The organism is Acinetobacter lwoffii, from assembly GCF_024129355.1.
In the GTDB taxonomy this organism is placed as follows: domain Bacteria; phylum Pseudomonadota; class Gammaproteobacteria; order Pseudomonadales; family Moraxellaceae; genus Acinetobacter; species Acinetobacter lwoffii_I.
In genome coordinates this window covers 1-57,671 of the sequence record NZ_JAMXXP010000010.1, presented here as the reverse complement: position 1 = coordinate 57,671, position 57,671 = coordinate 1, and the positions used below count along the sequence as shown (strand labels likewise).

At 43.6% G+C, this 57,671-nt stretch carries 49 protein-coding genes (1 of these 49 running past the window's edge); 17 read left to right on the top strand and 32 right to left on the bottom strand.

Annotated elements, in window-relative coordinates; genetic code table 11:
- From der to NI468_RS07325, 20 genes are all read right to left on the bottom strand, one after another.
- Window positions 1–1,321 carry the 5' portion of a ribosome biogenesis GTPase Der gene (der, locus tag NI468_RS07420; RefSeq protein ID WP_004278348.1) on the bottom strand. It extends 89 nt beyond the left edge of the window, so only the first 1,321 of its 1,410 coding nucleotides appear in the window; it begins with the start codon at window positions 1,319–1,321; its stop codon lies off the left edge, out of view.
- A 168-nt stretch (window positions 1,322–1,489) separates the two neighbouring features.
- Window positions 1,490–2,638 carry an outer membrane protein assembly factor BamB gene (gene bamB, locus NI468_RS07415; protein ID WP_253100985.1) on the bottom strand — a complete coding sequence of 383 codons (1,149 nt, stop codon included), beginning with the start codon at window positions 2,636–2,638 and terminating at the stop codon, window positions 1,490–1,492.
- Window positions 2,635–3,333 (bottom strand): YfgM family protein, encoded by a 699-nt coding sequence (locus tag NI468_RS07410; RefSeq protein ID WP_044109972.1) that lies wholly within the window; start codon window positions 3,331–3,333, stop codon window positions 2,635–2,637. The genes bamB and NI468_RS07410 overlap by 4 nt, the downstream gene beginning before the upstream one ends.
- 30 nt (window positions 3,334–3,363) lie before the next feature.
- A complete protein-coding gene (hisS, locus tag NI468_RS07405; RefSeq protein ID WP_253100981.1) occupies window positions 3,364–4,659 on the bottom strand; it encodes a histidine--tRNA ligase in 1,296 nt (431 codons plus the stop codon).
- 3 nt (window positions 4,660–4,662) lie between these two features.
- Window positions 4,663–5,784, bottom strand: a complete 1,122-nt coding sequence (gene ispG, locus NI468_RS07400; RefSeq protein WP_086044096.1) for a flavodoxin-dependent (E)-4-hydroxy-3-methylbut-2-enyl-diphosphate synthase — start codon at window positions 5,782–5,784, stop codon at window positions 4,663–4,665.
- A gap of 23 nt (window positions 5,785–5,807) precedes the next feature.
- Window positions 5,808–6,599 (bottom strand): helix-turn-helix domain-containing protein, encoded by a 792-nt coding sequence (locus NI468_RS07395; protein WP_004647463.1) that lies wholly within the window; start codon window positions 6,597–6,599, stop codon window positions 5,808–5,810.
- Window positions 6,590–7,390 (bottom strand): type IV pilus biogenesis/stability protein PilW, encoded by an 801-nt coding sequence (gene pilW, locus NI468_RS07390; RefSeq protein ID WP_005103248.1) that lies wholly within the window; start codon window positions 7,388–7,390, stop codon window positions 6,590–6,592. Before pilW ends, NI468_RS07395 begins: the two co-directional genes overlap by 10 nt.
- Before the next feature lie 14 nt (window positions 7,391–7,404).
- A complete protein-coding gene (gene rlmN, locus NI468_RS07385; protein WP_253100976.1) occupies window positions 7,405–8,640 on the bottom strand; it encodes a dual-specificity RNA methyltransferase RlmN in 1,236 nt (411 codons plus the stop codon).
- A gap of 122 nt (window positions 8,641–8,762) precedes the next feature.
- Window positions 8,763–9,194, bottom strand: a complete 432-nt coding sequence (gene ndk, locus NI468_RS07380) for a nucleoside-diphosphate kinase (protein ID WP_004647460.1) — start codon at window positions 9,192–9,194, stop codon at window positions 8,763–8,765.
- Window positions 9,195–9,304: 110 nt separating this feature from the next.
- On the bottom strand, window positions 9,305–9,505 hold the full coding sequence (gene iscX / locus NI468_RS07375) for a Fe-S cluster assembly protein IscX (RefSeq protein ID WP_004278360.1): 201 nt from the start codon (window positions 9,503–9,505) through the stop codon (window positions 9,305–9,307).
- 87 nt (window positions 9,506–9,592) lie between these two features.
- Window positions 9,593–10,144, bottom strand: coding sequence for a phosphatase PAP2 family protein (locus NI468_RS07370; RefSeq protein WP_004278361.1), 552 nt, complete (start codon window positions 10,142–10,144; stop codon window positions 9,593–9,595).
- A 20-nt stretch (window positions 10,145–10,164) separates the two neighbouring features.
- A complete protein-coding gene (locus NI468_RS07365) occupies window positions 10,165–11,445 on the bottom strand; it encodes a glycosyltransferase family 4 protein (protein ID WP_253100973.1) in 1,281 nt (426 codons plus the stop codon).
- A gap of 271 nt (window positions 11,446–11,716) precedes the next feature.
- Window positions 11,717–12,127, bottom strand: a complete 411-nt coding sequence (locus NI468_RS07360) for a hypothetical protein (RefSeq protein WP_005107879.1) — start codon at window positions 12,125–12,127, stop codon at window positions 11,717–11,719.
- Between the two features lie 10 nt (window positions 12,128–12,137).
- On the bottom strand, window positions 12,138–14,468 hold the full coding sequence (locus NI468_RS07355) for a fimbria/pilus outer membrane usher protein (RefSeq protein WP_219308424.1): 2,331 nt from the start codon (window positions 14,466–14,468) through the stop codon (window positions 12,138–12,140).
- A gap of 41 nt (window positions 14,469–14,509) precedes the next feature.
- Window positions 14,510–15,211, bottom strand: a complete 702-nt coding sequence (locus NI468_RS07350) for a fimbrial biogenesis chaperone (RefSeq protein ID WP_086044100.1) — start codon at window positions 15,209–15,211, stop codon at window positions 14,510–14,512.
- 110 nt (window positions 15,212–15,321) lie between these two features.
- On the bottom strand, window positions 15,322–15,843 hold the full coding sequence (locus NI468_RS07345; protein ID WP_086044101.1) for a hypothetical protein: 522 nt from the start codon (window positions 15,841–15,843) through the stop codon (window positions 15,322–15,324).
- Between the two features lie 900 nt (window positions 15,844–16,743).
- Entirely contained in the window at window positions 16,744–17,349 is a 606-nt protein-coding gene (locus NI468_RS07340; RefSeq protein WP_253101046.1) for a DUF2971 domain-containing protein, read from the bottom strand.
- A 454-nt stretch (window positions 17,350–17,803) separates the two neighbouring features.
- Window positions 17,804–18,820 (bottom strand): ketol-acid reductoisomerase, encoded by a 1,017-nt coding sequence (gene ilvC, locus NI468_RS07335; protein ID WP_086044102.1) that lies wholly within the window; start codon window positions 18,818–18,820, stop codon window positions 17,804–17,806.
- A gap of 106 nt (window positions 18,821–18,926) precedes the next feature.
- Window positions 18,927–19,418: an acetolactate synthase small subunit gene (gene ilvN, locus NI468_RS07330; RefSeq protein ID WP_004278369.1), complete on the bottom strand. Its 492-nt coding sequence runs from the start codon at window positions 19,416–19,418 to the stop codon at window positions 18,927–18,929.
- Window positions 19,415–21,142 (bottom strand): acetolactate synthase 3 large subunit, encoded by a 1,728-nt coding sequence (locus NI468_RS07325; RefSeq protein ID WP_253100970.1) that lies wholly within the window; start codon window positions 21,140–21,142, stop codon window positions 19,415–19,417. Before NI468_RS07325 ends, ilvN begins: the two co-directional genes overlap by 4 nt.
- Before the next feature lie 687 nt (window positions 21,143–21,829).
- Between NI468_RS07325 and NI468_RS07320 the strand changes: the two genes are divergently transcribed.
- The 7 genes from NI468_RS07320 to NI468_RS07290 all read left to right on the top strand — a co-directional run bounded on the left by NI468_RS07320 (window position 21,830) and on the right by NI468_RS07290 (window position 31,557).
- Window positions 21,830–22,180, top strand: a complete 351-nt coding sequence (locus NI468_RS07320; RefSeq protein WP_086044104.1) for a DUF4124 domain-containing protein — start codon at window positions 21,830–21,832, stop codon at window positions 22,178–22,180.
- Between the two features lie 124 nt (window positions 22,181–22,304).
- Window positions 22,305–24,926, top strand: coding sequence for a leucine--tRNA ligase (gene leuS / locus NI468_RS07315; RefSeq protein ID WP_086044105.1), 2,622 nt, complete (start codon window positions 22,305–22,307; stop codon window positions 24,924–24,926).
- Window positions 24,927–25,133: 207 nt separating this feature from the next.
- Window positions 25,134–25,667, top strand: coding sequence for an LPS-assembly lipoprotein LptE (locus tag NI468_RS07310; RefSeq protein WP_005103222.1), 534 nt, complete (start codon window positions 25,134–25,136; stop codon window positions 25,665–25,667).
- A gap of 9 nt (window positions 25,668–25,676) precedes the next feature.
- Window positions 25,677–26,663 (top strand): DNA polymerase III subunit delta, encoded by a 987-nt coding sequence (gene holA, locus NI468_RS07305; protein ID WP_253100967.1) that lies wholly within the window; start codon window positions 25,677–25,679, stop codon window positions 26,661–26,663.
- Between the two features lie 124 nt (window positions 26,664–26,787).
- Complete coding sequence (locus tag NI468_RS07300; RefSeq protein ID WP_086044107.1) at window positions 26,788–28,149, top strand: MacA family efflux pump subunit; 1,362 nt, start codon at window positions 26,788–26,790, stop codon at window positions 28,147–28,149.
- Between the two features lie 2 nt (window positions 28,150–28,151).
- The gene (locus NI468_RS07295; protein ID WP_086044108.1) at window positions 28,152–30,128 is read left to right on the top strand and encodes a MacB family efflux pump subunit; all 1,977 of its coding nucleotides are present in this window, start codon (window positions 28,152–28,154) and stop codon (window positions 30,126–30,128) included.
- A gap of 10 nt (window positions 30,129–30,138) precedes the next feature.
- Window positions 30,139–31,557 (top strand): efflux transporter outer membrane subunit, encoded by a 1,419-nt coding sequence (locus NI468_RS07290; RefSeq protein ID WP_086044109.1) that lies wholly within the window; start codon window positions 30,139–30,141, stop codon window positions 31,555–31,557.
- A gap of 67 nt (window positions 31,558–31,624) precedes the next feature.
- Here the strand turns inward: NI468_RS07290 and NI468_RS07285 are convergent, their stop codons facing one another.
- Both NI468_RS07285 and NI468_RS07280 read right to left on the bottom strand, forming a co-directional pair.
- A complete protein-coding gene (locus NI468_RS07285; RefSeq protein WP_086044110.1) occupies window positions 31,625–33,460 on the bottom strand; it encodes a tetratricopeptide repeat protein in 1,836 nt (611 codons plus the stop codon).
- Between the two features lie 99 nt (window positions 33,461–33,559).
- On the bottom strand, window positions 33,560–34,330 hold the full coding sequence (locus NI468_RS07280; RefSeq protein WP_086044111.1) for a tRNA threonylcarbamoyladenosine dehydratase: 771 nt from the start codon (window positions 34,328–34,330) through the stop codon (window positions 33,560–33,562).
- Between the two features lie 182 nt (window positions 34,331–34,512).
- On the opposite strand from NI468_RS07280, the gene NI468_RS07275 reads away from it, so the two are divergent.
- Complete coding sequence (locus tag NI468_RS07275) at window positions 34,513–34,758, top strand: hypothetical protein (protein WP_005107898.1); 246 nt, start codon at window positions 34,513–34,515, stop codon at window positions 34,756–34,758.
- Between the two features lie 41 nt (window positions 34,759–34,799).
- On the opposite strand, the gene orn is transcribed toward NI468_RS07275, so the two are convergent.
- Window positions 34,800–35,357: an oligoribonuclease gene (gene orn, locus NI468_RS07270; protein ID WP_005107901.1), complete on the bottom strand. Its 558-nt coding sequence runs from the start codon at window positions 35,355–35,357 to the stop codon at window positions 34,800–34,802.
- Between the two features lie 125 nt (window positions 35,358–35,482).
- Here orn and rsgA point away from each other — a divergent pair, with 125 nt between their 5' ends.
- From rsgA to secB, 4 genes are all read left to right on the top strand, one after another.
- Window positions 35,483–36,541: a ribosome small subunit-dependent GTPase A gene (rsgA, locus tag NI468_RS07265; RefSeq protein ID WP_005103207.1), complete on the top strand. Its 1,059-nt coding sequence runs from the start codon at window positions 35,483–35,485 to the stop codon at window positions 36,539–36,541.
- Window positions 36,542–36,634: 93 nt separating this feature from the next.
- The gene (locus NI468_RS07260; protein WP_004278386.1) at window positions 36,635–37,042 is read left to right on the top strand and encodes a rhodanese-like domain-containing protein; all 408 of its coding nucleotides are present in this window, start codon (window positions 36,635–36,637) and stop codon (window positions 37,040–37,042) included.
- A gap of 21 nt (window positions 37,043–37,063) precedes the next feature.
- The gene (gene grxC / locus NI468_RS07255; protein ID WP_004278388.1) at window positions 37,064–37,318 is read left to right on the top strand and encodes a glutaredoxin 3; all 255 of its coding nucleotides are present in this window, start codon (window positions 37,064–37,066) and stop codon (window positions 37,316–37,318) included.
- 38 nt (window positions 37,319–37,356) lie between these two features.
- Window positions 37,357–37,815 (top strand): protein-export chaperone SecB, encoded by a 459-nt coding sequence (gene secB, locus NI468_RS07250; protein ID WP_004647439.1) that lies wholly within the window; start codon window positions 37,357–37,359, stop codon window positions 37,813–37,815.
- A gap of 165 nt (window positions 37,816–37,980) precedes the next feature.
- Here secB and NI468_RS07245 read toward each other — a convergent pair whose 3' ends face one another.
- The 7 genes from NI468_RS07245 to NI468_RS07215 all read right to left on the bottom strand — a co-directional run bounded on the left by NI468_RS07245 (window position 37,981) and on the right by NI468_RS07215 (window position 47,887).
- On the bottom strand, window positions 37,981–38,787 hold the full coding sequence (locus NI468_RS07245; RefSeq protein ID WP_004647438.1) for an enoyl-ACP reductase FabI: 807 nt from the start codon (window positions 38,785–38,787) through the stop codon (window positions 37,981–37,983).
- 127 nt (window positions 38,788–38,914) lie between these two features.
- Window positions 38,915–39,736 carry a TatD family hydrolase gene (locus NI468_RS07240; RefSeq protein ID WP_086044112.1) on the bottom strand — a complete coding sequence of 274 codons (822 nt, stop codon included), beginning with the start codon at window positions 39,734–39,736 and terminating at the stop codon, window positions 38,915–38,917.
- A complete protein-coding gene (locus NI468_RS07235) occupies window positions 39,733–40,695 on the bottom strand; it encodes an RsiV family protein (protein ID WP_086044113.1) in 963 nt (320 codons plus the stop codon). Before NI468_RS07235 ends, NI468_RS07240 begins: the two co-directional genes overlap by 4 nt.
- Before the next feature lie 44 nt (window positions 40,696–40,739).
- Window positions 40,740–41,564 (bottom strand): hypothetical protein, encoded by an 825-nt coding sequence (locus tag NI468_RS07230; protein WP_086044114.1) that lies wholly within the window; start codon window positions 41,562–41,564, stop codon window positions 40,740–40,742.
- A gap of 111 nt (window positions 41,565–41,675) precedes the next feature.
- Entirely contained in the window at window positions 41,676–43,268 is a 1,593-nt protein-coding gene (locus NI468_RS07225) for a peptide chain release factor 3 (protein ID WP_004647433.1), read from the bottom strand.
- A 143-nt stretch (window positions 43,269–43,411) separates the two neighbouring features.
- Window positions 43,412–45,265: a putative bifunctional diguanylate cyclase/phosphodiesterase gene (locus NI468_RS07220; protein ID WP_086044115.1), complete on the bottom strand. Its 1,854-nt coding sequence runs from the start codon at window positions 45,263–45,265 to the stop codon at window positions 43,412–43,414.
- A gap of 435 nt (window positions 45,266–45,700) precedes the next feature.
- Window positions 45,701–47,887 carry a carboxy terminal-processing peptidase gene (locus NI468_RS07215; protein ID WP_086044116.1) on the bottom strand — a complete coding sequence of 729 codons (2,187 nt, stop codon included), beginning with the start codon at window positions 47,885–47,887 and terminating at the stop codon, window positions 45,701–45,703.
- 199 nt (window positions 47,888–48,086) lie between these two features.
- Between NI468_RS07215 and nagZ the strand changes: the two genes are divergently transcribed.
- Window positions 48,087–49,109: a beta-N-acetylhexosaminidase gene (nagZ, locus tag NI468_RS07210; protein WP_086044117.1), complete on the top strand. Its 1,023-nt coding sequence runs from the start codon at window positions 48,087–48,089 to the stop codon at window positions 49,107–49,109.
- A 123-nt stretch (window positions 49,110–49,232) separates the two neighbouring features.
- Entirely contained in the window at window positions 49,233–50,096 is an 864-nt protein-coding gene (locus NI468_RS07205; RefSeq protein ID WP_253100964.1) for a class I SAM-dependent methyltransferase, read from the top strand.
- A 27-nt stretch (window positions 50,097–50,123) separates the two neighbouring features.
- Here NI468_RS07205 and NI468_RS07200 read toward each other — a convergent pair whose 3' ends face one another.
- Window positions 50,124–51,461 carry an alpha/beta fold hydrolase gene (locus tag NI468_RS07200; RefSeq protein WP_086044119.1) on the bottom strand — a complete coding sequence of 446 codons (1,338 nt, stop codon included), beginning with the start codon at window positions 51,459–51,461 and terminating at the stop codon, window positions 50,124–50,126.
- Between the two features lie 322 nt (window positions 51,462–51,783).
- On the opposite strand from NI468_RS07200, the gene NI468_RS07195 reads away from it, so the two are divergent.
- From NI468_RS07195 to pta, 3 genes are all read left to right on the top strand, one after another.
- Window positions 51,784–53,049 carry a glutamate-5-semialdehyde dehydrogenase gene (locus tag NI468_RS07195; protein ID WP_004278400.1) on the top strand — a complete coding sequence of 422 codons (1,266 nt, stop codon included), beginning with the start codon at window positions 51,784–51,786 and terminating at the stop codon, window positions 53,047–53,049.
- A gap of 450 nt (window positions 53,050–53,499) precedes the next feature.
- The gene (locus NI468_RS07190) at window positions 53,500–54,720 is read left to right on the top strand and encodes an acetate/propionate family kinase (RefSeq protein WP_086044120.1); all 1,221 of its coding nucleotides are present in this window, start codon (window positions 53,500–53,502) and stop codon (window positions 54,718–54,720) included.
- A 54-nt stretch (window positions 54,721–54,774) separates the two neighbouring features.
- Window positions 54,775–56,913 carry a phosphate acetyltransferase gene (gene pta / locus NI468_RS07185; RefSeq protein WP_086044121.1) on the top strand — a complete coding sequence of 713 codons (2,139 nt, stop codon included), beginning with the start codon at window positions 54,775–54,777 and terminating at the stop codon, window positions 56,911–56,913.
- A 231-nt stretch (window positions 56,914–57,144) separates the two neighbouring features.
- Here pta and NI468_RS07180 read toward each other — a convergent pair whose 3' ends face one another.
- Window positions 57,145–57,384, bottom strand: a complete 240-nt coding sequence (locus tag NI468_RS07180) for a DUF2171 domain-containing protein (RefSeq protein ID WP_004729548.1) — start codon at window positions 57,382–57,384, stop codon at window positions 57,145–57,147.
- Window positions 57,385–57,671 lie beyond the last annotated feature (287 nt).

The following is a 57,671-nucleotide window of genomic DNA, read 5'->3' as shown; positions in this document are numbered from 1 at the left end:
GGCCTTCAAACGGGTTTTCAGAAGTTTTAAACTCGATTTTAATAGGTGTACCTTCAAGCTTGTACACTTTACGGAACACATTTTCCAGGTAACGGCGATAATCCGCAGGGGTTTTATCCACCTTGTTTCCGTGAATCACGATCGTTGGCGGATTTTGTCCACCCATATGTGCGTAACGCATTTTAATACGACGACCCTGAACCATAGGTGGTTGGTGGGCATCTGTCGCATCATTTAAAATCTGGGTGATTTTTGCCGGTGATACTTTCAAACGAGATGAATCATAAGCACGGTGAATCGATGGATAAAGATCGCCCACGCCAGTTCCATGCAATGCAGAAATCAAATGCACTTTGGCCCATGGAATAAAATCGAAGCGACGCTCTACATCGAGCTTACATTGCTTACGATCATATTCAGTCATGTTATCCCATTTATTGACTGCAATAACCATGGCACGACCTGCTTCAAGTGCATAGCCAATCAAATGCAAGTCCTGCTCAACAATACCATCACGCGCATCAACCACAACAACAATTACGTTGGCATCTTTCATTGCCTGTAAAGTTTTAACAATCGAGAATTTCTCAATCATTTCATCAACTTTACCTTTACGGCGCACCCCGGCAGTATCAATCAGGGTATATTGACGGCCATCACGCTCGAATGGAATATAAATCGAGTCACGTGTTGTACCCGGCTGGTCAAATGCCACCACACGCTCTTCACCGAGCAAGCGGTTCACCAGCGTTGATTTACCTACGTTTGGACGACCAATAATCGCTAAACGCAGACCCGTGTTTTTGTCATGCTCTTCCGGATTTTCATCTTCCGGTACGTCAGCAAGTACATCTTCCAGCATTTGCTGAACACCACGACCATGGCTGGCTGCCACTTGTAGCGGTTCGCCCATACCCAGTTTGTAGAATTCAACCAGGGCAGCTTCAGCATGTACGCCGTCGACCTTGTTGGCCACCAGAAAGACTTTTTTACCTAAAGTACGCAATTCACGTGCAATCTGTTCATCGGAAGCCAGCAGTCCGGCACGCGCATCAACCACAAAAATGATGATGTCGGCTTCATGAATGGCAGTCTTGGATTGCTCTGCCATATATGAATCAATACCACCTTCATTTTCGCCAATACCGCCAGTATCGACCACAATGAAAGATTTATTTTGATAGGTAGCATCGCCATATTTACGGTCGCGTGTCAGACCTGCAAAGTCTGCCACCAATGCGTCACGGCTCTTGGTAATCTGGTTGAACAGCGTTGATTTTCCGACGTTCGGACGACCAATGAGCGCAATTACGGGTTTCATAGAGTAACCTTTATTCAATATCAGGCGTCAAAGTGGCCTGAACATCAGAAAGTATAGGAAGATATAAGGGGGAAATACCCTAAATAAAAACACGGGGCATTGATTTTTCAATCACCCCGCGTTCACAAAAATACGGTTGTGGCTAGTTTAGCATAAGGCTCGTTAAAATTAACGGTTCTGCCAAATGCTTAATGCGCCCTTGCGTGTGGAAACATACAGCTGGTTGTCGATGACGCGTAAGCTACGTACTTCCCCAGAGGTTTTCGAACGACCAGTAATCTGTCCGGTACGCGGATCAATCAGGTGCAAGACACCATCCAGATCGCCGACTACAAGATCAGTACCCAGCATCACCGGATTACTTAACTTGCGATTCAGCAACTGGTCATTTTCCCAAAGCGGTTGACCCGAGGTAATTTCAAAGGCTTTGATTTTGCCATCGGTTTGCGCCACAAATACACCATTGCCCACAACTTCTGGACGCTGGATACTGCTGGCATCTTCACTCCAGACCACCTGTTGTGAAGCTAAATCCAGCACAGTCACCTGACCTTGATAACTGGTGGTCACCACAAACTGGCCTGCAACGACCGGTTCCCCGTCAATATCAACCAGACGCTGGATATCAGAACGCCCATCCGACACTGCGACACGACGCTGTAATTTTGGCACACCGCTTAAGGCATCCAGTGCATAGATATAAGCATTGGAAGATGCAATCAGTACATTACGAGCATCTAATGCAACAGGTGCAGCCATGCCACGCAGGCTGAATTGTACATTAGGTAAGTTATAAGTCCAAACTTGCGCACCCGTCGCAATTTCATGCGCATATACTGTGCCGTCATTGCTCACGCTAATGACACGACCAGCATGAATTAATGAAGGTGCCAGTAAAGCACCCGTCAATTGCGCAGTCCATTTTTGCTCGCCGGTTTGCTGATCCAGCGCAAACAGTTGGCCTTTCTGGTTGCCAACGACAACAAGACCTTCAGCAGCTTCAACACCAGAACTTAAATTGTCTTTGCTGACTTTTTTCTGCCACAGACGCTGTTTACCTTTAAATGCAGACACTTCGCCTTTCGGATCAATTGCAAAGATCACATCATTATCTGCATCCAGACGTAAACGCAACGGATCAGCAGCATCTGTCGAAGCCACACTGGTGGAAAATACAGGGATCAGTGTTTTGGCTTGAGTCAGTTTTGGAAGTGGATTCGGTTTTACTTCTGGAACTTTATTGGTTTTACCCGCACAGCCAGCCAATGCAAGCGTTAAAACAGTCAAGGCACAGGTAATTTTGTATTTTCTATTCATTCAGCTTCTTCCGCTTGTGTTTCTATAATTGGGCGTTCGATTTCCGGATCATCGACCAATACGCCTACGCTTTCGAGCTTAATTTGTAAAATCTGACGTTCTTCTTTACGTTCAATCAAAGCATCCCATGCACTTTGATATACTTTTTTAGCATTTTCAATATCATTTTTGGCAACATAGATATCGCCACGTGCTTCATCGGCAGTTGCTTTAAATGCAGGCTCAGTGACTGCTTCTAAAGTTTTCAATGCAGCATCATATTTTTTCTGCGCCAATTGTGCATAAGCCAGACGAAGTTTGACAACCTGAACCAGGCCTTTATCATCTACTTTCGAGTTTTCAACTTTCTGTAGCGCTTTCTCGGCCGCAGCATAATCTTCTTTGTCATAAGCCAATTTAGCCATCATCAGCTGGGTCTGAATCGCCTGTGCTGAATCCGGTGCTTCCTTGACAATTTTGTCCGCAGCTTCAGATAACTTAGCAAAACCATCACCTTTCGATGCCTGCGCATCATCCATCAACTGCTGAACCTTGGCAGTGTGCATTTGCGACTCTGCCAGGTTTTTCTTCTGCCAATATTCCCACCCAAAAAAGGCAATCAGCGCAATTAAAATCCCGGTAATCATCGAAGAACCATATTTCTTCGTAAAGGATTTTAAGCTTTCAAACTGTTCATCACCACTCATTGCGCTCATGAGATTACCCTTTTCCTAATGTTTTATCGATTATTTTGAAGAAATTTTAGTACTAAAAAATGCAACGAAGTCCGTAAATAGTACATTCGATTGCTCTGCGGTTGCCAGCTCTTTCACAGTAAACGCCTGAGCTTCCAGTTCACGCTCGCCCAAAATCGCTGCATACAAAGCACCGGCTTGATCGGCCTTTTTCATTTGCGATTTCATTGAACCTTGTGAGCCTACTTTCAGACGAACCTGACTGCCTGCTGCTTCAAGCTGATCACGGATCTGTTCGGCAATGACCAAAGCCTTACCTTGAGAAGTCGGTTCAGCCACCAGGAATACTTCACAATCACGTGTCGGGGCATTGTTTTCAACCTGTTCCAGCAGAAGCAATAAACGCTCGATACCCATGGCAAAACCAACCGCAGGGACAGATTGATCAGGCCTGCCTTTAAGTTGCCCCACCAGACCGTCATAACGGCCACCGGCACACACTGTACCTTGTGAACCCAAGTGAGTTGTAGTCCATTCAAAAACAGTTTTGTTGTAATAGTCCAGACCGCGTACCAGTTTTTGATTGATCACGAAGCTTACGCCTGCATCAGTCAAATACTGCTGTAACTGGGCAAAATGCGCCAGCGTTTCTTCACCCATAAAATCATGAAGTTTCGGTGCATTTTCCAAGATGCTTTGTGTTTTGGCATCTTTAGAATCCAGAATACGCAATGGATTCGTGGTCAGACGGCGCTGAGAATCTTCATCCAGATCAGCTTTATGCGACTCTAAAAACTCAACCAGCGCCGCACGATAGGCTGCACGCTCATCCGACTCACCGAGTGTATTTAACTCAAGCTGAACCTTGTCTGCCACACCCATACGTTTCCACAGACGCGCCGTCATCAGAATCAGTTCTGCGTCCATATCCGGTGTTGCCACACCAAAGGTTTCCACACCAAACTGGTGGAACTGACGGTAACGGCCTTTTTGCGGTTTTTCATAACGGAACATTGGGCCGATATACCAGACGCGAGGCGTCGCACCACGCAGCAGATTATGCTCCAGCATGGCACGTACACAGCCAGCCGTCCCTTCAGGACGTAACGTCAACGACTCAGGCGGATTACCCTTGTCGAGGAAGGTATACATTTCTTTTTCAACGATATCGGTTGCATCACCGATCGAACGTTTAAACAGGTTAGTCTGTTCTACGATAGGCAAACGAATTTGTTGATAGCCATAGGCATCCATCAAACCGGATAGATGCTGTTCAAGACGTCTCCAAGCTGGGGTTTGCGTTGGGAGAATGTCATTAAAACCTTTGATTGCGACGATTGAACTCATGATCTACTCAGGAAAACTTGTACGAATAATTTCTTTAGATTTAGCTTCTTCAAGCTCGGTAACACGTTGACGAACCATGGTTTCGATTTCATCAACCAATTGATTCGTGTCAATTAAATGGCTCTTTTCACCATTACGGTACACCAGTGAACGTGGTGCTGCACCTACGACACCAATATCCGCTTCTTTGGCTTCGCCCGGCCCATTCACTTTACAGCCAATGACCGAGACATCCATTGGGGTACGAATATCTTCTAAACGCTCTTCAAGTTGCTGCATCACGGAAATCACATTAAATTCCTGACGTGAACAGCTTGGGCAGGCAATGAAGTTAATCCCGTTGGAGCGCAGACCCAGCGATTTCAGAATATCAAAACCAATTTTAATTTCTTCTTCAGGCTCGGCAGCTAAGGAAATACGCATGGTATCCCCGATGCCTTCCATCAGCAGGCCACCCAAAGCGATGGCAGATTTAACCGAACCGGTGCGGTAAATACCTGCTTCTGTGACACCCAGATGGAGCGGATTATCAATTTGCTGTGACAGCAAACGATACGCATCCATGGTCAGGAACACATTCGAGGCTTTGACTGAAATTTTGAATTCCTGGAAATCCAGACGGTCTAGAATATCGATATGGCGCATCGCAGATTCAAGCAAAGCCTGACCAGTCGGCTCGCCATATTTCTTTTGAATATCTTTTTCCAGGGAGCCGGCATTGACACCGATCCGCATGGAAATGTCGTTATGACGTGCCGCGGCCACGACTTCACGAATTTTCGCTTCAGAACCGATATTGCCCGGGTTAATCCGCAGGCAGTCTGCACCCAAATCGGCAACTGCCAAAGCAATTTTATAATCGAAGTGAATATCCGCCACCAAAGGTACATTGACCTGCTTGCGAATTTCACCAAATGCCGCCGCCGCTTCCATGGTAGGCACAGAAACCCGCATGATGTCCGCGCCTGCATCGACGCAGCGCTGGATCTGAGCAACCGTAGCTGCTACATTACAGGTTTCAGTATTGGTCATCGACTGGATACTGATTGGTGCATCACCACCCACATAAACTGAACCCACACGAATTTTACGTGTTGGACGACGTTTAATTGGATTTACGATCATCGTTCTGCTCTACTCTTGATCTGTTAAGGTGATAAACGGAATTCTGCTTTTCCGTTCACAGTGTAGGGTGACAATGAAATATTTTCATTATTTAAACTGAGTGATACAGCCGATGCATCATCCAGACGAATCTGGAATGGCGCTTCACCATTCAGTTGCAAGCTCGATGCCTGACGGCCAGTTGCCAGAACATTACCCGCCGAGTCGACAATATGCACCGAAGTCGGACGGTTAAAATCAAGCTTCAGCTGATCACCGGAAAGTGCGGCACCTGTATCCAGATTCAGAATCTCGACATTAGAAGCGCCTACTCCAGAGACTTCACTGCTATTTTGGGAATTACTACTCGACCAGTTCTGAATCATGGCAAACAGTGCGCCCAAAATCAGCAAAAGTACCAGCGTAATAAAAATGCGCTTTAACCACTTACGATTACGGTCACGCTTGGAACCTGGTAATTTCCCCATAATTTTAATTGGAGAATTGTTCAGGGCATGATTCGGCAGCAACCCGGTATCATTGGTATAGATTTCATCAAAACGCTGAATAATACTAGACGCATCTACACCCAGAAATTTGGCATAAGTCCGGTAATAACCTTTGATAAAGGTCGCTTCTGGCAAAGATTTGTATTCATCCTGCTCAAGAGCAGTCAGGGTTTTGACCGGGATGTTCAGCTCTTTCGCTACATCTTCCAGATTGCGCTGCTGATTGATACGAATCTGGCGCAAGTACTCGCCCGGACGTTGAATATTTCCTAACGCATTTGGAGCTACGCTCGAATGATTCGATGGTGAATTAGGATTTACTTCCATACGGCCTCAGTACTGTACTGTAATTGCAAATAACGTTGGTATTCCTGGCTTTCAGGAAAAAGTGCACGTAACTGGTTGACCAATACCTGCATACCCAACTGATCACCCCCGGCACGCGCAGTGCGAATGCCGACCCAGAGCGCACGGGCACCCTGATTTTTCTGTCCCACACCACGTACAAACTGTTGATACATTTGTGTCGCCGCCGGGAACTGCTGGTTCAAATAAAATATTTCTGCCAACTCTAACATTGAAATATAAGAATCGCGATTGGCTTGCAGCGCCTGTTTGAATGATTTTTCAGCGTTTGCTGTATCACCCAGTTTCAGGTAAATCCGCCCCATATTTTCCAGTGCGCGGAATCGCTGATCATAACCCAACGTGGCACCAGCAATTTGAAACTGCTCGATCGCATCATTATAGCGTTCAAGCTGATATAAATAAGTGCCGTAATTATTTCGCGCCTGCGCATTTTTCGGATCTGCCGAAATCGCACGCTTGAAATAATGATCTGCCTTTTCGAGATTAAGCTTACTACCTTCCTGTTGCAGTAGCACGCCCATCATCATATTTGCTTGAGAATCACGCGGACTGCTTTCAAGTGCCTGATCCAGCGCACGTTTAGCTGCATCCAGGTCACCTGTTCTCAGATATTCTACCGCCAATTGGGTACGGACTTTGGTGGCCTTTTCAGGGTCTTTCTGACCCAGATCTGGCGTCTGACACGCGACTAAAACCAAAGACACACATACTGTTGAAATCAAAGCAAACTTTGATGTTAGATTTCTCAACTGGCGACCTCTTATTATCCTTGTGAGCGCATGATCTCATTCGATTGCGCAATTTTCTTTTTCCACTGTTCCGCACGACGGGTACGGTCAGCAACTTGTCCGACTAACTGTCCGCACGCGGCATCAATGTCATCACCGCGTGTCTGACGAATCGTACACACAAAACCGGCATCAGACAAAGTTTTTTGGAAAGAAATAATCCGGTTGCGGCTTGAGCGGCCATATGGCGCATGCGGGAACGGATTAAAAGGAATCAAATTAATCTTGCTTGGCAAATTCTTCAACAGCTTAATCATTTGCTGAGCATGTTCAGGATGGTCATTCACGCCATCTAACATCACATATTCAATCGTCACATGTTTACGTGAACTTTCATTCCCATCTTTGGCAATATAACGCTGACATGCAGCAATCAGCTGCTCAAGCGGATATTTTTTATTGATCGGCACCAGCTCGTTACGCAGCTCGTCATTGGGCGCATGCAATGAAATAGCCAGCGCCACGTCAATATCTTTGACCATCTGATCGATTTTCGGCACCACACCAGAAGTCGATAAAGTCACACGACGTTTTGACATGCCGTATGCAAAGTCATCCAGCATAATGCGCATTGAATTCAATACTGCATCGTAGTTAAGCAATGGCTCGCCCATGCCCATCATCACCACGTTTGTGACTGAGCGTTCACGTTCAAGTACAGGCACATCTTCCATATAGGAATAATTCGCCATCCAGAGCTGACCGATAATTTCCGCCTGGGTCAAATCGCGCTGAAAACCCTGTTTACCGGTCGAACAGAATGAACAGTCCAGTGCACAGCCCACTTGTGAAGAAATACACAAAGTGCGACGTAAACCACTGCGATGTTCAGCAGGAATCAGTACCGTTTCAACAAGAGAACCTTCGCCATCGCCAACACGGAATACCCATTTACGGGTTCCATCTTTGGAATAGTTTTTATGCACCACTTCCGGTGCTTTAATTTCACAAATCTTTTCCAGTTTTTCACGCAGTTTTCCTGAAATATTGGTCATTTCAGCAAAATCGGTCACGAAGAACTGGTGAATCCATTTCATCACCTGCCCGGCACGAAACTTCTTCTCACCCATGTCCTCAAAGAATTTTTCCATTTGCGAACGTGACATGCCAAGTAAATTCACTTTCTCGACAGTATTTGCCTGTGCTGGAGCGGATGGAGTGTGTTGCTGTGGCTCAGAAACTGCTGATACAGCGACTGCTTCAGTACTCATGTGTATTACCTAAACCATGTCTAAAGATGAAAGGAGAAGCTCAATATGTGAGCAAAGAATTATTCAGAGAATAAAAAAACCAGATAAGTATAATAACACTTATCTGGCTTGAATACTGCGAATTAACGAGTACGTGGAGCAATCTCAGTTTGAGCGAAGAAGTAGTTAACTTCACGATCAGCAGATGCTACAGAGTCAGAACCGTGAGCAGCGTTTTCATCGATGCTTACAGCGAAATCTGCACGGATAGTACCAGGAGCAGCTTCTTTAGGATTCGTCGCACCAAGGATGTCACGGTGAGCAAGAACAGCGTTTTCGCCTTCAAGAACTGAAACAACCACTGGACCAGAAGTCATGAATGCAACCAGGTCAGCAAAGAAACCACGTTCTTTGTGCTCAGCATAGAAGCCTTCAGCTTCAGCTTGAGTCAAATGTTTCATTTTAGTTGCAACAATTTGAAGACCAGCTTTCTCGAAACGAGCAAAGATGTCGCCGATGTGGTTTTTAGCAACTGCGTCTGGTTTAACGATAGATAAAGTACGTTCGATAGCCATGATAGGCTCCTTAAGTCAATTGTTGACATGAAAATTTGGCGCATTATACCGAGATAATGCGCATTTTTCTGCTTTTCATCTGTAAAAAAATGCTTTTTTAAGATGAGGGCTTAGCGTGCCTCGTCAATCCATGCCATTTGAATGGCTTCAAGCAAACCTTCAGTCGACTTGGTTGGATCATCTTCAAACTCAGGCAAAGCACACACCCAGGCATGTAAATCAGTAAAACGAATCCACTGCGGGTCCACATCTGGATGCGCTTCATAGAGTTCAATCGCGATATCGAGCGTGTCAGTCCAACGTAAACCCATCTCTATTTCTCACCATAATTGCTTTGATGCTGTACTTTAACAAATCTGTGAAAATCTGCGAGCCTTTGCTCCGGCTTTCACTTATTTTTACAGCACAATATTCAGATAAGGCGCGGTCAGGACAATGGCAATTGCCATCATGCCACCCAGAATTGCGCCAACCGCCACATCACTTGGATAATGCAATCCCAGCACCATTCGGGACACTGCGACCAGAACCGTAAAAGGCAACATCAGCATCAGTAATAAAGGTGCGACATAACCTAAAACGGTGGTTGCCATCACGGCATGCAAGGTATGCCCGGAAGGAAAACTGAAATGATCCAGTGGATGCTCACCCAAACGGATCACTTGATGTACCTGATAAGGACGTGGCCGTACGGTTTTGATTTTAAGTACCTTGTAAATCATGGTACCAATGGTGCTTCCTAGAATCAGATAAACAATCTGCACGGTATAGATCAAGCCTTGCATGATCCAAACCAGTATCAGCATGAAATACCAAAATGCACCATTTCCTAAGCGGCTAATCATTTTAAAAAAAGTGGCAATACGGACTGAATGCGAAAAATGATTCAGATAAACACAGCCTTTCAAATCGATTTCTAAAAATTTAATCTTTACATTCTGGAGTTTCACACTGTTGCTCCTTTCTTGTTTTATATCCTGTATTCCTGATGCTGTACCAGTAAATACAGTGCCTGTTCAAATTGCCGGACTGGATATTGCCAGCCTACTTTTTCGGCTTTTTTACGTGCTTGCGCGCCCATCTGCTGTAATCTTTGCAGATCAGGCAGTTCGAGCATCTGCTGAATCAAACCCTGCTGATGTCCAAGTCCGCTCAACCATCCCGTTTCACCATGCTGCACATGCAAATTTGCACAAGCATAATCATAAGCAATCACTGGCAAGCCACTGGCCATCGCTTCCAAAACCACATTTCCAAAGGTTTCGACCTGGCTGGCAAAACAGAACACATCAGCACTGGCATACGCCGCTGACAGTTTTTCCCCTGTCAAGCTACCGGTAAAAACAATGCTACCATCCTGATTCAGTTGTTGCAGTCGAGTGCGATCCGGCCCATCTCCGACCACCACCAAACGCACATCTTGCTGACGAACTTGGCGCAGCACAAAATAGGTCTTGATCAGCACGTCAATTTCCTTTTCAGGAGAAAGCCGTCCCACATACAACATTACCCGGGTCTCGTTTGAAACTCCCCAAGCATAGCGCAAATCTGGTGATCGCCACTTTGGTGAAAATGTATCTGGATCGACGCCTCTGCCCACAACTGCCAAGGGAGAAGTTACACCAAACTGATTTAAGGCTTGAGCCGTGCTTCGACTCGGGACACAGGTCAAATCAGTATTATTATGAAACCACTTTAAATAGCCTTGAATTGGCTTTAGTAAAAAAGCCAAATCAAAAAACCGACTAAATTCCTGAAATGACGAGTGGAAACCGCTAGAGACTGGAATTTTATGGAATTTTGCAAGCTGCTGAGCTACCAAACCCAAAGGGCCTTCGGTCACAATATGAATAATATCGGGTATAAAAGTTTCAACAGCTTGATGGATTTTTAGAAATTGCGGTCTACCAAACTGCAAATTACTATATTTAGGAATGCAATGCGCTTTAACCAGACATTCACTATGCGGTTGAAAATCATTACAAGCTTGTCGTTGTTCTGGACGTATTAATAAAATCTTATGCCCCTGTTTTTGTAATCCTTTACAAAGTTGCAATAAAGCATGGGCAACACCATTGATTTCAGGAGGCCAAGTTTCGGTAACGATGGCAATTTTTAAACGGGACCGTGTCAGATCTTCTAGGACTATTTTGTCACGAATAGCCTGTTTACGTTGCTCTTTTAAATCAAACTGGATTTTGTGAATAACAGGTCTTTGCTCTAATAATTCTGAGATGGAAATTTGTTGCATCTCGCACCTATTCGCTTATATTTTTCACCCAGTATAGAAAGATCTCATGACTATTTGATGAATAAAAATAACTAAAAAAACCAAAAATAAATCTTCTAAATTATTATTTATATTAAAAAAATAAGTGAATACCAATTAATTCTTAGACTAAAAAGATATTCACTTTATACAGATCTTCATTTAACCTCCTCAAAGTTTCTGCATGTTTGCTTTACTGTACTGATCCCAGGTTGGTTTAAAGTCTTTCAGGCAATTTCCTTATTTCTATGATTTAAAAATTAATATCGACAGAAATCCGATCACGATAAGTTCCAGCTGGAACCCCATTAAAAGGATTCTCTTCGAGTTGAACCGAAACGATATATTTCTGTCTCTGTGAAGCTCCCTGATTCACTCTGACTCCCCATAACCCACTATTTGCACCACTCAAATTTAATTTGGTACGCAATTTATTAGGACCATTAGACACATAACTTATCCCGTTGGAACTCACCAGGTTCTGACTATTAAATAAAATTGAATAGCCCATATCACATGAAATATTAAATGAAGTGGCAGCCTGACTACGCTGATAGCTGGCTAGACGTAATTCTGGAGTGGTAAAACCATCAATCGAGCAATATTGGGCCATGGCTATTTCACTCATACTGAGTGCGGTAATAAATAAAAAGAGCTTTTTCATTTTTCTACTCCTACTTACATATAGTTTCCAGAATTTGCTTGTCTGAATTCTGGAATTGGTTTTCATTCAGAATGAATTGAGCCTGGCACTGCTGCCCTCTATTAGTCTTCACTTTAATGTTGTAAGTGCCTGCTTTAAATAGATATAGGTAAACAATACCCTGACTATCAACAAAAGAAGGTTCTGTACTGAGACCATCCACAAGAACCTCAGAGCCTATGACTAAATTATTTTGTTGTGCATCTTTAATTCTTAGCGCAATACGTTTGGTTTTATAGATAGGAAAATCCAGCTTATATCCACGTTGATCCAGACCAATAATTTTTTTAGAAGAGTGTTCAAAAGTTTCTTCCATCGCTAACTGGTTATGGTCAAAAGAAATATCGTAATGGATATAAGGGATGATGTTATGTATAAACATATAGCCTTGATTATTGGTGCTTCCAGCTAGACTCGCTGAACGATAGATATCAAGATTTGGATGTTGATCGACCTCAACCAGAGCAAAAGCATTATCAGCATATTTGGTGAATGCTATTTTACTACCTAGCCAAACCAAGGCGCCCTCAAACATAGCCTGTGAATTACGACGATTCTCATATTCATCATGAGAAAGTTGTAAATTACCAATACTGGTTTTCCATAAACCATAAGCATTGTAATTAACTTCTTCTTCAGTGCGATTAACCCCCAAAACATAATCAAAACCATTCTGAGTCATCGTTCTGTGACTAAAACTTAAACTCGTTTCATTATCCTCAGTATCGTGATTTAAATAAATTTGACCCTTTTCTTCCCAATCGTAAGATAAGGCGATATTAAAACCATGATCCCCCTCATTCCCAAAATCTTTATAAAAGCCAAAATTTGTATATATTTTTTTTGTTAAGCTTTTTGAAGCTCGAATATCAAAAATTTTCTGAGTATCATTACTAAAACCATTTTGATCATAATAAGATTGATAAATATAACTAAGATTTAATCCATCAATGAATCCCAAATTGGAAAAATTAAAATATAGAATATTTGAGGCTTCAATATTAGAGTTATATATATCACCACTTAAATACTGATATTCCTGAGTAAAATATCGACTATTTATACCAAAGGACCAGTTTCTAAAATCTCGACTCAGGGCTATCGAAGCCGCATATCCTTGTTCATCATCCGCTTCTGTCTGGCTAACTGAAAATGCACTATCCATAAGCAAGTATTTACTTATTCCTTGGGTCCATAAAAAATCAAAATTGCTGACATCTTTACTATATAAAAAATCTCCTCCCAAGGTCGTTGAAGACGTTATACCCCGCCGATAAAACAATTTTGTAAAAAACTCCCGATAATCATCATCGACATAATCATAGTTATATCTTAATTTACCTAATGAAATATTATATTCGTTCAATTTTGGCTTTAATAATCGACTATTAATATAAACCGGAAAACTCTGGACGCTCCTATTCCCTAAAATATCTTCTACAACAATTTGTGCATCACCCGCCTGATTTAGCATTGCTCCAGCAGGAAGATTATAATTACCAGGGGTCACAGAATCCCGATATAAACGTACCCCATTAATATATAGATCAATTGTTGAGGGTACGCTTGCACTCCCATTTAAAGTCGGCGCATTCCAGTAAACAAAGTCTGGACGATTGGTATAGTTGGTACCAAAACTTAGCCCCCCAAACCGAAAAGAATTATTTAAACTACTATAAGGACTCGTCGTATCTCCCAAGGTAAGTCTTGAAAAGTTTTTTGGAAATTCAACATCGAGCGTCGTATTGACACGTAAAAATCTTTCTTCAATATCTTCAGGTTCATTACGATATAAAAAAGCATTTTTTAATAACCAATAATCTTTAAATATCCCAATTTCTGAAAATGTATTAAATTCTTGTTCTTCATCATCTTTATTATAAAATAAGCTATAATTAACAAACCCTCCAAAATTCGCTTTCTCGGGATTTTCTACCTCTAATTCATAATGAGTATCTTCAAAATAATTGACTGGAAAATTAATTTTAATGGCTTGTAAACTATAGTCATCTTCAACTGTTACACCTGGTTGATTCAATAAACAGAATTCTTTCTTGACCAAGTGACGGGGGATCCTTTCAATGTGAATTCCGATTCTGGATAAAGCCTCACACTCAATATATCTCTGCCCTCCATCAGAAAAATGAATTGCTTCAGTTTTATAATCTAAGCCATTTACCCATATATTTACGATGAACATTTCTAAATTGTCTTTCTGCACCGTCTGTTGAACATTTTCAGCATTTACATTTGTTAGCCCCATCCCACACGCGATCATTAGAAGAATTTTAGTGACCTTCATAGCATCATCCTTTTACTATTTATTCTTTTTGTAAGTATCTTCTAGGCTTTTACAGGAAATTCCAAATATCCCTCATGGTCTTCCACTTTTATCTTTAATTTCAAATCTCCATTTTCTTTTAATTCTCCAAGTTCAAATTTAATTTTATTTCCACTCAAAATATATTGAACAAAATCTTTTTTCATGAGTTGATTATTTTTACTATCCAATACTATAACTTCAGTAATTTTTGCATGAGATTTAGATAAATTATTTACATTTAGATAAGCCAGTTCATTAATTTTTTGCAGATCTATATTTAATTGTGGTGTAACCTGTTTTCCAGCAAAAAAAGGCAGTGAGAAGTTAAACAAAAAATTAATCGAAGAATTATCATCAACTGGTGTTACTTCTTTAAAAATGATCCTCCATGATTGCTGTTGCTCTAAATTTAATGGGGGTTGGCTAAACCCGATACGGACAACTTGTTTACTTTCAGGTTTTAGCTCAAATGTTTTTGGATTAAACAGTAAAGTATTATCCTCCAATAGAACATCTTCACCTTTTTCATTTTGCTGCCATTTAAATGCACTAATTTCATATATTTTTGAAGTACTTAATCCTGTACTTTCAATATTAACAGTTGTACTTTTCTGTCTTTTAAAATCTTGAATATAGAGTTGGATAGGACTGAACTTTATTCCCGCTGATAAAGAAAAACTAAACAAAAACAATATAGAAAATCCTATAATTTTTTTAATCATATTTCACTCCCAAACCTAAATATAATTATTATTAATCATAAAAATATTAAAATAGGAGATGTAGTACATCTCCTACTTATTCAAAATGTTATATAAAAAATTTCTTATTATTAGAATCGCACTTCTACGTTATATACACCACGATAAGTACCAGCATCAGCTGCTTCAACCGCACTACCAGCTACTGTAGCTGCGACATCCCAACGATGAGCTTGTCCTTTGGTACTTGACTGAGTGCCATAATAAGCTTTTCCACCACGTGTAGTAGTCACAACTACAGGTACAGAGTTCTCACCATTGCGCAAAGTATTTAGTGGATTAATATTTAATCGATAAGGGGCATTTGTGCTGACATTAAAGAAGCCCGCATCGCTCCAATTACCTCCCGTGGTTTGTGCAAGTGTTAATCGAGGTGTCTCAACATCTAAATCACAATGTCTTGGAACTTCCAAAACAATGTCAATTTTTCCGTCACATTTGTCTCCACATCCATGTTTGCCTGGTTTATGAGGTTTATTTGGACCCTGTTGTGGAGGACCACCTCGGTTTGTTTCTGCTGCGTATAGAGCTGTTGAACTAAAACCAAAACCCAGTACGAGTGCTGTCAATGTGGCTTGAGTCATTTTTTTCATATTTTTCTCCATTTCTTTTTTTAAAAGAATATATTTTTCTTTTATTTTTAACGCTTATATCCCAACTCTTAGAATTCAGAGCTATTTTTCTAAGCGCAGACTCATATTAGTGCGATTATTTTCATTAGCGTACAAAGCTTTAATATTCACAATATAGCCGCCTATATTTTTATAAAATCATCCATCTATATATTTATTTGTTTTATAAGCACTTAGACTTATATATAAATTATTACAAATACAATCCATTTAAAATTATAAGCATTCCATACTTTCACCACACTTCATTTAATAGATAAAAATACCCACAAGACATTGATATAATTATTTTTTCAAATTACTCAATTTAAATTGGAAATAAATCTTACAAATGCTTACAATTTCCAGATACCACCCTTTAAAAAAATTATTTTTTTTATTTTTTATAGTTATTTTTACAGCATCATAAAAGTTTAATATTTTTCAGCTAAACAAAAAATTACAATCAAACAACACAAAGCATATATTGAACCTAGAGTATAAAAATTTAACAAAGTAAATAATTAATTTTATAATATTATTAAATTTTAATTACTATTAATTTAATTTATCAACAATTTTAATATTTAAAAATTTAATTTCAAAATTTATATTCTAATAAATATTTTTTTGATTGACCTCAAGGTAAAAATAAGTTTAGTGATGTTTATTTCAATATTTTTTAATTGATTTTTTTTAGAGGTCGTACAATTACAGTTCAATAACTGATTTATACAAATCAAATAATAAAAAATTGAGTGTGGACATGATCAATAAGAATGAGTTTTTACGCTGGCTATACTTCATTTTTTGAAAAGAAAAATGAAGTGGAAATTTAGAACACATACTATGCTTTAAAACCAATATTATTACTTAATATTTTTAAATATCAATATTTTTACGTGTAAGACCCCACCTATCATAATCTTTATCTACTTTAAATACAGGTAAACTCAAACTTCTACAAAGGTTATATAACCGATCTAATTTTTCTATATTATCAGGATTCCAAGTATTAGTTTCTTTTTCTTGTGAACGTCTTAATTTCCGGTATGAACCTAATCCAAATATTACATCAACAAAGGCATCAGGATTTATTTCCAATGTATAAATTGGTTTAAATCCTGGTGTAATTTTCCGCCATACTTGACCATCAAAATTATACTTTCGTTGACGTGGTATATGATAGGTAGAAATATAAGGTGAAATTTTTTTCACAATTCTTACCTCTTCTTCATACTTCCAAAAATGCATTTTATTAAGTAGCGCTTGTTTCAATATTTCTTTATCTTTTCCCCAAGTTAAATTTTCAACATTATTCAAAAATTCAACAGTACATCGATTTAAGCTTTTCGGCTCTTCACTTAAATATGTGACTGAACCACAGTCTGCTGTAATAATGAATTTATCAGCATCATTCAATCCAGCTTTATTTACGTCAATTCCAATTACTACACCATTATGGCTATCTGCATAATGTGCCCACATCAATGGATTTAATGGCTGTTTAGTTACACATGTAATTAAATACTTTCTGGAAAACTTCTGCTACAAAACCTCATTAGAATTTCGCTTTGAAATTACATGATCATACAAGCCTAATGTTGTACATTCGAACGGATCATTAAAATCCTCTAAATGCGAAAAAGCTAATTTCCGATTATTTAAGGTTAAAAGAGCATCATCAAAGCTCATATATTTATATAAAATCATTATTCTTATCCAATAAAAAACCCCGCTTTCGCAGGGCTTTTATAGCATAAAAATCAGCCAATCAAGAGATTAGTTTTTCTATTTATCAACGATTTTGTTTGCTTGGCTCCAAGATATGAAAAAAATGGGAAAGCACTGCTTTCCCATTTTTTCAGGCACGTAAACATAGAAATAAAAAACCCACTCAAATTAAGTGGGTTTTCGCATTCAAATCAATTGATTCGAGAAATTAGTTTTTCTCTTTATCTACGATTTTGTTCGCTTGAATCCAAGGCATCATCGCACGTAACTTGTTACCAGTAACTTCGATACCATGAGCAGCATTTTGACGACGACGGGCAGTCATAGATGGGTAGTTCAACGCACCTTCTTGAATAAACATCTTCGCGTATTCGCCAGATTGAATACGTTTAAGCGCATTACGCATTGCTTCACGAGACTGTTCGTTGATTACTTCAGTACCCGTTACATATTCGCCGTATTCAGCGTTGTTTGACACTGAGTAGTTCATGTCCGCGATACCGCCTTCGAACATTAAGTCAACGATCAATTTAAGTTCGTGTAGACATTCGAAATACGCCATTTCTGGTGCATAACCAGCTTCAACCAGAGTTTCGAAGCCCATTTTAACCAATTCAACAGCACCACCACAAAGAACTGCTTGCTCACCGAAAAGGTCAGTTTCAGTTTCTTCACGGAATGAAGTTTCGATGATACCTGTACGGCCGCCACCTACGCCTGAAGCGTAAGAAAGAGCAACGTTACGCGCATTACCAGAAGCATCTTGGTGAATCGCGATAAGGTCAGGAACACCTGAACCACGTTGGTATTCAGAACGTACGGTGTGACCAGGAGCTTTAGGTGCAACCATGATTACGTCTAAGTCAGCACGTGGAACAACTTGGTTATAAAGAATCGAGAAACCATGAGCAAATGCTAAAGTAGCGCCTTGCTTGATGTTTGGCTCAATTACGTCACGGTAAAGTTGAGATTGGAACTCATCTGGAGTCAAAATCATGACTACGTCAGCTTGCGCTACAGCAGCAGCAACTTCAGCAACTTTAAGACCTGAATTTTCAGCTTTTTTCCAAGAAGTAGAGTTCGCACGTAAACCTACAGTGACATCAACGCCAGAATCTTTCAGGTTAAGCGCATGCGCGTGACCTTGTGAACCGTAACCAATGATCGCTACTTTCTTAGATTGGATGATAGATAAGTCAGTGTCTTTATCGTAAAAAATTTGCATTGCTGTCTCCGCTTAATGCTTGTTTGTCTGTTTAAATCAGGCAATGACCCTTAAATTTACATTGCCTGATACCCTCTTCTTATTCAGATGAGGAAATACTTAAAATTTAGATGGTGAGTACTTTTTCGCCGCGTGCGATACCTGATACACCTGAACGAACCACTTCTAAAATCGTGTGTTCTGCAAGTGCATCAATAAACGCATCCACTTTTTCAGTGGTACCCGCGATTTGAATGGTATAGGTCGTTGGTGTTACATCGACAATCTGACCACGGAAAATATCTGCCGTACGTTTGATTTCGTCACGCGATGAACCCAATGCTTTGACTTTAATCAGCATCAATTCACGCTCAATATGTGCACCTTCAGACAGGTCAACCACTTTCACCACTTCAACCAACTTGTTAAGCTGTTTGGTAATTTGCTCAATCTTGTGATCATCACCATAAGTGGTCAATGTCAAACGTGAAAGCGTTGGATCTTCAGTTGGCGCAACATTCAATGTTTCGATATTGTAGCCACGCTGTGAGAACAAACCCACTAAACGGGAAAGCGCGCCTGATTCGTTTTCTACGAGTACAGAGATAATATGTCTCATTTCGTGCGCTCCCCTTTAGCCAACCACATATCCTGCATCGACTGACCCGCAATCAACATCGGATAAACGTGCTCGGTACGATCTACCATAACGTTAATAAATACGCACTTGTCGTTAATCGCCATCGCTTCTGCAAGCTTCGACTCTAGCTCATCGGCATGATTAATCTGAATACCGACATGACCATAGGCTTCCATCAGTTTGGCAAAATCAGGCAATGAATCTACATAAGAACTTGAATGACGTCCTTCATAGTTCATATCTTGCCACTGCTTCACCATCCCTAAAGACTGGTTATTCAGGCACAGGATTTTTACATTCAGGCCATATTGCTTACAGGTCGACAGTTCCTGGATACACATCTGAATCGATGCTTCACCGGTGATACACACCACTTGCTGTTCCGGGTATGCAAGCTTCGCAGCCATTGCATACGGCAAGCCCACACCCATGGTGCCTAGACCACCTGAGTTGATCCATTGACGTGGACGTTTGTATTTGTAATACATCGCACCAAACATCTGATGCTGACCGACATCAGAAGTAATGATCGCTTCGCCATTGGTCACTTTATCCAATGCCTGAACCACTTGTTGTGGCTTCATCACGCCATCAACACCCGCTTCATAACGACCGCCATGCACTTTGCGCCATTCATTAATCTGAGACCACCATGCCGCAATCACTTCAGGATTTGGCTTGGAAACATTGAGCTGTTTCAACTGGTTCAACATTTCAGTCAATACCGGCTCTACCGCACCGACAATTGGAATGTGCGCCATAATGGTTTTTGAAATCGTCGCCGGGTCGATGTCAATATGAATCACTTTGGCATTCAGACAGAATTTTGCCGGATTGTTGGTGACACGGTCATCGAAGCGCGCGCCTACACACAGAATCACATCTGCATTGTGCATGGTCATGTTGGCTTCATAAGTACCGTGCATACCGAGCATACCGATGAACTGTTCATCATCACCCGGGAATGCGCCCAAGCCCATTAAGGTATTGGTTACCGGATAGCCCAATAGATGCGCAAGCTCTGTCAATTGTGCAGATGCATTGCCTTGAACCACACCACCACCCGAATAAATTACTGGGCGCTTAGCATTGACTAATTCTTCAATCGCTTTACGAATTTGACCTGAGTGACCACGAAACGGTGGCTGATACGAACGCATCTTCACTTTTTCCGGGTATTCGTAAGCAAATTTTTCTGCAGGATTGGTCGCATCTTTAGGAATATCAATTACGACAGGGCCTGGACGACCAGATGACGCGATATAGAATGCTTTTTTGATGATTGCAGGAATTTCGCTGGCATGACGCACCTGGAAACTATGCTTCACGATTGGACGTGAAATGCCGACCATATCGGTTTCCTGGAATGCATCTTCACCAATCAGATGACTCGCAACCTGACCTGACAAAATCACCATCGGGATTGAGTCCATATAGGCCGTTGCAATTGGCGTTACCGTATTGGTTGCACCCGGACCTGAGGTCACCAGCACCACACCGGTCTTACCTGTGACGCGTGAGTAAGCATCCGCCATGTGACCGGCAGCTTGTTCGTGACGTACGAGATAATGATTGATTTTGTCTTGTTGAAATAGCGCATCATAAATATGAAGAACTGCGCCGCCTGGGTATCCAAAAACATGTTCAACGCCTTCGTCCGCTAATGCGCGAACAAGCATTTCACCACCAGATAGAAGTTCCAACGTGATTCACCCTAATATTATTCACTGCACAAATGGGAGGCATTTGCAGTGTTTCATTTGTTAACTGTCTGCACTGTTATAGCACACAAATTTCATAGTTTTCAAAGCAATAGGAAAAAAAATCTGATCTCTTCGCTGTTCGAGCAATACGGGATCTAAAACATGTTGGGATAAACATATTTTGCTTAGCTTTGTTCAATTTCTCGGCTAGAGAAATCGCCCACTGCATGAAATGACACTTAGTCGAAGGGTGATCGATTAAGGCATATAAAACTATTGCAGCATTCTTGTGTTTTCAGGCTTTAAAGTCAAGTTTAAAAAACAGGCAATATGCGCTTTAAAATACCTGATTTGCTGTTTTTAACAGCAATCTAGAGCAAGGACAGTAATAAAGAATTAATCTAATAATATTTAATCCAATAAAATTCATAAACTTATATATTTAATTTTATAAATTTTTAGTATGTCTTATATAAAAAAAATGAATGAATTTTTAATAAATCCAGTGAAGTTGTTTATCAATAAATTTTGTGTCTGAAAATTTGCTCACCACCTCTACAAACGAGATGCAGAAGCTGTTCGACCCTTGATCATGAATAGAGCGAATAAAAATTCATTATTTTTACTGTGAAAATCACTACAATGTTTTGTAGTATTTTATGGCTAGAACACAGAGGCTCAAAAACAATGAAAATATCTTTTTTAACTGCCTTAAGTCTGAGTTGTGCAATTTCTCTGGGCATCTGTAGCAGCAGTGCTTCAGCAATCCAGTATTATAAATGGGTCGATGCCAAGGGCACCACACACTATACGAAAACACCGCCCCCGAAAACAGCGAAAAAAGCCACAACTGTCGATACCTATGGCTGGAAAAACTCGGCACCGACACCGCCTAGAACGAATGAAACTGAAGTGCAAACAGAAAATAGCGCTCAAGAACAACTGCAACAGCCTCAAATTCCTGAGAATCAGGATCAGCAGCAACGTGAAGCCAACGAAGCCTTAGAACAATCGAAAAATCGCGCAGTGGCTTTATAAGCGACCTCCACTATGGAACTGATCATTTTTTCTTAGGGAAATGCCTGCGCAAAATTCACTTTTAGGTGCATTTTGCGCTATGCTGTGCAACAGACTTTTTTCACCGTAATTCACTGATACGTTTATGACTACTCACATTGATTCCGAATATCAAGCCAGTGCGATCGAGCCTCAAGTCCAACAGGATTGGGAATCTCGCAAAGCCTTTAAAGTTGCCGACAAAGTAGAAGGTCCACGTCGTTATATTCTCTCGATGTTCCCTTACCCAAGTGGCAAGCTGCATATGGGTCATGTGCGTAACTATACGATTGGTGACGTGATCAGCCGTTTCCATCGCTTAAAAGGTGAAACGGTTCTACAACCGATGGGTTGGGATGCTTTCGGTCTACCTGCTGAAAACGCAGCGATTGCACACCAGGTTGCTCCGGCAAAATGGACATTTGAAAATATCGCTTACATGCGTGACCAGTTGAAAAAACTCGGTCTAGCCGTAGATTGGGATCGTGAATTTGCCACCTGTACCCCAGAATACTATCGTTGGGAACAATGGCTATTTGTTCAGCTTTATAAAAAAGGCTTGATCTACCGTAAACTTTCAACTGTAAACTGGGATCCGGTCGATCAGACTGTTCTTGCCAACGAACAGGTTGAAAATGGTCGCGGCTGGCGTTCAGGTGCATTGGTGGAAAAACGTGATATTCCAATGTACTACTTCCGCATTACCGATTATGCGCAAGAGTTACTTGACGACCTGGACACGCTTAAAGATGGCTGGCCACAACAAGTTCTGACCATGCAGCGTAACTGGATTGGTCGTTCACAAGGGATGGACATTACCTTCCCTTCAGCGAATCCTGAAATTTACGCAGACGGCCTTACTGTATTCACCACACGTGCTGACACCTTAATGGGTGTGACTTATGTTGCAGTTGCAGCAGAACATCCAATGGCGCTGAAAGCTGCGGAAAATAATGCTGAACTTAAAGCATTTATTGAAGAATGCCGTATGGGTTCTGTGGCTGAAGCTGACCTTGCCACTGCTGAAAAGAAAGGCATGGCAACAGGTCTGTCTGTGAAGCATCCTGTCACTGGCGAAGCAGTTCCTGTTTGGATTGCCAACTACGTGTTGATGTCTTATGGCTCTGGCGCAGTGATGGCTGTACCTGCACACGACGAACGTGATTTTGAATTTGCCAATAAATATGGCTTAACCATCAAACAAGTGATTGCTGCTAAAGGCGCAGACGATGCAGACTTTGATGCTACACAATGGCAAGAATGGTACGGTTCTAAAGAGGGTAAATTGGTCAATTCTGCTGAATTTGACGGTTTAGACTTTCAAGCAGCTTATGATGCGTTCCTTGCGAAATTAGAACCAACAACTCTTGCAAGCACCAAAGTTCAGTTCCGTTTACGTGACTGGGGTGTATCGCGTCAGCGTTATTGGGGTTGCCCAATTCCAATGATCAACTGTGAAAAATGTGGTCAGGTTCCTGTACCTGAAGAGCAACTTCCAGTGGTCTTACCGACTGATGTCGTACCTGATGGCTCGGGTAATCCATTGAACAAGATGCCTGAGTTTTATCAAACCACTTGCCCAAGCTGTGGTGGTGATGCGCGTCGTGAAACAGATACGCTGGATACCTTTGTAGAGTCATCTTGGTACTATGCACGTTATGCATCTCCTGATTTTACTAATGGTTTAGTTAAACCTGAAGCTGCTCAAACATGGCTTCCAGTAAATCAATACATCGGTGGTGTTGAACACGCGATTCTGCACTTACTTTATGCACGCTTCTTCCACAAATTGATGCGTGATGAAGGTGTAGTACAAGGTAATGAACCATTTACCAACCTGTTAACTCAAGGTATGGTTTTGGCAGATACTTATTACCGTGAAGCTGAATCAGGCAAGAAAACCTGGTTTAACCCTGCAGATATCGACCTCGAACGTGATGAAAAAGGGCGTATTCTGTCTGCGAAATACCAAGGTGATGGTCAGGACGTAATTGTTGGTGGTCAGGAAAAAATGTCGAAATCGAAAAATAACGGTATCGACCCGCAATCAATTATTGACCAGTACGGCGCAGATACGGCACGTGTGTTCATGATGTTTGCAGCTCCACCAGATCAATCACTAGAATGGTCTGACGCCGGTGTTGAGGGTGCAAACCGCTTCCTGAAACGTGTATGGCGTTTAGCAACAGGCTTCCTTGAAAAAGGTAACGGTGCATCAAACATCGACAAAGCGGCACTGTCTACGGCTGCACAAGACCTACGTCGTAAAACTCATGAAACCATCCAAAAAGTCGGTGATGACATCGAACGTCGTCATGCATTTAACACTGCAATTGCTGCATTGATGGAACTTCTAAACGCGAACAACAAGTTTGAAGCCCAAGATGACAATGACGTTGCTGTTGCACGTGAATCGATTACAACGCTATTAACTTTACTTGCACCATTTGCACCGCATTTAACCCAGACTTTATTGGCTGAATTTGGGATTGAATTGAATTCAACTTTATTCCCTGCAGTAGATGAATCTGCGCTGACACGTAATACGCAAACCATCGTGGTTCAAGTCAACGGTAAACTTCGTGGCAAGCTTGAAGTATCTGTAGATGCTTCTAAAGATGACATCTTGGCTCAAGCCAAAGCATTGCCTGAAGTTCAGCAATTCTTGACTGGTCCAACCAAGAAAGAAATTGTTGTTCCAAATAAGTTGGTGAACTTGGTGGTTTAAGTCCTTACATTCCCTCTCCTTTCAGGAGAGGGTTAGGGAGAGGTAAATATATAACCCCTCATCCTAACCTTCTCCCAGAGGGAGAAGGAATTTTCTGAAGGATTTCACAATTCCCAAACAAAGCCCGTTGCCAGCCAACGGGCTTTGAATTTACAATCCAGTTCAGGATTTCAAATATTCCCCTTCGGGAAGCATAGAGGGCAACACATGCATTTGGGCAAACATTTAGCAGCAATTGTTTTAACTTGTGGTCTGAGTGCAGGCTTAGTCGGCTGTGGCTTTCATCTGAAAGGAACCAATCCGAGCTCCGCCCCTGTTGCTTACTCTGTCATGAGCCTGTCTTTACCGCCCAATACTGAAGAACTGCAAGAGAAACTGGCAGTTTACCTCGGTGCTGCAGGCGTACAGCTGAGTAATGCACCCAATGCTTATGTGTTACGTGTCCTGGATTACACCCCTCGCCGTCTGGAACTGAACGGTAAACTGGTTGAAACCTTGTTACGTTTAAACGTGACTTTCCGGATTGAAGATGCACAAGGCAATCCGATCACTGAACCACGCACTGTCGTGGCAACACGTACGTATCAATATGATATTGAAACGGTCAACACCGATGACCAGGAACAAAAATATCTGAATCAGGTCATTATTGATGATGTGGCGCAGCAGATCGCGCGTCAGATTTCATCGAACCGCTTACCCTTAGCCAAACAAAATACCTCAGCGCAACCTGCTCAATAAGACCTCTTTATGAAACTTGATTATCTGCAAGCCCTGAAACGTGTCGATGAAGCTCGCGGTGCTTGGGTCTTGCATGGTCAAGAGCCTTTGCTGGAACAGAATTTAATTGATGCCTTTCGGGCCAGCTGGCAAAAGCAGGACATTGAACGTCAACGCTATGACATTAGTTCGGTCGCCGACTGGAAAACCGTCTTTAATGCCTTGAACAGCTTGTCGCTGTTTTCAACCCAGTTGGCGATTGAAGTACATGGCAATATCAAACCGGATGCCAGCGCAATCAAGTTACTGAAAAACTATTTGCAGCATAATGAACAAAACCTGCTGTTGGTGATGATGCCCAAACAGGATAGTAATAGCCTGAAATCCAGTTTCTTTCAGCTGATTGATGCCAATGGTGTGAATGTTTCGCTGGTGGCCAATTATCCAAAAGACCGGCAGCAGATTCTGGGTATTGAAGCTGAAAAACTCGGCATTCGTTTAGCCAATGATGCCTGGCAATGGCTGGAACAACATCATGAGCACAACCTGCTTGCAGCAAAGAACAGCCTGATGCGGGTTAGCGATACCTTTGCTGAAGTCGATATCATTCAGGTTGATCATTTATATGCATGTTTACAAGATCAGTCACGTTATAGCACCTATGATTTGAGCGATGCCCTGCTACAAGGTAATCTTTCCCAGTCGATCAAAATTTTTCAGTATCTAGTCGTTTCAGGTGAACCGATGAGCCTGATTTTATGGAGTCTCAGCAAGGAAATGCGTCTGTTGATGCAGCTGTTTGAACAACCGCAAAATGCCTTGCAAATCGGGATCTGGAAAACCAAAGTCGGGTTATATCAACAAGCCTTGCGCCGTCTCAGCCCACAGACTTTTCTGGCCTGGCCGCGGTTATTATTAAGAATTGATGCCTCAATTAAAGGACTCGGACATGAAAATCCGGAGCATTTGGTACTACAGGCGATTTCCAGTATCTGTGGCAAGCCCCTATTTCACTAAGTCTTTGTCAAAATTAGAAAAATAAAATAATAATCATTCCTATTAGTTTAAAAAAATACACGATTTATCCTAATTTCGCTTTTATAATCGTTCACAATTCTCTGATTTTGAACCGATATTGATCATGCCAAAAATAAAACCGACGAAATTGATTATGGCCGCCGTGATTGCCATTGCGCTCATCGCTGCGGGGTGGTACTTCCTCAAACCCAAAGAACAGCCTCCGCAATATATTACGGCTGAAGTCACCCAAGGCGATATCGAAAGCTCTGTACTGGCGACTGGTATTCTGGAAGCGACCAAGATGGTCAGCGTGGGGGCGCAGGTTTCGGGTCAGGTCAGAAAAATGTATGTAGAACTGGGCGATCAGGTCAAGCAAGGTCAGCTGATTGCGCGGATTGACTCCGTTCGTCAGGAAAATGATTTAAAAACCGCTGAAGCCAGCATTAAAAATCAGATGGCACAACTTGCAGTAAGACAGGCAAATCTGGCCAAAGTTGAAGCTGAATACAACCGTCAGAAAGCCATGTATGCACAGGATGCCACTTCTCGCTCAGAGCTGGAATCGGCATTTGCGAACTATAAAACGGCGCAAGCGGATATCACCGCTATCAATGCACAGATTGAACAGTCGCGTTTGACGCTGGCGACTGCCAAAGAAGATCTTGGCTATACCCAGATTGTAGCCCCGATGGATGGCACGATTGTGGCGATTGTGACTGAAGAAGGTCAAACCGTGAATGCCAACCAGAGTGCGCCGACCATTGTTAAACTGGCCAAACTCGACACCATGACCATTAAAGCTGAAATTTCTGAAGCAGATGTCATGAAAGTTGAAGAAGGTCAGACGGTTTATTTCACTACCTTAGGCAATAACGAGAAAAAGATTTACGCCAAACTGCGTCAGGTTGAGCCTGCACCCAATTCAATTAATACCGATAGCAATACCTCAAGCTCATCGTCAAGTTCTGCGGTGTATTACAACGCATTGTTCGATGTCCCGAATGAAGATGGAAAATTGCGTATTGATATGACGGCGCAAGTTTATATCGTACTGGATGAGGCCAAAAATGTGCTGACCATTCCTGCTGCGGCCATTCAAGGTTCAAACCGTCCACCCCGTGCCAATCGTGGTGAAGCGCGTGGTGAGGGTTCTCGCGGTGAAGGCAGTCCGGCATCACGTCCTGAAGCTGAATCGGCTCAAGGCAATCGCCCTGCCGGTGAACGTCCAGCGCGTCTAAACCTGTCTGAAGCAGAACTTGCATTGATTGAGCAAGGTAAAGCACAACGTGGCATGGTTCGTGTCTTGCAAGCCGATGGTACTGCGAAACCAACCCCTGTATTAATCGGCTTGAATAACCGTGCGACTGCGCAAGTGCTGAAAGGTTTAAAACGTGGTGATCAGGTGGTGATTGCCGATGGTTCTGACACCTCCAATGATGCAGCAAAAAGCGGTGGCAATAGCCGTGGCCCAATGAGAATGTAAGCATGAATTCACAACAACAGCCTCTCCTCGAGGTGAAAAATCTGGTTCGTGAATTCCCTGCGGGTGAAAGCACGGTCCAGATTTTAAAAGGGGTGAATCTAGAGATTTATCCGGGTGAACTGGTGGCGATTGTCGGTCAGTCCGGTTCCGGTAAATCGACCCTGATGAACATTCTGGGTTGTCTGGACAAACCGACCACGGGTAGCTACAAGGTCAAAGGCCGTGAAACCCGGGAACTGGAAGCGGATGAACTGGCGCAATTACGCCGTGAATATTTCGGCTTTATTTTTCAGCGTTATCATCTGCTGGGCGATTTAAATGCAGCAGGCAATGTCGAAGTCCCTGCGATTTATGCCGGTGCGGATTCATCTGAACGGCATGCGCGAGCCGTCAAGATTCTGACTGATCTCGGTCTGGGTGAAAAAACCCAGAACCGTCCGAGCCAGCTCTCTGGTGGTCAGCAGCAACGGGTTTCGATTGCCCGTGCGCTAATGAATGGCGGTGACGTGATTCTGGCCGATGAACCGACCGGTGCATTGGACAAGAACAGCGGTATTGAAGTGATGCGTATTTTGCGTGAACTGAATGCCAAAGGTCATACCATCATTCTGGTCACGCATGATCATAATGTAGCGAAAAATGCGACGCGGATTATCGAGATCTCGGACGGCAATATTATTTCTGATCAGCCCAATGTTCCTGAAGTCGAAGAGCATCTGGAAAAACAGCCGCTGATCCGCAGTGAACAAAAGAAGATTTCTTCATGGCGTTCTGCAGTTGACCGTCTGGGTGAAGCCTTCCGGATGGCCTTGCTGGCCATGAATGCACATCGCATGCGGACTTTCCTCACCATGCTCGGAATCATTATCGGTATTGCTTCGGTGGTCTCGGTGGTGGCACTCGGTAATGGCTCACAAAAGCAGATTCTGGAAAATATCAGCAGTCTGGGGACCAATACCATTACCGTATTTCAGGGTCGAGGCTTTGGGGATAACTCCAGATCTTCACAGTCCAAAACCCTGATTCCGGCCGATGCCGATGCGCTAGCTGAACAACCGTATGTCGATGGCGTCAGCCCATCGGTGAATAGCAGTGTCACCGGCCGTTATAAAGAAATCGAAGCTTCAACTACGGTCAACGGCGTCAGTGAAGATTTCTTCTACGTGCGTGGCATGACGTTCCAGTCCGGTCAGCCTTTTGACCGCAGTAGTGTCATGCAACAGGCGCAAGATGTCGTCATTGACACCAATACCAAAAATACCTTCTTTAAGGATGGCACCAATCCGGTGGGTCAGGTGATTTTACTCGGGAGCGTACCGAGCCGGATTATCGGGGTGATCGACGCGCAAAAAGGCATGATGGGCAATAATGACAGCCTGAATGTCTATCTGCCGTATTCCACCGTGATGAGCCGTATGCTGGGGCAGTCCAATGTGCGTAGCATCATTGTGCGGATCAAGGATGAATACCCAAGTGCAGCGGCTGAAAATGCGATTCTGAATCTGCTGGTACAGCGCCATGGCGCGCAGGATGTGTTTACCCAGAATGCCGACAGTATCCGTGAAACCATTCAGCAAACCACAGCCACCATGACCCTTTTGATTTCAGCGATTGCCGTGATTTCTCTAGTGGTCGGCGGGATTGGGGTAATGAATATCATGCTGGTCTCCGTGACTGAACGTACTCAGGAAATCGGGGTGCGTATGGCCGTTGGCGCACGTCAAAGTGATATTTTGCAGCAATTCCTGATTGAAGCCGTTCTGGTCTGTATCTTGGGTGGTATTTTGGGTGTGCTGCTTTCTCTCGGAATTGGCCAATTAATTACCCATTTTGCCGGCGGTACTTTCCAGATGGCGTATTCAACCACTTCGATTGTAGCGGCCTTTATCTGCTCAAGCCTGATCGGGATTGTGTTTGGCTTTATCCCGGCACGTAACGCTGCTCGTCTGAATCCAGTCGATGCGCTCTCTCGCGAATAAGGAATCTGATATGCAAATGAATTTAACCAAGCTTGCCAGTGCCCTGTTGCTGGGAAGCTCGCTGGTCGGTTGTGCCGCAGTGGTGAAAACCCCCTATGAACAGCCTGCGATCAATATGCCGGGCAGCTTTCAAAACAATAAGGTGCTTAGTCAGCAGATTCATGCCGATATTCTGGCAGATCAATGGTGGACTTTATTTAAAGATCCGCAATTAAATAATTTGGTGAATGAAGTATTGGCGCAGAATACCGACCTGGCAGTGGCTGGCATCAGTTTACAACAGGCCCGCATTCAAGCCAGACAGGCTCAAAGCCAGCAAGGCGTTCGTGTCGGTGATGCAAGAATTTCAACGGGCCATCGTTTTAGCCTAGATGGTGGTGGCGATTCTTCGACCGGTATTTCTCTGGGTTATCCGGGCTTAAGCTATGAACTGGATCTGTTTGGCAAACTGGCCAATCAAACCGAAGCCGCTCGCTGGGAGGCCTTAGCCTCTGAAGAAGACTTGCAGGCAACTGCTCAGAGCCTGATCGGCACCACGGCACAATTGTACTGGCAACTGGCTTATCTGAATGAACGTTATAGCGTGGTACAGCAAAATCTGGCGACCGCGCAAAAAACCTATGATCTGGTGCGAGTGCAATATCGTGCCGGCGCAGTATCCGGTCTGGATTTAACCCAGGCGGAACAGGCGATTCAAAGCCAGCAGGCAACCTTAAGCCAGATTGAACAACAACGTGTGGAAACACGTACCGGACTCGCGGTATTGCTGCACATGCCGGTTCAACAGCTCGCGATTCAAGAGCCAAGCCGTTTACCGAATATTCAATTGCCGAGTATTCAGGCTGACTTACCGGCGAGTTTATTGTCACGTCGTCCTGACCTTCGAGCGACTGAACTGCGCTTGCGTAAGGCACTAGCTAATAAAGATGCCAACAAAGCCAGCTACTATCCATCCATTAGTTTGACCGGCAATCTGACCACCGGTATTGGCAGCAGTACGTCCCTCTCGAATGCACTGAAAAATCCGGTTGCAACTTTAGGTGCCGGTCTGAGCTTGCCATTCCTGCAATGGAATGACATGAAACGTGATCTGCAAGTCAATGAGCTGGAATATGAAAAAGCCATTATCCAGTATCGCCAGACCATGTACGAAGCCTTTGCCGATGTGGAAAATGCCTTGTCGAATCGTACTGAGCTCACTAAGCAGGTTGCATTACAGCAACGCAATGTTGAGCTGACAGAAAGAACTGAACGCTTGACTGAAGTGCGTTATCGTAATGGTGCGGTGGCGTTGAAAAACCTGCTGGATGCACAGGAAACTACGCGCAATGCGCGGCTGTCTTTGGTGCAAACCAGACAGAACCAGTACAATGCTTATGTCACCTTGATGCAGGCATTGGGTGGTAGCCCGATTAAACAATTACCTTAACAAAGCTTGATCCATAAAAAAACCGCTGTCAGACAGCGGTTTTTTAGCTCATATGATTTGAGTCAGTTTATTTCATTTGCAAATACGCATTCACATTTTTCAATAATTCAGTGGATCGCTCATGTCCGAGTAAACTGCCTTTTTCCAGCCAGTCCCGTGCGATTCCGATATCACGCTCCACGCCAATTCCCTTGGTATATAAACGTCCAAGATGGCTATAAGCATCCGCATTTACCTGCGCTGCCGCCTGCTGATAATACTGTACGGCTTGCTCAATATTGCTCTCAACACCTTGACCCTGTTCATATGCTTCACCCAGAGCATTCAGTGCTACACCATTCTGCTGAGCGGCTGCTTTTTGCAGATAGCTCAAGCCTAAGGCAATATCCTGCGCAATCTGTTGACCTTTCAGATACTTTAAACCCAATTCTGCCTGTGCTTGGGCATGACCCAATTGCGCAGCCTGATGCAGATAACGATTTGCTAGCTCTAAATTGTTCACAAAGACAGGATAAATGCCTGACAGAGCTTGGTACAGGAACCATGCCGCCTCTTTCGAACCTTTCGCAACCGCCTGATTGAGGTACTGGACAGCTTTATCACGTGTCGGCAATGGATATTCAGCCAGACTATAAAACCGGCCGACGCTATAAATCAGATCCGCCTCAGACTGAGCCACAATCTGCCAATACTGTTGTGCCGCGTTCTGGATCATTTGTGTGGCTTTGCCCGTATCTTTAACTGTGCCTACACCGTTTAAATAACACAGCGCCAGCCCCATCCCTGCAGACACATCATCAGGACTAAGCTGATAGGCAGCCTGATATAACTCAAATGCTTTTTGCGGTTCATTGGCTACCAGGTGCTGCTCAAAATACAGCGCAGCAATCATGCATAATGCAGGCGCATGCTGACTGTTGGCCGCTTCCGACCAGTAACGAAATGCCATGGTTTCATTTTTATCAACATACCAGCCATGAAAATAAGCCAGTCCGATTAAGGTCTTGGCGTGTGCATCGGCGTGTTCTTTGGACTGCTGCAATAAATGCTGGAACACGCGCTGACGCTGGTCGGTATCGATACGACCTTGTAATACACCAGCATAATAGTCATACAGACCTTTCTGGTCACCGAGACTGATACAGCGTTTAATAAATTGCAGCGATTGCATCAGGTCTTGGGGGAGAATCTGTCCATGCCCATAATCATCGGCGATCTGCTGATTAGCGGCCAAATGATCTTGTTGTGCCGCCAGAAACAGATAATGAATTCCTTGCACTAAATCTTGGGTTGTTGAATCTGCCAAATAATACTGGGCCAGCTGATACTGCGAATTGGCATGACCCTGCCCGGCATTTTGAATTAATAATGCCAGACGCTGTTTTTCTGCAGTCATCTCGTTTTGAGGCTGGCCTTCGGTAGAAGAAAGTTCAGTAATACGATATTGGGCATCCAGATTGCCACGTGCTACCGCATGTCGGTACCAATACAAAGCTTTTTCCGGGTCAGCCTGTTGATACGTATCCCCTTCATGAATCTGCCCCAAATGATAGGCTGCATCATCACTGCCCAGACGAAAGGCTTTGTCTAGATAACTAATCGCCTTTTCGGTATTCTGCTCATGTCCCAAACCCTGCAGATGCATCAGGCCCATACCTACATAAGCTTGAGGGATTTCCTGTTGCTGAGCCAGTCCCTGATAAATCTGATAGGCGCGTTCATAATTCGGATGTTCCAGATCTGAACTCAAACGTGCTGCATGTTTCAGTTGAGCATCAATCTGCTCAATCCATAAATCATGTTGTACAGCCTTCGCCTGATCACGTTTCACCGGATCCGGACGTTTCCACATCCAGATCGCTAACGCCCCTATCCCCAAAATCAGTACCAGCAAGAACCACATAGCTGCTCCAAAACATTATTTTTGTTCTGCGAATGAATCCTTTCATTCTAAACGCCAGTTTAAAAAAAGCACATAGATTGTGCTTTTTATTTTTTTAAATCAGGCTTTTGCTCTTTTACTATCAAGCTTTTTCAAGCCTTCTGCCACGGCAACCATGGCAAAGCTTGAAGTCACCACCACGGCAGAGCCATAACCACCGCAGCGTAAACCGGCACTGGCACAGACATCGGCACTCGAAAATGGATTATCGATGGAATAGACACAAGTAATGCCAAATTTTTCTTTGGGCTTTTTGCAGATGCCTTTGCCACGTAACTGGGCACGCAATTTGGCCAGCATCGGGTCCTGTTCAGTTTTAGATAAATCGGCTACCCGAATTTTCAGTGGATCCAGCTTACCGCCTGCCCCGCCAGACACAATCAACGGAATCTTGTTAAAACGGCAATGCAGCATCAGGGCAAATTTGGCTTTGACATCATCAATACAGTCGAGAATTAAATCAGGATCACCTGCTAAAATTTCTTTGATATTTTCAGGCGTCAGGTAATCATCAATCAGATTAATTTTAATACGTGGATTAATTGCACGACACCGCTCGGCCATGACTTCAATTTTTTCATGACCCAAGGTGGTACTCATGGCAGGTAACTGGCGGTTGATATTTGATGCCGCCACCACATCCATATCGACCAAGGTCAGTTCGCCAATTCCGCTACGTGCCAGAGCTTCTACTGCCCATGAACCGACACCACCGATGCCAATCACCATCACATGACTTTTTTCATAATGGTTAAAGCTGTCTTCTCCATAAATTTTGGCAACACCAGCAAAACGGCGGTCATATTCATCATCTTGAAGCAGGTCAGTCATAGGTCATCTATAGCAATAAAAATACCGGATCATTTTAGCAAAATCCGCTTTTCTTTACCGCCACTAAATTTTTAATCGATTTAAATGACATTCAGATTGGATGAGAGCGACAACCGACTCGCGATTGATTAAAATATCAATAAATTAATTCTATGTCATTTGGCCAAAAGGAGTGGAATGTCATGCTATTTAACACCCTTTTGGGTTTGAACATTGTTTGTATCGGGCTTTATTTTTATGTTCTGATCAGCCAAAAGAACAAAAATTATTATCTCAGCATTCTCATTCGTTTAATGACTTTAGGATTATTTGGCTTAGTTATTTTCGATCGTTATGAAACACAGAATCATCTGATTGTGTTATTACTCTTGTGGGTAGGCTTTGAAAGCATGGAGCAGTTTTACACTAGAAAAAATCCAGTTCAGTAAAATAAAAAAAGAGGCTTTCGCCTCTTTTTCATCTATCGGAATTAATCTTTATTCATGATGAAAAAATATTCACGATAGTATTTCAATTCCGCAATCGAATCACGAATGTCATCCATCGCCAGATGCGAGGCATTTTTCTTGAGACCGCTCATGATTTCCGGGCGCCAGCGTTTGGCCAGTTCTTTCACTGAAGATACATCCAGATTACGGTAATGGAAATACTGCTCCAGTTCAGGCATCAGGCGGTGCAAGAAACGGCGATCCTGACAGATCGAGTTACCACACATCGGTGAAGATTTTGGATTGACCCATTTTTTCAGGAATTCAATAGTTTGCTGTTCGGCATCCTGAGCGGTCAGTTTACTGCGACGTACACGTTCAATCAGACCAGACTGGCCATGCTGGCGAGTGTTCCACTCATCCATGGCATTTAACAGACGTGCAGGCTGATGTACCGCAAGCACAGGACCTTCTGCCAAAATATTCAAATTGTCATCGGTTACAATTGTTGCAATTTCAATAATTTGATCATTGTCTGTGTCTAGACCTGTCATTTCAAGGTCAATCCAAATCAGGCGGGTATCAGCGGTGCTGCTCATAAATGTGCAATCTTATTGGGTTTAAAAACAACTATAGTAGCAAATTAATTACATCTTGGGTGTCATTCGGGGGCTGCTTCATGCTATTTTTGCCATCTGATTTACCCGGTTTTTTTAGGATATGAATGGCCTTAATACGTAAGCGTCGTCTGACAGAGCAACAACAGCGCCGCATTCAGAAACAACAGAAAACACGTCAAGAAGATCTCGATACCTCCAGTGATCTTGAAGGTTTAGTGGTGCAACATTATGGCCGCCAACTTGAAGTGCAAGCTTTGTCTCGCCCTGACATTCACCCTGAAAAACCTGTGGTCGCCGATGGTGAGCCTGAACCTTTCTGGAAAGAGATTGAACTGGACAGCGTCTGGCGCTGTCATACTCGAACCAATCTGGATTTATTGGTCACGGGTGACCGGGTCAAATGGCAAGCCGATCCGAATACCGGTTTAGGAATTATCACCGCGATTCATCCCCGAAAATCCTTATTGACACGCCCCGACCGCTATCACAAGGTTAAACCGGTAGCGGCCAACATTTCACTGATTGTGATCGTGTTTGCACCATTGCCTGAGCCAGCGCCGGGCCTGATCGACCGTTATCTGGTGGCCTGTGCCGATGCCGATATTCCTGCATTGCTGGTGATGAATAAAGCCGATTTGTTAAAAGAAAACGATCCGATTCTGACTCTGCTGCAAGAATATCAAGATCTCGGTTATGAAGTGATGCAGACCCAATCCGATGGCGACCTGACTGCACTGTCTAATCGTCTGGAAAATGAAACGGTGGCTTTCGTCGGTCAATCTGGTGTGGGTAAAAGCACGCTGATTAATGCGATCGTGCCGGATGCCGCACAGAAAACCAATATTATTTCGGAAAACTCGGCACTTGGTCAGCACACTACGACATCAACGCGCTTGATCGGTTTTGGTGAAGGTGCCGCCCTGATTGACTCTCCAGGAATTCGTGAATTTGGCCTGTGGCATCTGACTTTAGATAAGGTACAAAGCGGCTTTCCTGAAATTGAAAACCTGCTCGGCCATTGTCAGTTCCGTAACTGTACCCATAAGCATGAAAAACAATGTGCTTTGCGTCAGGCTGCTGCCGCAGGTGAAATTTTACCGCGCCGACTGGACAGCTATTTACGTTTAATCGACGAAATCACTGAAGCACAGCAAAAAAATTAATTTTCTTAACCCTTGGCCCTTGAAGCGGTGATTTTGATCACCATATTTATGAGCTATACTCTTGGCAATTTTAAAATTGTAATTAGGTGAATTGTGGAACGTTGGTTCGAGTTTATGGGGAATCACCCCTTCTTATTTGGAACACTCGCGGTATTAGTGGTTTTGTTCTTCATTATCGAAGGTCAACGTAACGGTCGCAAAATTTCTCCGCAATCGCTGGGAATTTTAGTCAAAGCAAAAAATGCCATGCTGATTGATTTACGTGATGCCAAAGACTTCCGTGAAGGTCATATCAGCGGCAGCCGTAATATTCCATATAGCCAGATTACAAAACATGTTGAAGAGCTGAAAGCATCTGATCGCCCTTTGGTGTTCATTTGTAACCTTGGACAGGTGGCTGGTACTGCATTACAGCAGGTTGGTCATGCCGATGCCTACCGTCTTGATGGCGGCGTCAGCAACTGGAAAGCTCAAGGTTTACCTTTGGTGAAAAGCAAATAATCCACGAACAGGAGATTGATCATGGCTGAAGTTACTATTTACTCGACGACAGTGTGTCCTTATTGCGTGCGTGCAAAACAGCTACTGGAACGTAAGGGTGTGGCATATAAAGAGATTAACTTGTCTCAAGAAGCGCCTGAAGTACGTCTTGAATTGATGCAGCGTACCAATCACCGTACCGTGCCACAAATTTTTATTAATGATCAGTTCATCGGTGGTTTTGACCAACTTTATGCTTTAGAGCGTGAAGGCAAACTTGATGAATTGCTGGCTTAACCTTACTAAAATTATCACTTCATATTAAGGATCAAAAAATGAGTGAAGAACAACAAGCTCAACCACAATTGGCATTAGAGCGTATTTACACCAAAGATATTTCTTTTGAAGTTCCTGGGGCGCAAGTTTTTACCAAGCAATGGCAACCTGAGTTAAACATCAATCTTTCTTCTTCTGCAGAAAAAATTGATGAAACTCATTTTGAAGTAGCTTTGAAAGTCGTAGTTCAAGCAACCAACGAAGGTGATACCGCGTTTATCGTTGATGTGACTCAAGCTGGTATTTTCTTGGTGGATGGCGTTGAAGAAGAGCGTCTTCCATATATCCTGGGTGCATACTGTCCGAACATCCTGTTCCCGTTCCTACGTGAAGCAGTGAATGATATGGTGACTAAAGGCAGCTTCCCACAGTTGCTACTTACACCAATCAACTTCGATGCTGAATTTGAAGCCAATATGCAACGTGCGCAAGCCGCTGCTGTGGATGGTCAAGCTTAATCGCTATCCCTCAAATCTAAAAAAGACCGCTTATGCGGTCTTTTTTATTGCCTTGAGTGGCCTCCCCCTTTATCAAAGGGGGATTTTAATCATTTCCTCACTCAGAGGAAGAAGTCATTCCCCTCTCTCTAACTCTTTCCCTGAGGGAGAGAGGACTTATAGGATTTATTCCGCATCCGCCATCAAATCAGCGCTCATACCAACAGTATTAAAACCAGCATCAACATACAGGATTTCACCAGTAATCCCGTTAGCCCATGGCGAGCACAGGAACAATGCAGCATTACCGACATCTTCAATCGTCACATTACGTTTTAATGGAGCAACTTTCTCATTCAGGTCAAGCATTTTACGGAATGATTTAATACCTGAAGCTGCCAAGGTACGGATTGGACCCGCAGAGATCGCGTTCACACGAATACCTTCCTGACCCAAGCTAGACGCCAAATAACGTACGCCTGCTTCTAAAGAGGCTTTGGCCATACCCATCACGTTATAGTTTGGCATTACACGCTCAGAACCTTGATAGGTCAATGTCAGCAAACAGCCTTGACGGACTTGCAGCAAAGGTTTTGCCGCACGTGCCATTGCAATAAAGCTATAAGCACTGATGTCATGTGCAATATTAAAGCCTTCACGATCCGTGATCTCGGTGAAGTCACCATCTAGCGTATGTGCCGGTGCAAAACCGATAGAGTGCACTACGCCGTCCAGACCATCCCAGTGTTTAGCCAGTTCGGCAAATGCATGGTCAATTTCAGCATCGACTGCCACATCACAAGGAAAAACCAGTTTCGAACCAAACTGTTCAGCAAAGTCATCTACCCGCTTTTTCAGCTTTTCATTTGGATAAGTAAAAGCCAATTCAGCACCTTCACGATGCAATGCCTGAGCAATACCAAAAGCAATCGATAATTTACTCGCAATGCCCGCGATCAAGAAGCGCTTACCCGCCAAAAGTCCTTGTGCCATGTGAATCTCACCTAAAAAAATGTATATGGCATGATGCCAAGTCTGGAGCATTTTAGAAATTGCATAATGCACCTTTTTTTCTATTTATGATGAACCGGGAATTTAAGACCGAGTTAAGAGCGTTAAATTAAATGGCCAGATGCAGGGCCTGATGAGTATTTTGCCAGAGCTGTTCAGCCAGTTCCTCTTTGTGCATATGTAGACTCTTTGCCAGTCCTTGCAGCACATAAGGTAAATTTGCAGGTGTATTTCGGGTACGTTGCTCGGTCGAGCTTTGACAACAGAGTGGCGTCATATCCGGACAGTCAGTTTCCAATACCAGATGTTCTGGTCCGACATACTGCACCACTTGATGAAGTTTTTTGGCATTTAGATTGGTGATTTGCCCGGTGATGCCCAGTTTGAATCCTAATTTGATAAAGGCCTTGGCTTCCTCAATCCCACCACCAAAGGCATGCGCAATGCCGCCCTGTTTAAACTGCTGTTGTTTTAAAATCTGCAAAACCTCCGCATGTGACTTACGGATATGCAGCAAAACCGGCTTATCGAATTGCTGCGCCAGTTCCAGCTGTGCAGCAAAAAAATCTTTTTGCTTCTGGAAAATTTCAGCCTGTTTGTGCTGTTTTAAAAAGGTATCCAGACCGATTTCGCCAATGGCAATACAATGCTCATTTTTAAGCAGCTGTTCCAGCTCCTGTAAATGATCAGTCTGATGCTGTTCAATATAAAATGGATGCAAGCCCGGGGCTAAATGACTTTGCGGTGCATTTCCCAGGTCATTGATAAAGTCGTGAGTTCCTAACAGATCAGCAAAACGGTTTTGCAAAAAACCAATTAAAACCAGATGCTCGACACCTGCCGCTTTTGCCGCATACGCCAACTGTTCCCGATCAGGATCAAAATCGGGAACATCAAAATGGGTATGCGTATCAAACAGTTTTAAGGTCATTTAGTTTTTTCAGCAGGCGCTGGCTGTGCCTCAGAGGCAGCTTTTTCAGTTTGAGGCAAATATTCAGGTTTCAGCACACCTTGTAGCTGTTCATAAGGAATCATTAAACGTGGCAAGCCAACTACATATGGCCCAATTTCATATTCGGCATATTGCAAGACCAGACCTTGCTGGGCCAGATAAAAATTATCAGTAAGCTTGAACTTCCAGGCTTGTTCATATTCCGCCACATCTTTGGCCAGATTGGATTCTACCACCCAGTTTTTAAACGCATCATAAGCACGCGCTTCCAGTTGGGCTTTCTGTTTGGCCGCAATAATGTCATCCAGCTTGACCAGTTTTTTCTGCTCCAGATCAAAATTATAATAAGTCTGTGCAGATGCGCCGTGTGCTCCTCCCAGATAATAACTGCTGTTCAGAACCACGGTCGCCAAAGGATCTCCTGAATTCAAAATCTTGGGCTTAATCATCAGGCTAATACTATGACTGGCACTCAGGGCCTTGAGCTCTTTATCCAGATTCAAGAAAGTTTGCATATAAGGTTGAGTTTGCTGCTCAAGCTGCTGTTTTGGTGTCACCACTGTTGCTAAAGCAGCTTTGGGTTCAGAGGCGGCAACGTCTGCTTCACTGGCAGCGCTCACTTTTGCCGGTTCAATCGCATCAAGAGACAGGATATTTTTCAACTGTTGCAGAATCTGCTGGTCGATCCATTCATCAATAAAGCTCTGATTACTGTTCAGACGTTCGATCGAAATTTCCGGACAGCTTTTGTCTTCACATTCTGGAATCGCCAGCTTGAGCTTTTCGGTATCGCCGCTGAGTTTAAGTGCTTCAGCTTCGGCTTGTAGCACCTCGGAAGCACTTGATTCTTCCGGCTCATTACTCTTCGGCTGACAGGCACTCAGCAAGATCGCTGATGCCAGGATGGATAGACAAAAGATATTCTTGTATTTTGGCATTCATTCACCTTTTTGGAACCTGTACGCTTGCAGGATCATGAGCTTTAAAACATATGCTGATAGATATCAGCTTTCAAGACCTGTTGTGTTTGTTGTTTTGTTAAATAAATATCCAGTTGTTTGGCATCTTTGCTAATTTCATGGCTGCGAAAATGCAGCCCAATGCCTTCCTGATCAAAGAACCAGTCAGCCTGTCCCCAATACAGTTTTTTCGGTGCCTTCTGCTGAACTTGCGGATCATTTTCTTTGAGCCATGTCTCATAGGCTTGCTGGATAATCTGATCCATTACTAACTGTTGCTTAGGATCAACAATATCCAGTGGGGTCAGCATTTTCTGCTGGCGACGATCAGCCACAAAAAAATAATAGCGCTCATGCACGTTGACATTTTCCTGTTTGGTATCGACCCCAATCTGCATCAATACATATTGATTGCGCTGGTAGGGAATGCGGGTATATAGCGATAACTCATAAGCCTTGTTCAGATTGAGCTGCGCCTGCCAGGCATCCGATTTTTTTACATAGGCATTGATCGCCTGCTGTAAATTCATGTCCTGTTTCAAGCCGATTTGATCCTGGATCACTTTGGCCTGCTGCTTTTCAATCCATTGGTTCATCCATGGATCAACCGTATGCAAGGTCTGAATATCCAGATTGATACAGTTTTTATTTTCACAAAATGGCAAGGCAATCTTGGCCGGCTGCTCTTGAATATTCAGATAAGGTAAAACATCTGCGGTCTGCTGAGCTGCGGTCATTTTCTCATTTTTCGGAGTATTAACAGGCTCTTTTTCGCTTTGATCACAGCCACTCAGGACAAGACTTAAACCAATCACAGAACCGAGGACGACTTCCTTGCTGAGCTTCATTCTCTTTGCTATATCTATCGAGTTATTAATTGCTTAAATGTAGCATAAAATAAAACAGCTTCCGGAGAAGCTGCTTGATATTTTTAAACTTTAGCTGCGAAGCCTGAAATTTTAGTGTTCGCGCGTATTGTGGAACACGATGTCCGGATAACGTTCTTGCATCAGCTGCAAATTCACGCGGCTTGGCGCAAGATAAGTCAAATGACCACCTCCATCGACGGATAACTGGTCATGAGCTTTTTTCTTGAATTCGTTGAATTTCTTCTCGTCATCGCAAGACACCCAACGCACTGTGTTGATGCTGACCGGTTCGTAAACACAATCAACTTTGTATTCTTCTTTCAGACGGTAAGCCACCACTTCAAATTGTAACACACCTACAGCACCAACGATCAGATCGTTGTTATTCTGCGGCATGAATACCTGGGTTGCCCCTTCTTCTGAAAGCTCTTTCAGACCTTTTTGCAGCTGCTTGGATTTTAATGGATCCTTCAAGCGGACACGACGGAACATTTCAGGCGCAAAGTGTGGAATACCGGTAAACTGAAGTTTCTCACCCGAGGTAAATGTATCACCGATCTGGATGGTACCATGGTTATGCAGACCAATAATATCACCCGGCCAGGCTTCTTCCAGATGCTGACGATCGCCGGCCAAGAAAGTTAAGGCATCGCTGATACGCACATCTTTATCCAGACGTACGTGTTTCATCTTCAAGCCTTTTTCATACTTACCTGAACAGATCCGCATGAAAGCAATACGGTCACGGTGTTTCGGATCCATATTGGCCTGAATTTTAAAGACAAAACCGGTGAAGCCTTCTTCATCCGCTTCTACCACACGATCTTGGGTCGGATGGGCTTTAGGAGATGGTGCATATTGACTGAATGCATCCAAAACATGGTCGACACCAAAGTTACCCAGGGCTGTACCGAACAACACAGGCGTTTGACGACCGGCCAGGAATTCTTCACGGTCTAAAGGCTCATTGGCCATTTGTACCAGTTCCAGCGATTCTTCAAATGCTGCCCAAGCCAGTTCACCCACTTTCTCACGAAGATCAGGATAGTCATAACCATCACGCACTTCGATCTCAGTAATCACTGAACCGAAACCGGCTTTATACACGTAGAATTTTTCTTCGATTAAATTGAATACACCGGCAAAATCACGGCCAGTACCGAGCGGCCAGGTGATCGGAACACATTTAATTTTCAGAACGTTTTCGATTTCATCCAGAAGCTCAAGCGGTTCACGGATTTCACGGTCCATTTTGTTGACGAATGAGATGATCGGGGTATCGCGCATACGACACACTTCCATCAATTTAATGGTTCGGTCTTCGACACCTTTTGCACCATCAATCACCATCAGCGCCGAGTCTACCGCGGTTAGGGTACGGTAGGTATCTTCCGAGAAGTCTTCATGTCCCGGGGTGTCCAGAAGATTGATCATCTTGTCTTTAAAAGGAAATTGCATCACCGAGGTGGTAATCGAGATACCACGCTCTTTTTCCATTTCCATCCAGTCCGATGTTGCGGCCCGGTCAGATTTACGGCTTTTTACCATCCCGGCCACCTGAATAGCCTGACCCCATAACAGCAATTTTTCTGTCATGGTGGTTTTACCGGCATCGGGGTGGGAAATAATAGCGAACGTACGTCGCTGGGCGACTTGTGCCGCCAGTTCTTGCTTAAAGCTCATGAAATACACCTACTGCTCAATGCACAGCATTCGAGATCAAATTCGATCAATATGAAAAAAATTGGCGATATTGTAGCAGAGTTTCAGGGTGGAGTTCCGTTAGCCATGTTGTCTATCCTGACGCTCAATGAATTAGAGCGCTATTAACGGAATTGTAAGTTTTCTAGTCGTTGTTCATCTACCGGCAAGCCCAGCAAAAAGCCTTGTAACTGTTCACAACCGAGCCGGGTTAAAATTTCTGCTTGCGCTTCTGTTTCAACACCTTCGGCGGTCACCACCAAGCCCAGTTTTATGGCCAGCTGAATAATGCTTTCCAGAATCATTTCTTCTTTGGAGCCGACTGCCAGATTTTTGATAAATTCCCGGTCAATTTTTAACTCATCTACGGCGAAATTCTTTAAATAGAGAAAACTGGAATGCCCTGTACCAAAATCATCAATGGCTAGACGGATGCCCATTTGTCTTAAGCGCTTAAAGCTGCGCATACTCACATCAATATGATGCATGGCAGTCGATTCAGTAATCTCGATCATTAAATGCTGAGGACTGATTTTATATTGTGCAAATAACTTTTCTAAAGTACTAAACAAATGCTTATGCTCAAATTGTACTGCAGACAAATTGACCGCGATAGGGAAAAATTCAGTATGTGTCTGTTGCCATTTTTGAATCTGCTGACAGGCCAGCTCCAATGCACAATAGCCCATTTGAATAATCAGTCCGGTTTTTTCAGCCGCATTGATAAACAGATTCGGGCCGAGCAAACCAAACTGGGGATGGTTCCAGCGAATTAATGCCTCTACCCCACACAAGCTACGGTCTTTGGTCCGAAACTTGGGCTGATAAAACAGCACAAACTGCTGCTCTTCCACGGCTTTATATAGGTCATTAATCAGGGTACTCTGGCTCTTGCTTTCATCCTGGTCGGTAGAATAATTAAAGACTGAATAGGTATTGCGCCCCTGATACTTGGAACTCAGCATGGCGGCATCAGCATTGACCAGCAGATCCTGTAAATTCTTGCCGTGTTCCGGATACATGGCAATGCCAATACTGCCCGAGATATGAATACTCTTGCCTTCAATCAGGAAACTTTCCTGAATCAGTTCAAGAATCTGTTCTGACATTTTTGCAGCTTTGGCGACAGATGTGTTTTCCAGTACCAGCAGAAATTCATCCCCACCAATTCTGAGCAGCTTGGAATGATGGCCTAATAACAGATGAATCCGCGTGGTCAATTGAATCAGCAACTGATCACCGACCAGATGGCCAAACACATCATTGACTGCTTTAAAACGATCCAGATCGATATATAAAAAAGCAATTTCATGCTGCTGTTCGGACTGACCTGAAAACAGCAGATTTGCATATTCAGCCAGATACAAACGGTTAGGTAATTTGGTCAGATTGTCCTGAATGGTCTGATTTTCAATTTGTTGATTGGCCCATGCAAGCTGACGGTTGCGTAATCCCACACGCAGTTCGGATACGACGATACACATCAGCGTCACCAACAACAATCCGCTCATCAGTACCACGGCCAGAAACAGCTGATCATGAGCCTGAACTAATTCCGGTGACTGTTGCACATGGGCGGCAGTAAAATTGAATGCCATCATGCTAATAGAGTGCATGCCAAAGATGCCGAGTGCGATCACACCTAATACGAGAACTGATCGGAAAAATGACCAAGTACTTCTGGTACTTAACCAGAGGATAAACATAGAGGCAATGCATATCACCAGAACAGACAGGAGCATCAGGCCCAAATCCATCTCATATTTATTCAGCACAAAACTTGCTGTCAGCCCAATAAAATGGATCAACCATATGAATAGGCCCAATAGCATGGCGGTTAGCATTAAATTGAAGGTTTTAAAGTTTAGCTGTAAAGCGCCTGAAGCAAATTTTTTAATCCGTGCGATGAGATAGCAAGCAACCAATGCAGAAAGAACGGACCCGATGAACAGACCAATATCATGCTGAATATCAATCATAAAAAATGTTCCCCATCGGTGATCATTTTTATTATTCTCTGCACTGATATTTCCATTTTCATCCGATCAAATTTGAACTCAGTAAAATCTCAAGACTGACTATCCATGCAAGCCAATTGGTCTGCAACAACATCAGTCTTAACTAAAATTTAGAATTTATATTTCTTTCTTTTGAAGTTGAGAATTGCCCCAAAAATAAAACTCAACAGAAAAATAAAATACAACTTATATATTAGAAGTGTTTCAAATTTAAGCAAATATTTAGCTTCATTTTTTTAGCTCATTTATTCGATCACCATCACAATTTTTTTCTTTTTATTTAGACAGATGGCACTTCATAGCAAAATTTTATTTGGTCTTTTGTGCAGATTTGCAAAAGAAAAAAATAGCCTGTCGAAACAGGCTATTTTAATGAATGATAAATAATGTTAAATCTTAGGATTTTTTCTGTAATTTGGCATAGTCCAGTAACACATTTGCCGCTTCAATTACAAAAGCTTCTTCCTCAGGCAAAGCCGGACGTTCTTTGGCCTTCATCTTGGCACGTGTTTCAATCAAGGCATCCAGCGAAGCCTGATAACTTTCCCAATTTGGATAAGGTTTCAGACCTGTTGCAGCACGGCGAGTGTTTTCTGCGTCCAGCGTTTTTTGCTCCATGGCAATCAACTCAGCTTTACGCTGTTGCAAGTCCAGTACCTGACGTTTCTCTTCTTCGGCTTTCTTCATCACGGCTTTACGCTGTTCTAAATACTTGAACTGAGAATCCAGTGTGACCCGTTGCTGAGAAAGTTTAGCCAATTCAGGAACGTATTTCTGTACAGCGCCTTCACGTTTAAATGGTGCCGTTGGAATGGTATCCCACTGCAAGGCATTTTTAGCCTTACGCTCACCAAACTCTTCGTTATAAATATCGACCAGTTTAATGTCCGGAACGACCCCTTTATTCTGGGTACTGCCACCGGTCACACGGTAAAATTTACGCTGCGTCAATGTCGCCTGACCATGCGCCAGACTATCCAGTTGTACTTGTGCTGTACCTTTACCTGTGGTGGTACTGCCAATCACAATCCCGCGTTCATAATCCTGAATCGCAGCGGAGTAAATTTCACTGGCCGATGCAGAGGCCAGATTCACCATTACGGCTAATGGACCCGCATAGGTTTGTGCACCGCCATCATCATCTTCAAAGACGCTAACGTTGCCATTGCCATCACGGATCTGTACCACTGGGCCAGACTTGATTACCTGCCCCAACATACGTGCCACTTCTTCCAGTGAACCACCCGGGTTATTGCGTAAATCAACAATAATCCCGGCAACATTCTTCGCTGCCAGCTCTTTCAAGGCTTTGTTGGTATCTTCAGACACCGAGCGATAATCCGTACCGGCACGGCGTGCGCGATAGTTCAGATAGAACGACGGAATTTCGATCACACCATATTGATACTTTTTGCCATCACGTTGAATGTCGACCACACGTGTACGCACACCGGCATCTTCTTCCTGAATCACGTCACGGGTAATGGTCACATTACGTGCCTGCCCCATGGCAGCACCCGCACCGAGCAAGCGTAGAGTGACTTTCGTGCCACGTTTACCACGAATCAGACCGACAATTTCATTACTTGGCCAGCCAATGACATCGACCATTTGCTCGCCGTCTTGGGCTACACCAATGATACGATCACCTGATTTAACTTGACCGGATTTGCTGGCCGGACCACCTTCAACGATGGTTTCAATCTTGGTATAATCTTCATTGCCACGCTCCGGACGAATCGATACGCCGACGCCTTCCAGCTGTAAAGTGGTCTGACGATTCAGCTCCATCGCATCCACAGGCGGGAAGTAATTACTGTGGGGATCATAAGTCAGCATCATCGCGTTCAGTGTCTTGTCGAGCACATCATCACTTTTGACGCGGCTGAGACGTTCCAGTTGACGGGTATAACGCTTGGTCAAGGTTTGCGCAGGCGTTAGATCTTCAGGACCAGTCAGGTCTTGTCCATTGGCCAATTCCGGATTGGCTTTCAGCGCTTTCTGCTTGGCCAATTCCTCTTCTTTACTGATGGTCAGATTGATCAGCTGAGACACCAGCATTTTTGACCAGTGCGCACGCTGTTCAGCCTCAGTTTTAAAGAATGGCGCTTTCTCACGATCCGTTTCGATATAAACATTTGGCTGATTCAGATTCTGCGGTTTTTTCAGCTCATTCAACATATAGGTGTAGAACTGGTGCAAGCGCTGTTGATATTGCGCATGCATTTCATAAGGACCAGACAAGTTGCCGGCTTTCAGATTGGCACCAAAATTGGCACCATAGCGTTTCTTATAGTTTTCAACTTCTGGGGCCAGAAACAGACTGTGTTCCGGATCAAGACTATCAATATAGAAATCAAAAATACGCTGCGAAGTCTGGGCATCCAGACGCATATTTAAATAATGCTGACGGTCAACCAGGGTTGCCAGCTGACGTGACACCAGCGCCTGCTCTTGAGATGGCTGAATTGCTTTACTGACCACTTCATTACTATTGGCCGCAATCGCATCATTCACTACATGGGTAAAAAAGAATCCACCTGTCGCAATCGCAACTGCGCAAGCTATAGTTTGAAATTTCATAAATAATTCGTACTTCCTTGGCCTAGAGACCAATGTGACCGTGTTGCTTTTCGACCAGAATTTAACGTATTCAGCATCTTAAACAACTTAATATGTTTATGTCGTGTAGTTTTATCATATTCTGTGCTGACAAAGTGTAGCAAATCATTGCAGAATTCAGGTATTGTTTTCTCCGAAAACTCTAAAACGGATTCCGCATATGATTGGCGCATTGATGCTCGACATCGCAGGCACAACCCTCACTCAAGAAGATATTGAACTATTAAGTGCGCCGCAAGTCGGTGGAGTGATTTTATTTGGTCGCAATATCGAATCTCCGGCGCAAGTCCGTGCTTTGACCGATCATATGCGTCAGGTGCATCCTGATATTTTAATTGCGGTAGATCAGGAAGGCGGTCGTGTCCAGCGTTTAAGACAAGGCTTTACCCTGCTGCCTGCCATGGGGAAATTTGGCGAACTTTATACGCGCGATCCACAGCGTGCCCTTGAACTGGCTGAAAAATGCGGCTGGCTGATGGCGACTGAAGTGTTGGCTGTCGGCATTGATTTCAGCTTTGCGCCGGTACTGGACTTGAATGACATCAGTGATGTGATCGGCGATCGCAGTTTCGCGCAAAATATTCAGGATATTATTCCGCTGGCTGGTGCATTTCTGCACGGCATGAAACGTGCCGGCATGGCTTCAACTGGTAAACATTTCCCAGGTCATGGCTCAGTCAAAGCGGATTCACATGTTGCTGCAGCAATTGATACGCGCTCCTATGCAGAAATCCAGCAAAAAGATATGCAAACATTTATCCAACTGCAACCACAACTGGATGCGCTGATGCCGGCTCATGTCATCTATAGTCAGGTTGATCCCAATCCGGCAGGCTTCTCGGAATTCTGGATTCGGAAGGTTTTACGTCAGGAGCTGGGCTTTGACGGCGTCTTGTTCTCGGATGATTTAAGCATGCAGGCCGCATGTGTCGCAGGCGGTGCCGATGTCCGAATTCAGGCCGCACTCAAAGCTGGTTGTGATATGGGTCTGGTCTGCAATGATCGTGCAGCACAATGTATTGCACTGGAAGGAATTGAAGATCTGCCCCTCCCGAACCAGCAACGCCTGGAACGCATGCGCGGCAACATCCCGAACATCCAGATTGGTGATGAACTGGATCTGGGTGAAGAATGGCGCGAGATCCGTAATGAAATACTGGCATTTAAACAGCAATCCAGCTAAAACTTTTTAAATCCAATCAATATGAAAAAGGGACACGACAAGGTGTTCCTTTTTAATTATAGTAATGAAAAGGTCACACTATTATTTAATCAACTTAAAAATAACAATAAGGTCAGAACAAATATGACAGACTCACTTTCGCAACATCGCCATATTTCTTTTACGGCGCACTATACCGCCTATATCTGGTATCAAATGGGAATCTCACATCCAGCCTTTGCTACATCCAAAGGCAAGTTTCTGGCCAAACTGCTTCATCCACTTGAATCCTGGGCAGAACGTCATGTCGGCGGTAGCATGCGGACTACACTTAAGCAGCGCCATCAGATGATTGATGAGCATCTGTGTCAACTAATTGAGCAACACCCACAACTTCAGGTTCTTGAAATTGCCTGCGGACTATCTCCACGCAGCTGGAATTTCAGACTGAAATTTCCCGAGATTAATTATCGTGAACTGGATCTGCCCGATATGGCCGAGATCAAGACGCAGGCTTTACAGCAAATCGATCAGCATGCCCCTGAAGTCCTGACTGCCGATATTTTTAGTGAAGAGCTGGACTGTATTTTTCAGATGTTTGACCGAAACCAGCCCTTGGTCATCATTAGTGAAGGGCTGATTAATTATTTTGATCAACATATGTTACGCATTCTGATGCAGGGTATTACAGAAAATGCGCAGTATTTCCCGGCAGTTCACTATCTCAGCGATATTTATCCTGAACCGGTGAAAAATAAACTGGCGAACTTTATCTGGAGCAGTAGCCGTCTACTTAAATTCATGTCTCGCAGTGCGTTTACCTTTCATTTTAAATCCCCCCAAGAACTGCAGCACTTTTTTCAAGATGCAGGATTTGACCAGGTTGAGGTACAACAACCACAACGTTATTTTGCCGAGCCTCGTCAGCAAAACCCGACTCATGAACAGGATGAACATTTGAGTGATCTGGTCTGGATGATTCATGCCGTGAAAAAAAACAGCGTTTAAGTACGCTGTTTTTTAAAGATGATGTTTTTAAATTGCCGCATCAAATACTTCAGTTTGTGAGAGCATTTTTTGCATTTGTACAAAGCGTAATAAGCGTTCTGCGACTTCAAAACTGCCATGTTTAAATAAAGCACGCAGCTGGGTATCATCCTGTTCAAAGATTAGGCATTCAATCTGAAATTCCCCTGCTTCATCTTCCAGATGCAAGGCCAAGTCACGAGGATAAGTTGCCGCACATACTGCCCATTCTACATCTAGCTCTAGTAATACCCCAAAGAAATTCATGTCCACGATCTCTGCTTTTAAAATGAGATCAGAATGACGATGACTGAGGAAGCGCTGTGAGTCTTGCACCTGAATCCGCTCTTCACCGCGACGTTCAAGCTGCTGTATCTGTTCGCGAGTGAATGGAATAATGCCATCCAGTTGATCAACAGCCTCATCACGCAAGAAAGTTGCAAACAGATGCATGGTTTCTTTACGACGTTGCAGCTGTGGTACATGATCGGCGCCTGCAATTTGCACGTACTGCATATCCGGGCATTGCAGGGCAAAATTCGCATTTTCATGTGGCAAGGTAAAACTGTCATATTGCCCACATGCCACCAGCACTTTGCACTGCGGAATCGGCACATTGGTCAGACGCAATAAACGGTTGCAATTGATATCATAACGATCCTGTTCAGTCGCAGTGAATTCTGACATCTGCTTGAAGAACAAACGCTTTGCTGTCGGTGACATGCGGGTTTCGGTTAGGCGTGCATGATTGACCAGATACAAAATGACCGCCTGACCAAATTCGTCCATGCGCTGTTCTTTCATCAGATGTAGGGATTCTTCCAGCAGCATCCGCCAGCTTTTACGGGTTTTTTGCATCACCCCCATCAGGATCATTCGATCGATCAGTTCAGGACGCTGGTCGGCCAGACAGGAAGCCACCACCGACCCTAAGGACATGCCTAAAATTGCCACTTGCGGTAGCTGCATCTGCTCCAGCCATCGTCCCAGCATCGCAGCAAGGTCTTCAAGCTCCAGTGTTCCAGCAGACAGGTCCGTATCCACATTACTAATCTGCTGGTTGGCCCCCATGGACGGTAGGTCAATCAGAATGATGGGACCTGCATCAAAAAGCTGTTCTACACAGTATTTGTAGGAATTAAAATTCTGGAAAGCTCCCCCAATAATCACCATGGGTCTTAAATGTAAGGTATCCGGACGGGCGATCGCCATATATTCGATTTTCCAGCCGTCCATCCAGGTCGTACGTGGCGGCTGCTTAAAACTGTGCTTATCATAAAGATCAAAAAAACCATCGTGGCTATGTTGTTCCAATACATGGGTGTCCATGTGGATAATGGAATTCATATTCCTTTTCCTCCGTCCTTGCCTTATTTTTATTGTGCAAGTCATGCTTAACAGATCTTATATTTCAGGCGCATTCCGGTGTGCCTGAACACGCATCCTGCTCTTTAATAATTATAAATGACATCAATGCCGCGTGTTTCATTCTATACAGAGCTGCTTTTCACAAGCAACCGCTTCAGTGACCACTTATCTACTTTTAAACAGAAAACAATTTCAAAATGTTTAGAAGTCTGCGAAAACGGATGATTTTTAATAGATGGGCTTCATTGTGCAGCAGCAGGCTGTTAATATCGAAATGAAATTTCTAAGTGATCAAACCGCTATGCAAGAGTCTATTGAACAATACATGCAAACGGTAGGACAGCAGGCACGCCAAGCGTCTCGCATTTTGGCTCGCGCGTCCACCCAAACTAAAAATAATGCGTTATCCGCTATTTATACGGCTTTGGAAAATAGCCAAGCTGCTATTTTGGTTGCTAACCAGAAAGATATGACTAAGGCGCATAATAACAATCTGGACCCTGCCCTGCTTGATCGCTTAGAACTCAACCCCGCGCGCTTTAAAGGTATGTTACAGGGCCTGAAAGATGTCATTGGCTTGAAAGATCCGATTGGTGAAATTAGTGATATGGCTTATCGCCCATCCGGGATTCAACTGGGCAAGATGCGTGTGCCTTTGGGTGTGGTCGGCATGATCTACGAGTCACGTCCTAACGTCACGTTGGAGGCGGCATCACTCGCGCTCAAATCAGGCAATGCCATTATTTTACGGGGCGGCTCAGAAGCTCTGGAATCGAATCAGGCAATTGCAGTCGCGATTCAGCATGGCCTGAAAGTCGCAGGCTTGCCTGAGGCTGCCGTACAGGTCGTGAATACGACTGACCGCGCTGCAGTGGGCCAGTTGATTACCATGACCGAATATGTGGATGTGATTGTGCCTCGTGGCGGCAAGAGCCTAATCGAACGAATTACCGAGGAAGCACGCGTACCGGTCATTAAACATTTAGATGGCAACTGTCATGTGTATGTGGAAGCTCAAGCAGATTTGTTGAAAGCATTGCCTATTGCGCTCAATGCCAAAACCCATCGCTATGGTGTATGTAATGCCATGGAAACCCTGCTGGTCGATGAAAAAGTCGCTGAAGAATTCTTGCCACGCATCGCAGAGCTTTACCAAGAGAAAAAAGTCGAACTGCGTGGTTGCCGGGAAACCCAGCGTATTCTTGGAGATGCAGTCATTACGGCCACTGAAGAAGACTGGTATACCGAGTATCTGGGCCCGATTCTGGCGATCAAAGTCGTTTCTGGTATAGAAGAAGCCATTGAGCACATCAACAAATATGGCTCGCATCATACCGATTCCATTATTACTGAAAACTACAGTCTGGCTCGCGAATTTCTGGCGGGTGTAGATTCAAGTTCGGTCATGATCAATGCCTCTACTCGTTTTGCAGATGGTTTTGAATATGGCTTAGGCGCAGAAATCGGGATTTCAACCGATAAAATCCATGCTCGTGGCCCAGTCGGTCTTGAAGGCCTGACGTCGCAGAAATGGATTGTCTTTGGTGATGGTCAGATTCGCCAATAAGTATTCAGATCGCCCATAAAAAACCGCCTCATTTATGAGGCGGTTTTTTATGGGCAGAAAAATTGACACTGAAATAGATGGATTAGAACCTTCCGGTTATTTTATTGATGAATCTCTTTATAGAATTGTATGTAAAAACAATATGTGCCTTTTCAGGCGCTAAACTAAAGAATTAATCTGTTCTAAAATTAAATTTAAGCAGAGTTTAGTATTCTTATTGATGATATTTTCAGCATCATTTTATTTATAAATGAAAACTATGAACTGATAAATTTTAGTTATTATTGTTAAATCGGTCGATAATGCTTAAGTCTAATCTGCTAAAGTCTATCTAGGACAGAAAAAAAACAAATGTTAAAACATATTCATTGATCTGGATTGCTGCTTCATTGCCCGCAATTGGGTCAAGCAAATGGACGAGAATTTTAATTAAAAATTGGGTAATCAATCGTGTCTAAATCAGTATTAGTTATTAATTGTGGCTCTTCTTCAATCAAGTTTGCATTACTTCTTGAGGAGCAGAATTTCCGTATTCATGGTTTAGCTGAGAACTTAGGCACAGAGAATGCTCGCATTAAAGGTGTAACGGTTGGCAATGAGCCAGTCGATATCCATATTCCATTTGCTGACCACAAAAAAGCACTCGAAGTGGGTCTTGAACGTCTGGCCAACTACCGTCCGGACGCGATCGGTCACCGTGTCGTACATGGTGGCAGCCTGACCAAGGCTGAACTGATCAATGACGAGATTATTGAAAAAATTCGTGAAGCAACGCCGCTTGCACCATTACATAATCCGGCACACCTGATTGGCATTGAAGCCACTAAACGTTTATTCCCGGAATTACCACAGGTTGCGGTATTTGATACTGCCTTCCACCAAACCATGCCAGCGCATGCTTATCGTTATGCCCTGCCGAAATTTTTATATACCGCCCATGGTGTGCGTCGCTATGGTTTCCACGGGACTAGTCATGCCTATGTGTCAGAGCGTGGTTCTGAACTGGCAGGCAGTTTCAAACAAGGTGGCTGGTTAACCGCGCATTTAGGTAATGGTAGCTCGACCTGTGCCGTTTGGAATGGGAAAAGTGTAGATACCTCAATGGGTTTAACTCCACTTGAAGGTATTGTTATGGGCACACGCAGTGGCGATGTTGACCCAAGTCTGCACAGCTTCCTGGCAAAAAACCTGGGTTGGGATATTTATAAAATTGACAAGATGCTGAATAGCCAAAGTGGTCTTTTGGGCTTGTCTGATCTGTCCAATGACATGCGTACCCTGATTGAAGCCTCAGAGCAAGGCAATGAAGATGCCGCACTGGCGATTGAAGTTTTCTGCTACCGTTTAGCTAAATCTCTGGCAGCGTTGAGCTGTGGTCTGCCACGTCTTGATGGTCTGTTCTTCACTGGCGGCATTGGCGAAAACTCGGCGTATATCCGCGAAAAAACCATGACTTATCTGCCTCATTTTGGTTTCAATCTGGATAAAAACGCCAACAATGAATTGAAACGCGGTACCGAAGGCCGAATCGATTCAGGCACAGGCCCACAAATCTGGGTAGTGCCAACAGATGAAGAAGGCCGTATCGCACAAGAAGTTCAAAGTGTTGTTGAACTTGAAGTGGAGCGCAATACTGCAAAAAAGTCTAAAGCTGAGGTAACGCCTGCATAAGCAGGCTTGGCCACTTTTTAACTGATTTTTATTATTCTGCGACTGACATAACTTATGAATACAATTTTACTGATTCCTACAGGTGAGGGTGTTGGTTTAACCTCTGCCTGTTTAGGCATGATTTACGCACTGGACTGTAAAGGAATTAATGCGGGGTTCCTCAAGCCATTTTCACAAATTGCAGATACGACGGTTGACCGCACTACCACCCTATATCGTCATCTATTCCATCGTCGTTCGGTTGAACCGATTACTTATGAAAGATTGACTCAACTGATTGCATTAGGTGAGACAGATGAACTGCTTGAAGAGGCGGTTGCATTGCATCGCCAGATTGCGGTTGATCATGATGTAATTATTGTCGAGGGCCTTGTTCCCAATGGACAAGACCATTTTGCCAGTGAAATCAATGCTGCGCTTGCGCAGGCGCTGGATGCCCAGGTGGTTTTGGTCAGTACCGCCGATCTTGCTGATCCACGCAAGACAGCAGAAAAAGTCGATGCCCATCTACGTCAGTTTGGCGGCGCAGCCTCACCCCGCACTACAGGGGTTCTGTTCATGCGAACCAAGGGGCTTCCAGACGGCACGGCTAAAATTCCTGTCACACTTGACCCAAGCCTACGTCTGGACCAGCAAATTGCCGAATTTTCATTAGAGCTGCAACGCTATAACCGCTTTATGGGAACAGATGAATTGCCAATTATCGGTCTGGTTCCATTCAGCAATATCCTGAGTGTGCCACGTAGTTTGGATATTGCAGCAATTGTTGAGGGGACATGGCTGCATCAGGGCGAAGCAAAACAGCGCCGTATTTTACATACCAGCCTGATTGCCTCAAATATTGAATCTGAACTGCACAAGTTTATTGCGGGTGAGCTGATCATCAGTGCCTCACAGCGTACCGACACCCTGCTTGCAGCCAGTCTCGCCAGTAGCAATGGTACACCATTGGCAGGATTGGTTTTAACTGAACAGGCGCCACCCTCAGACAATGTTTTAGAGTTTTGCCAAAGTGCAATTAAGCAAGGTTTGCCAATTCTGCATACTTCACTTGATACACTTGAAACAGCACAACGCTTAAATCGTTTTGGCAATGAAATTCCAATTGATGATATTGAACGCGCTGAGCAGGTTACCCGTTTTGTTTCAAGTCATATTGACAATAACTGGCTGGATCAACATACTCAGAACAACCTACATCCTCGCCTCTCTCCATCAGCTTTCCGTTATGAGCTGGTACAGAAAGCGATTGCAGCGAAAAAACGTATTGTACTCCCAGAGGGTGATGAACCACGTACTGTACAGGCTGCCGTGATTTGCCAGACACGTGGCATTGCCCAATGTATCCTTTTGGCAAAACCAGAGTCTGTTGCCGAGGTTGCCAAGGCACGTGGGATTCAGCTCCCTGCTGATCTACAGATTATTGACCCAGACACTATCCGTGATCAATATATCGAGCCAATGGTTGAGTTACGCAGAGGCAAGCTGGATGCGTTGCAAGCCAAAGCACAATTGCAAGATACTGTTGTACTTGGCACCATGATGTTGGCCTTGGATCAAGTCGATGGTCTGGTTTCGGGAGCGATTCATACCACAGCCAATACGGTGCGACCTGCATTTCAACTCATTAAGACCGCACCGAATTACTCACTGGTATCTTCCGTATTCTTTATGCTGTTGCCAGATGAAGTCTATGTGTATGGTGACTGTGCGATCAATCCGGACCCTGATGCAGAACAGCTGGCCGAAATTGCAATCCAGTCCGCCGATTCTGCCAAAGCCTTTGGTATAGATCCACGCATTGCCATGATTTCCTATTCGACAGGAACTTCGGGTACTGGCGCTGATGTGGAAAAAGTCGCGGAAGCTACACGCATTGCCAAAGAACGTCGTCCTGACCTGTTGATTGATGGGCCATTACAATATGATGCAGCATCGGTGGAAAGCGTGGGGCGCCAAAAGGCACCTGATTCACAAGTGGCTGGACGTGCCAATGTATTTATTTTCCCGGATCTGAATACCGGTAACACGACCTATAAAGCGGTACAACGTGCTGCCAATGTAGTCAGTGTTGGACCAATGCTGCAAGGCTTGAATAAGCCGGTCAATGACCTGTCGCGTGGTGCCTTGGTCGATGACATCGTGTTTACCATTGCCTTAACTGCGATTCAGGCTGAGCAGCAAGAAGCTTAATACTTCTTGAATTTAAGTTTTCCAAACCATCTGATTGAAAAATCAGGTGGTTTTTTTATAAAAAAACACTCATAGCTTCAATAAATTCAGCACGCGATCATTATCTCGTTTTAATAAACAATAAAAATGCCAGTCTTTCGAACTGGCATTTTCAACGGTTACTCATAAAGTCTGTGACATAAAAAATTAAGCTGAAGCAGCCCTGCTTTTCAGTCCACTAACTTTAATTTCTTATAAGGTAGTCCACTCTTTACGTACCTCTTCCGCAGTTTTATTGAGCACGACGCTATCGTCTTTGATTTCACTTACCCAACTCAAGGGAATCAGATGATGCTCATTATTTTCATCATCACTTCTTGTTAATTTAATTGAATCCTGACCTTCTAAATGGTCCACCTTCCCGACTTGAGTACCACATGAAGCAATGACTGAAGCATGTTCTTTAATATCACTTGCATTAAAATTGTTCATTCTACTTGCCTGTTTCTAGAAGTTGAGAGAAACAGTCTAAGCAATAAAAAATGCCGCATGTGTAAGGGTTTTCAGGCTTTGAGTTTTTCTGGGTTAAAAATGTAAATGGTCAGCATGGCTTGAGTAAGCTATAAGAAAGATACTTTTTAAATTTGAGTTTTCAAATGTTTTTATAGTTTGATGAACTGGATTTGAAGATTTGAAGATTTGAAGATTTGAAGATTTGAAGATTTGAAGATTTGAAGATTTGAAGATTTGAAGATTTGAAGATTTGAAGATTTGAAGAT

What these genes read in the sequence shown, in the direction of transcription:
- bamB (WP_253100985.1), bottom strand. Translation starts at nt 2,638, where the DNA reads ATGAATAGAAAATACAAAATTACCTGTGCCTTGACTGTTTTAACGCTT.
- NI468_RS07410 (WP_044109972.1), bottom strand. Translation starts at nt 3,333, where the DNA reads ATGAGCGCAATGAGTGGTGATGAACAGTTTGAAAGCTTAAAATCCTTT.
- hisS (WP_253100981.1), bottom strand. Translation starts at nt 4,659, where the DNA reads ATGAGTTCAATCGTCGCAATCAAAGGTTTTAATGACATTCTCCCAACG.
- ispG (WP_086044096.1), bottom strand. Translation starts at nt 5,784, where the DNA reads ATGATCGTAAATCCAATTAAACGTCGTCCAACACGTAAAATTCGTGTG.
- NI468_RS07395 (WP_004647463.1), bottom strand. Translation starts at nt 6,599, where the DNA reads ATGGAAGTAAATCCTAATTCACCATCGAATCATTCGAGCGTAGCTCCA.
- rlmN (WP_253100976.1), bottom strand. Translation starts at nt 8,640, where the DNA reads ATGAGTACTGAAGCAGTCGCTGTATCAGCAGTTTCTGAGCCACAGCAA.
- ndk (WP_004647460.1), bottom strand. Translation starts at nt 9,194, where the DNA reads ATGGCTATCGAACGTACTTTATCTATCGTTAAACCAGACGCAGTTGCT.
- iscX (WP_004278360.1), bottom strand. Translation starts at nt 9,505, where the DNA reads ATGGGTTTACGTTGGACTGACACGCTCGATATCGCGATTGAACTCTAT.
- NI468_RS07365 (WP_253100973.1), bottom strand. Translation starts at nt 11,445, where the DNA reads ATGCAACAAATTTCCATCTCAGAATTATTAGAGCAAAGACCTGTTATT.
- NI468_RS07360 (WP_005107879.1), bottom strand. Translation starts at nt 12,127, where the DNA reads ATGAAAAAGCTCTTTTTATTTATTACCGCACTCAGTATGAGTGAAATA.
- NI468_RS07355 (WP_219308424.1), bottom strand. Translation starts at nt 14,468, where the DNA reads ATGAAGGTCACTAAAATTCTTCTAATGATCGCGTGTGGGATGGGGCTA.
- NI468_RS07350 (WP_086044100.1), bottom strand. Translation starts at nt 15,211, where the DNA reads ATGATTAAAAAAATTATAGGATTTTCTATATTGTTTTTGTTTAGTTTT.
- NI468_RS07345 (WP_086044101.1), bottom strand. Translation starts at nt 15,843, where the DNA reads ATGAAAAAAATGACTCAAGCCACATTGACAGCACTCGTACTGGGTTTT.
- NI468_RS07340 (WP_253101046.1), bottom strand. Translation starts at nt 17,349, where the DNA reads ATGTGGGCACATTATGCAGATAGCCATAATGGTGTAGTAATTGGAATT.
- ilvC (WP_086044102.1), bottom strand. Translation starts at nt 18,820, where the DNA reads ATGCAAATTTTTTACGATAAAGACACTGACTTATCTATCATCCAATCT.
- ilvN (WP_004278369.1), bottom strand. Translation starts at nt 19,418, where the DNA reads ATGAGACATATTATCTCTGTACTCGTAGAAAACGAATCAGGCGCGCTT.
- NI468_RS07320 (WP_086044104.1), top strand. Translation starts at nt 21,830, where the DNA reads ATGAAAATATCTTTTTTAACTGCCTTAAGTCTGAGTTGTGCAATTTCT.
- leuS (WP_086044105.1), top strand. Translation starts at nt 22,305, where the DNA reads ATGACTACTCACATTGATTCCGAATATCAAGCCAGTGCGATCGAGCCT.
- NI468_RS07310 (WP_005103222.1), top strand. Translation starts at nt 25,134, where the DNA reads ATGCATTTGGGCAAACATTTAGCAGCAATTGTTTTAACTTGTGGTCTG.
- holA (WP_253100967.1), top strand. Translation starts at nt 25,677, where the DNA reads ATGAAACTTGATTATCTGCAAGCCCTGAAACGTGTCGATGAAGCTCGC.
- NI468_RS07300 (WP_086044107.1), top strand. Translation starts at nt 26,788, where the DNA reads ATGCCAAAAATAAAACCGACGAAATTGATTATGGCCGCCGTGATTGCC.
- NI468_RS07295 (WP_086044108.1), top strand. Translation starts at nt 28,152, where the DNA reads ATGAATTCACAACAACAGCCTCTCCTCGAGGTGAAAAATCTGGTTCGT.
- NI468_RS07290 (WP_086044109.1), top strand. Translation starts at nt 30,139, where the DNA reads ATGCAAATGAATTTAACCAAGCTTGCCAGTGCCCTGTTGCTGGGAAGC.
- NI468_RS07285 (WP_086044110.1), bottom strand. Translation starts at nt 33,460, where the DNA reads ATGTGGTTCTTGCTGGTACTGATTTTGGGGATAGGGGCGTTAGCGATC.
- NI468_RS07280 (WP_086044111.1), bottom strand. Translation starts at nt 34,330, where the DNA reads ATGACTGACCTGCTTCAAGATGATGAATATGACCGCCGTTTTGCTGGT.
- NI468_RS07275 (WP_005107898.1), top strand. Translation starts at nt 34,513, where the DNA reads ATGCTATTTAACACCCTTTTGGGTTTGAACATTGTTTGTATCGGGCTT.
- orn (WP_005107901.1), bottom strand. Translation starts at nt 35,357, where the DNA reads ATGAGCAGCACCGCTGATACCCGCCTGATTTGGATTGACCTTGAAATG.
- rsgA (WP_005103207.1), top strand. Translation starts at nt 35,483, where the DNA reads ATGGCCTTAATACGTAAGCGTCGTCTGACAGAGCAACAACAGCGCCGC.
- grxC (WP_004278388.1), top strand. Translation starts at nt 37,064, where the DNA reads ATGGCTGAAGTTACTATTTACTCGACGACAGTGTGTCCTTATTGCGTG.
- secB (WP_004647439.1), top strand. Translation starts at nt 37,357, where the DNA reads ATGAGTGAAGAACAACAAGCTCAACCACAATTGGCATTAGAGCGTATT.
- NI468_RS07245 (WP_004647438.1), bottom strand. Translation starts at nt 38,787, where the DNA reads ATGGCACAAGGACTTTTGGCGGGTAAGCGCTTCTTGATCGCGGGCATT.
- NI468_RS07240 (WP_086044112.1), bottom strand. Translation starts at nt 39,736, where the DNA reads ATGACCTTAAAACTGTTTGATACGCATACCCATTTTGATGTTCCCGAT.
- NI468_RS07235 (WP_086044113.1), bottom strand. Translation starts at nt 40,695, where the DNA reads ATGCCAAAATACAAGAATATCTTTTGTCTATCCATCCTGGCATCAGCG.
- NI468_RS07230 (WP_086044114.1), bottom strand. Translation starts at nt 41,564, where the DNA reads ATGAAGCTCAGCAAGGAAGTCGTCCTCGGTTCTGTGATTGGTTTAAGT.
- NI468_RS07225 (WP_004647433.1), bottom strand. Translation starts at nt 43,268, where the DNA reads ATGAGCTTTAAGCAAGAACTGGCGGCACAAGTCGCCCAGCGACGTACG.
- NI468_RS07220 (WP_086044115.1), bottom strand. Translation starts at nt 45,265, where the DNA reads ATGATTGATATTCAGCATGATATTGGTCTGTTCATCGGGTCCGTTCTT.
- NI468_RS07215 (WP_086044116.1), bottom strand. Translation starts at nt 47,887, where the DNA reads ATGAAATTTCAAACTATAGCTTGCGCAGTTGCGATTGCGACAGGTGGA.
- nagZ (WP_086044117.1), top strand. Translation starts at nt 48,087, where the DNA reads ATGATTGGCGCATTGATGCTCGACATCGCAGGCACAACCCTCACTCAA.
- NI468_RS07205 (WP_253100964.1), top strand. Translation starts at nt 49,233, where the DNA reads ATGACAGACTCACTTTCGCAACATCGCCATATTTCTTTTACGGCGCAC.
- NI468_RS07200 (WP_086044119.1), bottom strand. Translation starts at nt 51,461, where the DNA reads ATGAATTCCATTATCCACATGGACACCCATGTATTGGAACAACATAGC.
- NI468_RS07195 (WP_004278400.1), top strand. Translation starts at nt 51,784, where the DNA reads ATGCAAGAGTCTATTGAACAATACATGCAAACGGTAGGACAGCAGGCA.
- pta (WP_086044121.1), top strand. Translation starts at nt 54,775, where the DNA reads ATGAATACAATTTTACTGATTCCTACAGGTGAGGGTGTTGGTTTAACC.
- NI468_RS07180 (WP_004729548.1), bottom strand. Translation starts at nt 57,384, where the DNA reads ATGAACAATTTTAATGCAAGTGATATTAAAGAACATGCTTCAGTCATT.